The 56,569-nt window shown below is 67.6% G+C and carries 53 protein-coding genes; 41 read left to right on the top strand and 12 right to left on the bottom strand.

The genetic code is table 11. From position 1 onward, the window contains the following. The first annotated feature begins 69 nt into the window (after positions 1-69). The 5 genes from ASF18_RS10470 (at position 70) to ASF18_RS10450 (ending at position 6,645) form a co-directional block, all read left to right on the top strand. Positions 70-327, top strand: a complete 258-nt coding sequence (locus ASF18_RS10470; RefSeq protein ID WP_056222342.1) for a hypothetical protein — start codon at positions 70-72, stop codon at positions 325-327. 147 nt (positions 328-474) lie between these two features. Then, complete coding sequence (acs, locus tag ASF18_RS10465; protein WP_056351332.1) at positions 475-2,424, top strand: acetate--CoA ligase; 1,950 nt, start codon at positions 475-477, stop codon at positions 2,422-2,424. Between the two features lie 129 nt (positions 2,425-2,553). Then, entirely contained in the window at positions 2,554-2,862 is a 309-nt protein-coding gene (locus ASF18_RS10460) for a DUF485 domain-containing protein (RefSeq protein WP_056222348.1), read from the top strand. After that, complete coding sequence (locus tag ASF18_RS10455; protein WP_056222351.1) at positions 2,859-4,553, top strand: cation acetate symporter; 1,695 nt, start codon at positions 2,859-2,861, stop codon at positions 4,551-4,553. The genes ASF18_RS10460 and ASF18_RS10455 overlap by 4 nt, the downstream gene beginning before the upstream one ends. 334 nt (positions 4,554-4,887) lie before the next feature. Next, entirely contained in the window at positions 4,888-6,645 is a 1,758-nt protein-coding gene (locus ASF18_RS10450) for an MFS transporter (RefSeq protein ID WP_056274489.1), read from the top strand. 50 nt (positions 6,646-6,695) lie between these two features. Here ASF18_RS10450 and ASF18_RS10445 read toward each other — a convergent pair whose 3' ends face one another. From ASF18_RS10445 to ASF18_RS10430, 4 genes are all read right to left on the bottom strand, one after another. Further along, positions 6,696-8,072 carry a DUF2252 domain-containing protein gene (locus tag ASF18_RS10445; protein WP_056351330.1) on the bottom strand — a complete coding sequence of 459 codons (1,377 nt, stop codon included), beginning with the start codon at positions 8,070-8,072 and terminating at the stop codon, positions 6,696-6,698. A gap of 59 nt (positions 8,073-8,131) precedes the next feature. Continuing rightward, complete coding sequence (gene purH / locus ASF18_RS10440; RefSeq protein WP_056351327.1) at positions 8,132-9,730, bottom strand: bifunctional phosphoribosylaminoimidazolecarboxamide formyltransferase/IMP cyclohydrolase; 1,599 nt, start codon at positions 9,728-9,730, stop codon at positions 8,132-8,134. Between the two features lie 78 nt (positions 9,731-9,808). Beyond that, the gene (locus ASF18_RS10435; protein ID WP_056351323.1) at positions 9,809-11,545 is read right to left on the bottom strand and encodes a heparinase II/III family protein; all 1,737 of its coding nucleotides are present in this window, start codon (positions 11,543-11,545) and stop codon (positions 9,809-9,811) included. Positions 11,546-11,674: 129 nt separating this feature from the next. Beyond that, positions 11,675-12,529, bottom strand: a complete 855-nt coding sequence (locus tag ASF18_RS10430; protein WP_056351320.1) for a tetratricopeptide repeat protein — start codon at positions 12,527-12,529, stop codon at positions 11,675-11,677. Between the two features lie 130 nt (positions 12,530-12,659). Here ASF18_RS10430 and ASF18_RS10425 point away from each other — a divergent pair, with 130 nt between their 5' ends. Beyond that, a complete protein-coding gene (locus ASF18_RS10425; protein WP_056351316.1) occupies positions 12,660-14,042 on the top strand; it encodes a leucyl aminopeptidase family protein in 1,383 nt (460 codons plus the stop codon). A gap of 30 nt (positions 14,043-14,072) precedes the next feature. On the opposite strand, the gene ASF18_RS10420 is transcribed toward ASF18_RS10425, so the two are convergent. Together ASF18_RS10420 and ASF18_RS10415 are read right to left on the bottom strand one after the other, a co-directional pair. Further along, positions 14,073-15,011, bottom strand: a complete 939-nt coding sequence (locus ASF18_RS10420) for an EcsC family protein (protein WP_244472666.1) — start codon at positions 15,009-15,011, stop codon at positions 14,073-14,075. Positions 15,012-15,030: 19 nt separating this feature from the next. Further along, positions 15,031-16,488, bottom strand: a complete 1,458-nt coding sequence (locus ASF18_RS10415) for an AmpG family muropeptide MFS transporter (protein WP_056351311.1) — start codon at positions 16,486-16,488, stop codon at positions 15,031-15,033. Between the two features lie 318 nt (positions 16,489-16,806). Here ASF18_RS10415 and ASF18_RS10410 point away from each other — a divergent pair, with 318 nt between their 5' ends. Further along, positions 16,807-17,958: a histidine kinase dimerization/phosphoacceptor domain -containing protein gene (locus ASF18_RS10410; RefSeq protein WP_056274469.1), complete on the top strand. Its 1,152-nt coding sequence runs from the start codon at positions 16,807-16,809 to the stop codon at positions 17,956-17,958. Next, positions 17,955-18,410 (top strand): response regulator, encoded by a 456-nt coding sequence (locus ASF18_RS10405; RefSeq protein WP_082487410.1) that lies wholly within the window; start codon positions 17,955-17,957, stop codon positions 18,408-18,410. Before ASF18_RS10410 ends, ASF18_RS10405 begins: the two co-directional genes overlap by 4 nt. Positions 18,411-18,452: 42 nt before the next feature. Here the strand turns inward: ASF18_RS10405 and ASF18_RS10400 are convergent, their stop codons facing one another. Further along, complete coding sequence (locus ASF18_RS10400) at positions 18,453-18,875, bottom strand: pilus assembly protein N-terminal domain-containing protein (protein WP_244472656.1); 423 nt, start codon at positions 18,873-18,875, stop codon at positions 18,453-18,455. Positions 18,876-19,378: 503 nt separating this feature from the next. Here ASF18_RS10400 and ASF18_RS10395 point away from each other — a divergent pair. The 20 genes from ASF18_RS10395 to ASF18_RS10310 all read left to right on the top strand — a co-directional run bounded on the left by ASF18_RS10395 (position 19,379) and on the right by ASF18_RS10310 (position 40,057). Beyond that, positions 19,379-19,549, top strand: a complete 171-nt coding sequence (locus ASF18_RS10395; protein ID WP_056222398.1) for a Flp family type IVb pilin — start codon at positions 19,379-19,381, stop codon at positions 19,547-19,549. A gap of 304 nt (positions 19,550-19,853) precedes the next feature. Continuing rightward, entirely contained in the window at positions 19,854-20,360 is a 507-nt protein-coding gene (locus tag ASF18_RS10390) for a prepilin peptidase (RefSeq protein ID WP_056274464.1), read from the top strand. 123 nt (positions 20,361-20,483) lie between these two features. Further along, positions 20,484-21,281: a Flp pilus assembly protein CpaB gene (cpaB, locus tag ASF18_RS10385; protein ID WP_056351308.1), complete on the top strand. Its 798-nt coding sequence runs from the start codon at positions 20,484-20,486 to the stop codon at positions 21,279-21,281. A gap of 112 nt (positions 21,282-21,393) precedes the next feature. After that, the gene (locus tag ASF18_RS10380; RefSeq protein WP_156648059.1) at positions 21,394-22,806 is read left to right on the top strand and encodes a type II and III secretion system protein family protein; all 1,413 of its coding nucleotides are present in this window, start codon (positions 21,394-21,396) and stop codon (positions 22,804-22,806) included. A gap of 61 nt (positions 22,807-22,867) precedes the next feature. Next, complete coding sequence (locus ASF18_RS10375; protein WP_056351303.1) at positions 22,868-23,602, top strand: CpaD family pilus assembly protein; 735 nt, start codon at positions 22,868-22,870, stop codon at positions 23,600-23,602. Between the two features lie 86 nt (positions 23,603-23,688). After that, complete coding sequence (locus tag ASF18_RS10370) at positions 23,689-24,933, top strand: AAA family ATPase (RefSeq protein ID WP_056222418.1); 1,245 nt, start codon at positions 23,689-23,691, stop codon at positions 24,931-24,933. A gap of 45 nt (positions 24,934-24,978) precedes the next feature. Beyond that, on the top strand, positions 24,979-26,433 hold the full coding sequence (locus ASF18_RS10365) for a CpaF family protein (RefSeq protein WP_056222422.1): 1,455 nt from the start codon (positions 24,979-24,981) through the stop codon (positions 26,431-26,433). Next, positions 26,430-27,398: a type II secretion system F family protein gene (locus tag ASF18_RS10360; RefSeq protein ID WP_056351300.1), complete on the top strand. Its 969-nt coding sequence runs from the start codon at positions 26,430-26,432 to the stop codon at positions 27,396-27,398. The genes ASF18_RS10365 and ASF18_RS10360 overlap by 4 nt, the downstream gene beginning before the upstream one ends. A gap of 65 nt (positions 27,399-27,463) precedes the next feature. Next, a complete protein-coding gene (locus ASF18_RS10355; protein WP_056222428.1) occupies positions 27,464-28,426 on the top strand; it encodes a type II secretion system F family protein in 963 nt (320 codons plus the stop codon). A 139-nt stretch (positions 28,427-28,565) separates the two neighbouring features. Beyond that, positions 28,566-29,237 (top strand): metallophosphoesterase family protein, encoded by a 672-nt coding sequence (locus tag ASF18_RS10350; RefSeq protein ID WP_056351298.1) that lies wholly within the window; start codon positions 28,566-28,568, stop codon positions 29,235-29,237. A 362-nt stretch (positions 29,238-29,599) separates the two neighbouring features. Further along, positions 29,600-30,877, top strand: a complete 1,278-nt coding sequence (locus tag ASF18_RS10345) for an amidohydrolase/deacetylase family metallohydrolase (protein ID WP_056351296.1) — start codon at positions 29,600-29,602, stop codon at positions 30,875-30,877. Positions 30,878-31,136: 259 nt separating this feature from the next. Next, complete coding sequence (locus tag ASF18_RS25055; protein ID WP_274534757.1) at positions 31,137-31,262, top strand: hypothetical protein; 126 nt, start codon at positions 31,137-31,139, stop codon at positions 31,260-31,262. Positions 31,263-31,287: 25 nt separating this feature from the next. Further along, positions 31,288-31,377 carry a K(+)-transporting ATPase subunit F gene (locus ASF18_RS10340; protein ID WP_036267122.1) on the top strand — a complete coding sequence of 30 codons (90 nt, stop codon included), beginning with the start codon at positions 31,288-31,290 and terminating at the stop codon, positions 31,375-31,377. 35 nt (positions 31,378-31,412) lie between these two features. Beyond that, positions 31,413-33,128: a potassium-transporting ATPase subunit KdpA gene (kdpA, locus tag ASF18_RS10335; RefSeq protein ID WP_056351294.1), complete on the top strand. Its 1,716-nt coding sequence runs from the start codon at positions 31,413-31,415 to the stop codon at positions 33,126-33,128. Positions 33,129-33,131: 3 nt separating this feature from the next. Beyond that, complete coding sequence (locus ASF18_RS22985; RefSeq protein WP_056222440.1) at positions 33,132-33,335, top strand: hypothetical protein; 204 nt, start codon at positions 33,132-33,134, stop codon at positions 33,333-33,335. Positions 33,336-33,397: 62 nt separating this feature from the next. After that, positions 33,398-35,488: a potassium-transporting ATPase subunit KdpB gene (gene kdpB / locus ASF18_RS10330; RefSeq protein WP_056351292.1), complete on the top strand. Its 2,091-nt coding sequence runs from the start codon at positions 33,398-33,400 to the stop codon at positions 35,486-35,488. Between the two features lie 32 nt (positions 35,489-35,520). Then, a complete protein-coding gene (locus ASF18_RS10325; RefSeq protein WP_056351290.1) occupies positions 35,521-36,126 on the top strand; it encodes a K(+)-transporting ATPase subunit C in 606 nt (201 codons plus the stop codon). 36 nt (positions 36,127-36,162) lie between these two features. Continuing rightward, complete coding sequence (locus ASF18_RS10320; RefSeq protein ID WP_056351289.1) at positions 36,163-38,898, top strand: sensor histidine kinase KdpD; 2,736 nt, start codon at positions 36,163-36,165, stop codon at positions 38,896-38,898. Then, on the top strand, positions 38,895-39,596 hold the full coding sequence (locus ASF18_RS10315; protein WP_056351287.1) for a response regulator transcription factor: 702 nt from the start codon (positions 38,895-38,897) through the stop codon (positions 39,594-39,596). Before ASF18_RS10320 ends, ASF18_RS10315 begins: the two co-directional genes overlap by 4 nt. Next, on the top strand, positions 39,593-40,057 hold the full coding sequence (locus tag ASF18_RS10310) for a PTS sugar transporter subunit IIA (protein ID WP_056351285.1): 465 nt from the start codon (positions 39,593-39,595) through the stop codon (positions 40,055-40,057). Before ASF18_RS10315 ends, ASF18_RS10310 begins: the two co-directional genes overlap by 4 nt. Positions 40,058-40,084: 27 nt before the next feature. On the opposite strand, the gene ASF18_RS10305 is transcribed toward ASF18_RS10310, so the two are convergent. Continuing rightward, positions 40,085-40,315 (bottom strand): hypothetical protein, encoded by a 231-nt coding sequence (locus tag ASF18_RS10305; RefSeq protein WP_056351283.1) that lies wholly within the window; start codon positions 40,313-40,315, stop codon positions 40,085-40,087. A 569-nt stretch (positions 40,316-40,884) separates the two neighbouring features. Here ASF18_RS10305 and ASF18_RS10300 point away from each other — a divergent pair. The 5 genes from ASF18_RS10300 to ASF18_RS10280 all read left to right on the top strand — a co-directional run bounded on the left by ASF18_RS10300 (position 40,885) and on the right by ASF18_RS10280 (position 43,411). Then, a complete protein-coding gene (locus ASF18_RS10300) occupies positions 40,885-41,085 on the top strand; it encodes a hypothetical protein (RefSeq protein WP_056222462.1) in 201 nt (66 codons plus the stop codon). 181 nt (positions 41,086-41,266) lie between these two features. After that, positions 41,267-41,776, top strand: a complete 510-nt coding sequence (locus tag ASF18_RS10295; protein ID WP_056222947.1) for a ferritin-like domain-containing protein — start codon at positions 41,267-41,269, stop codon at positions 41,774-41,776. A gap of 361 nt (positions 41,777-42,137) precedes the next feature. Beyond that, positions 42,138-42,599 (top strand): 50S ribosomal protein L13, encoded by a 462-nt coding sequence (gene rplM / locus ASF18_RS10290; RefSeq protein ID WP_056184577.1) that lies wholly within the window; start codon positions 42,138-42,140, stop codon positions 42,597-42,599. Positions 42,600-42,601: 2 nt separating this feature from the next. Further along, positions 42,602-43,081: a 30S ribosomal protein S9 gene (gene rpsI, locus ASF18_RS10285; protein ID WP_056222465.1), complete on the top strand. Its 480-nt coding sequence runs from the start codon at positions 42,602-42,604 to the stop codon at positions 43,079-43,081. Between the two features lie 78 nt (positions 43,082-43,159). Next, the gene (locus tag ASF18_RS10280; protein WP_056351282.1) at positions 43,160-43,411 is read left to right on the top strand and encodes a hypothetical protein; all 252 of its coding nucleotides are present in this window, start codon (positions 43,160-43,162) and stop codon (positions 43,409-43,411) included. A 4-nt stretch (positions 43,412-43,415) separates the two neighbouring features. Here the strand turns inward: ASF18_RS10280 and ASF18_RS10275 are convergent, their stop codons facing one another. Next, positions 43,416-43,919 (bottom strand): hypothetical protein, encoded by a 504-nt coding sequence (locus tag ASF18_RS10275; protein WP_056351279.1) that lies wholly within the window; start codon positions 43,917-43,919, stop codon positions 43,416-43,418. A gap of 220 nt (positions 43,920-44,139) precedes the next feature. On the opposite strand from ASF18_RS10275, the gene argC reads away from it, so the two are divergent. Further along, positions 44,140-45,078, top strand: a complete 939-nt coding sequence (argC, locus tag ASF18_RS10270; protein ID WP_056351277.1) for an N-acetyl-gamma-glutamyl-phosphate reductase — start codon at positions 44,140-44,142, stop codon at positions 45,076-45,078. An 832-nt stretch (positions 45,079-45,910) separates the two neighbouring features. Next, positions 45,911-46,444, top strand: a complete 534-nt coding sequence (locus ASF18_RS10265; protein ID WP_056351275.1) for a MucR family transcriptional regulator — start codon at positions 45,911-45,913, stop codon at positions 46,442-46,444. An 800-nt stretch (positions 46,445-47,244) separates the two neighbouring features. Here the strand turns inward: ASF18_RS10265 and ASF18_RS10260 are convergent. Together ASF18_RS10260 and ASF18_RS10255 are read right to left on the bottom strand one after the other, a co-directional pair. Next, positions 47,245-48,537: a hemolysin family protein gene (locus ASF18_RS10260; protein ID WP_274534758.1), complete on the bottom strand. Its 1,293-nt coding sequence runs from the start codon at positions 48,535-48,537 to the stop codon at positions 47,245-47,247. A 197-nt stretch (positions 48,538-48,734) separates the two neighbouring features. Further along, on the bottom strand, positions 48,735-49,175 hold the full coding sequence (locus tag ASF18_RS10255) for a PaaI family thioesterase (RefSeq protein ID WP_056351272.1): 441 nt from the start codon (positions 49,173-49,175) through the stop codon (positions 48,735-48,737). 142 nt (positions 49,176-49,317) lie between these two features. On the opposite strand from ASF18_RS10255, the gene ASF18_RS10250 reads away from it, so the two are divergent. Together ASF18_RS10250 and ASF18_RS23665 are read left to right on the top strand one after the other, a co-directional pair. Beyond that, positions 49,318-49,737, top strand: a complete 420-nt coding sequence (locus tag ASF18_RS10250) for a CoA-binding protein (protein ID WP_056351270.1) — start codon at positions 49,318-49,320, stop codon at positions 49,735-49,737. Positions 49,738-49,937: 200 nt separating this feature from the next. Beyond that, positions 49,938-50,858 carry a hypothetical protein gene (locus ASF18_RS23665; protein WP_156649769.1) on the top strand — a complete coding sequence of 307 codons (921 nt, stop codon included), beginning with the start codon at positions 49,938-49,940 and terminating at the stop codon, positions 50,856-50,858. Between the two features lie 540 nt (positions 50,859-51,398). On the opposite strand, the gene ASF18_RS10245 is transcribed toward ASF18_RS23665, so the two are convergent. Beyond that, positions 51,399-52,715, bottom strand: a complete 1,317-nt coding sequence (locus tag ASF18_RS10245; RefSeq protein ID WP_244472655.1) for an MFS transporter — start codon at positions 52,713-52,715, stop codon at positions 51,399-51,401. A 344-nt stretch (positions 52,716-53,059) separates the two neighbouring features. Between ASF18_RS10245 and ASF18_RS10240 the strand changes: the two genes are divergently transcribed. From ASF18_RS10240 to ASF18_RS10230, 4 genes are all read left to right on the top strand, one after another. Beyond that, positions 53,060-54,340, top strand: a complete 1,281-nt coding sequence (locus tag ASF18_RS10240; RefSeq protein WP_056351268.1) for an O-acetylhomoserine aminocarboxypropyltransferase — start codon at positions 53,060-53,062, stop codon at positions 54,338-54,340. 69 nt (positions 54,341-54,409) lie between these two features. After that, entirely contained in the window at positions 54,410-54,583 is a 174-nt protein-coding gene (locus ASF18_RS23660; RefSeq protein ID WP_156389653.1) for a hypothetical protein, read from the top strand. Positions 54,584-54,645: 62 nt separating this feature from the next. Further along, complete coding sequence (locus tag ASF18_RS10235; RefSeq protein WP_056222496.1) at positions 54,646-55,068, top strand: response regulator; 423 nt, start codon at positions 54,646-54,648, stop codon at positions 55,066-55,068. A gap of 37 nt (positions 55,069-55,105) precedes the next feature. Beyond that, positions 55,106-56,401, top strand: a complete 1,296-nt coding sequence (locus ASF18_RS10230; RefSeq protein WP_056351265.1) for an aminotransferase class I/II-fold pyridoxal phosphate-dependent enzyme — start codon at positions 55,106-55,108, stop codon at positions 56,399-56,401. The last annotated feature ends 168 nt before the right edge of the window (positions 56,402-56,569 follow it).

Raw genomic sequence — 56,569 nt, 5'->3', positions numbered from 1 at the left:
GCCGGGGTCGCTGCAACCGGCCCACGCAGCGCGCGTTGGATTCACAGCGGAGGGGAGCCCTCCCCTGCCATGGAGACGATGATGCGTGCGTTGACGTTGATCGCCGGTCTGGCGATCGGTCTGCCGGGGGTGGCCCTGGCCCAACAGAGTGGCACCGAGCCGAATCTAGGATCGGCCGGCCAGTTCCGGAATATCACTTCGACCGGCGTGACCAAGCCTCCAGGCCGGGCGGCCGCCCCCGAAGAGGATCGCGTGTCGGACACCACCCGCAAGCAGCGCGCCATCGACAAGAAGGTCGAGACCGGCATCTGCATTGGGTGCAACTGACGAGTGTTCAGACAAAAGACCGGTCCTGTCCCGCACCGCGCCATATGGGTGCTTGCGGGGAATATCTCGTTGAGCCTATGACGGTATTTGGAAGACCCGGCTGCGTGAACAGTCGCGATACGATCGGGCACCGATAGGGACAACGCGATGGACGAGAAGGTGGTCGAAGTGCGTTCGACGTGGAGCGAGGGCGCCCACGTCGACAACGCGAAGTACCTGGCCATGTACGAGGCCTCTGTCGCCGATCCAGAGCGGTTCTGGAGCGAGCACGGCAAGCGCATCGACTGGATGACACCTTTCACGAAAGTGAAGAACACGAGTTTCGAGCCCGGTCACATCTCGATCAAGTGGTTCGAGGACGGGCGGACGAACGTCGCTTACAATTGCATCGACCGCCACCTCGCGTCGCGGGGCGATCAGGTCGCGATCATCTGGGAAGGCGACGACCCGAGCGAGTCCAAGCACATCACCTATCGCCAGCTTCATTCTGAAGTCGGCAAGATGGCCAACGTCCTGCGCAATCGTGGCGTGTCCAAGGGCGACCGGGTCACGATTTACCTGCCGATGATCCCCGAGGCTGCCTACGCGATGCTCGCCTGCGCCCGCCTCGGCGCCATCCACTCCATCGTGTTCGGCGGCTTCTCGCCGGATTCGCTGGCCGGGCGCATCGAGGGCTGCGCCTCCAAGATGGTCATCACGGCGGACGAGGGCCTGCGCGGCGGCCGCAAGGTGCCGCTCAAGGCCAATGTGGATGCCGCCATCGCGCGCCTGCCCCAGGACAGCGTCGACCACGTGGTCGTGGTGCGCCGCACCGGGTCGTCGATCGCCATGAAGCCCGGCCGCGACGTCTATTACGACGAGGCCGCCGCCCAGGTCACCGACGAATGCCCGGCCGAGCCGGTGGAGGCCGAGCACCCGCTCTTCATCCTCTACACTTCGGGGTCGACCGGTCAGCCGAAGGGCGTCGTCCACACCACCGGCGGCTACCTCGTCTACGCCTCGATGACACACCAGTACGTCTTCGATTACCGCGAGGGCGAGGTCTATTGGTGCACGGCCGATGTCGGCTGGGTCACTGGCCACTCCTACATCGTCTACGGGCCCCTCGCGAACGGCGCGACGACCCTGATGTTCGAAGGAATCCCGACCTATCCATCGAACTCCCGCTTCTGGGAGGTGGTCGACAAGCACAAGGTCAACATCTTCTACACTGCCCCGACGGCGATCCGCTCGCTCATGGGCGGTGGCGAAGGCCCGGTGAAGAAGACCTCCCGCGCGTCCCTGCGCGTCCTCGGCTCGGTCGGCGAACCGATCAATCCGGAGGCCTGGGACTGGTACTACAAGGTCGTGGGCGATTCCCGCTGCCCCATCGTCGACACCTGGTGGCAGACCGAGACCGGCGGCATCCTGATCACGCCCCTGCCGGGCGCGACCAAGCTGAAGCCGGGCTCGGCGACGCGGCCGTTCTTCGGTGTCCAGCCTATCGTGGTCGATGCCGAGGGCAAGACGCTGGACGGGCCGTGCGAGGGCAACCTCTGCATCAAGGATTCCTGGCCCGGCCAGATGCGTACGGTCTACGGCGACCACGAGCGGTTCGAGCAGACTTACTTCTCGACCTATCCGGGCAACTACTTCACCGGCGACGGCTGCCGCCGCGACGCGGACGGCTATTACTGGATTACCGGCCGCGTCGACGACGTCATCAACGTCTCGGGCCACCGGATGGGCACGGCGGAGGTGGAATCCTCCCTCGTCGCGCACCCCAAGGTCTCAGAGGCGGCGGTCGTCGGGTATCCCCACAATCTCAAGGGCCAGGGCATCTACGCCTACGTCACCCTGATGGAGGGCGAGGAGGGCTCGGAGGAACTGCGCAAGGAACTCGTGACCTGGGTCCGCAAGGAGATCGGTCCGATCGCCTCACCGGATCTGATCCAATTCGCGCCGGGCCTGCCGAAAACCCGCTCGGGCAAGATCATGCGCCGCATCCTGCGCAAGATCGCCGAGGACGAGTTCTCCTCGCTGGGTGACACCTCGACGCTCGCCGAGCCGGCGGTGGTCGACGACCTCATCGAGAATCGTCAGAACCGGACGCACTGAGCGCCCCGTTCCCTTCGATCGCGCGGATACGGCAACCCCGTGTCCGCGCAATTTGCTGCGCCGACAATTTACACGCCTTCAATCCGGAAGCCGCCCTGACAAGAGGCGGATCCCTGGGAGAAAACCGTCATGGCCGATCTGGAGACTGCGCGGATCGCGCAGAGCCCGCACTTCAAGGAACTGGTCCACGAGCGGACACGCTTCGGCTGGACCCTCACCATCATCATGCTGCTGATCTATTTCGGCTTCATCGGCTTGATCGCCTTCGACAAGGCGCTGCTCGCCGTCAAGATCGGCGGCGGCACCGCCTCCCTGGGCCTCGTTCTCGGCGTCGCCGTGATCGTGCTCGCCTTCATCCTCACCGGCATCTACGTCCAGCGCGCCAACGGCCGCTTCGACCAGCTGACCGCTGCTCTCAAGCGGGATCTCGGCCGATGATCCGCGCGAAGCACCCCCTCGTCCTCGGCACCGCTCTGGCGGCCCTGGCGGTGACGGCGGCCTACGCCGCGGGCCCCGATCTCGGCGCGGTCAAGCAGTCGGCGACGAACTGGCCGGCCATCGGCATGTTCGCGTTCTTCGTGCTGTTCACCCTCGGCATCACCTACAAGGCCGCCAAGGGCACCAAGTCGGCGGCCGATTTCTATGCCGCCGGCGGCGGCATCTCGGCCGGCACCAACTCCCTGGCCATCGCGGGCGACTACATGTCCGCCGCCTCGTTCCTGGGCATCTCGGGCCTGGTCTACACCTCGGGCTTCGACGGCCTGATCTACTCCACCGGCTTCCTCGTCGGCTGGCCGATCGTGCTGTTCCTGATCGCGGAGCGCCTGCGCAACCTCGGCAAGTTCACCTTCGCGGACGTCGCCTCCTTCCGCCTCGACCAGACCTCGATCCGCATCATATCGGCCACCGGCACGCTGGTGGTGGTGGCGTTCTACCTGATCGCCCAGATGGTCGGCGCGGGGAAGCTGATCCAGCTCCTGTTCGGCCTGCCCTACCTCTACGCGGTCATCATCGTCGGCGTGCTGATGATCGTCTACGTGGCCTTCGGCGGCATGAAGGCGACCACCTGGGTGCAGGTGATCAAGGCCTGCCTGCTGCTGGGCGGTGCGACCTTCATGGCCGGCGCCGTGCTGTACAAGTACGGCTTCAACCCCGAGACCCTGTTCGCCGCTGCCGTCGCCACCCACCCCAAGGGTGACGCGATCATGGCGCCGGGCGGCCTCGTCAACAATCCGATCGAGGCGATCTCGCTGGGTGTCGGCCTGATGTTCGGCACGGCCGGCCTGCCGCACATCCTGATGCGCTTCTTCACGGTGTCGGACGCCCAGGCGGCGCGCAAGTCGGTGTTCTATGCCACCGGCCTGATCGGCTACTTCTACATCCTCACCTTCATCATCGGTTTCGGCGGTATCGCCCTGCTGATGTCCGACCCGGCCTACTTCTCCCTCGACGCGGCCGGCGCCTTCGACAAGCTCAAGGGCATGATCGGCGGCACCAACATGGTGGCGGTGAACCTCGCCAACGCGGTGGGCGGCCCGTACTTCCTGGGCTTCATCTCGGCCGTGGCCTTCGCGACCATCCTGGCGGTGGTGGCGGGCCTGACGCTCGCCGGCGCCTCGGCGGTCAGCCACGACCTTTACGCTCAGGTGATCGCCCGCGGGCGCACCAACGAGGCGGCGGAGGTCCGGCTTTCCAAGATCGCCGCCGTCGTCATCGGCATCGTGGCGATCTATCTCGGCTACGTTTTCGAGAACCAGAACGTCGCCTTCATGGTCGGCCTCGCCTTCTCGGTGGCGGCCAGCTGCAACTTCCCGGTCCTGACCATGTCGATCCTGTGGAAGGGCACCACCACCTGGGGTGCCCTTATCGGCGGCCTCGTCGGCCTCGTCGCGGCGGTCGGGATGGTGGTGCTGTCGAAGGCAGTCTGGGTGACGACCTTCGGCAATCCCGTGGCGATCTTCCCCTACGACAACCCGGCCCTGTTCTCGATGCCGCTGGCCTTCCTGACGATCTTCCTCGTCTCGAAGCTCGACAACACCCGGCGGGCGAAAGCCGAGCGCGCACTGTTCGACGCGCAGTTCGTTCGCTCGGAGACGGGAATCGGTGCCGACGGCGCCCACGCGCACTAGCCGCCGCTGACGCAAACGAAGGCCACTCGAGGGGGGCGCGACGCGAGTCGCGCCCCTCTTCGTTTCCGGGCCCGACTTTAATCCCGGCCAAAGACAAAAAAACTTCGCGGACGGCTAAAAAAATATCTGGATTCGATCTCTCGCGGTCGTCGGGGGACTTGGGCGAAAACGTGGCATGGCCTAGCATCGAGCCGCGGGTCCTCAGACTTAGGCTCAGGCGAGCCGCGGGCTGAACAGTCCGGGCAGCTTTTGCCGCAGTGCTGCGGTCGCCGCAGGGTCCAACACGTCACGGGCGGACTACGCCTGGGCAAAACAAGACTTGGAGAAACGTCCCATGGTTGCGTCCAGCGCAATTCCCGTCAGCGATTCGGCCACACGGCCGATGAGCGCCGGCGAGAAGAAAGTCATCCTCGCCTCCTCCCTCGGTACCGTCTTCGAGTGGTACGATTTCTACCTTTATGGATCGCTCGCGACGATCATCGGAGCGCAGTTCTTCTCGGCCTACCCGGAAGCGACGCGGAACATCTTTGCGCTGCTGGCCTTCGCGGCGGGCTTCCTGGTCCGGCCCTTCGGCGCCCTGGTGTTCGGCCGGCTCGGCGATATGGTCGGGCGCAAGCACACCTTCCTCATCACCATCCTCATCATGGGCATCTCGACCTTCTGCGTCGGCCTGCTGCCCTCCTACGACACCCTGAACGGCTACGGCATCGGCTGGGTCGCCCCGGTGACGCTGCTGGCGCTGCGCATGCTGCAGGGCCTGGCTCTGGGCGGCGAGTACGGTGGCGCCGCCGTCTACGTGGCCGAGCACGCGCCCCGCGGCCGCCGCGGCTTCTACACCGCCTTCATCCAGACGACGGCGACGCTGGGCCTGCTGCTCTCGCTGGTCATCATCCTGTCGACGCAGGGCTACGTGAACGGCGCCTACGCGCCCACCGTCACCACGGCCGCCGACGGCACCCAGACCACCATCACGGCCTTCCAGGCCTGGGGCTGGCGCATCCCGTTCCTCGTCTCCTGCGTGCTGCTCGGCATTTCCGTCTGGATTCGCCTGCAGATGAACGAGAGCCCGGCCTTCAAGAAGATGAAGGAAGAGGGCACCCACTCGAAGGCGCCGCTCTCGGAGGCCTTCGGCCAGTGGCGCAACGCCAAGTGGGCGCTGCTCGCGCTCCTCGGCCTCACCGCGGGTCAGGCCGTGGTCTGGTACGCCGGTCAGTTCTACGCCCTGTTCTTCCTCCAGAGCATTCTCAAGGTCGACCAGTTCACCGCCAACGTGCTGATCGCCTGGTCGCTGCTTCTCGCCACCGGCGGCTTCCTGTTCTTCGGCGCGCTTTCCGACAAGATCGGGCGCAAGCCGGTGATCCTCGGCGGCTGCCTGATCGCGGCGCTGACCTACTTCCCGCTGTTCGAGCAGCTCACCGCCAACGCCAACCCGGCGCTTTACCAGGCGCAGTCCACGGTGCCGGTGGTGGTCAAGACCAACCCGGACGAGTGCTCGTTCCAGTTCAATCCGGTGGGCACCGCCAAGTTCACCAAGGAGTGCGACGTCGCCAAGGCGCTGCTCGCCCGTTCGGCCGTGAACTACACCACCGAGCCGGTCGCCGCGGGCGCGCCGACCATCGTGACCATCGCGGGCAAGGACTTCCCCGTCGCCGACCCGGCCTTCGCCAAGTCGGTTCCCGCCGCCCTGACCGCCGCCGGCTACCCGGCGCCCGCCGGCAACGCCACCATCGTGAAGGTCGCCAACCCGATCGACATCTTCACGGGCCAGAAGCTCATCGTCATCGGCATCCTGACGATCCTCGTCCTCTACGTGACGATGGTCTACGGCCCGATCGCGGCGGCCCTGGTGGAGCTGTTCCCGACCCGCATCCGCTACACCTCGATGTCGCTGCCCTATCACATCGGCAACGGCTGGTTCGGCGGCCTGCTGCCGGCCACCTCCTTCGCCATCGTCGCCCAGACCGGCAACATCTATAACGGCCTGTGGTACCCGATCGCGATCGCGGCGATGACCTTCGTCATCGGCCTCCTCTTCATCCCGGAGACCAAGGACCGCGACATCTTCACCTACGACGAGAACCCGGTCCGCTGAGGCCGGCTCTCCCCCGAGGGGCCCCGCCGCGAGGCGGGGCCCTTTTCGTTTCAGGTGGCTTGAGGCTCGGGCGTCGTCAGGAAGTCGGTGACCAGCAGGGCGTGGTCGGCGATGCTCTGGCGGGCATACGCCATGGCGAAGTCGGCGACCGCCTCGTCGAAGGCGGACCCCTTGCCGAGATAGCCGGCGATCATCGCGGCATCGCCCGAGCGGGCATGGGCGCGGGCGAGGGTCGTGCCGCAGAGCCGGGCGTAGGGCTTGGCCCCGCTCTCGGCGAGGATCTCCGCCACCGCCGACAGCTTCCGGTTCTTCAGCTGGCGCACGTAGTAGCAGCGGCCGCTCGCGTCGGAGACCGTCGTGCCGAGGAAGAGATCGCTCGCCGCCTGCATGATCCGCTGGCCGTCGATGACCCGCTGGCCCTCCGAGGCGACGCTGAAGGGCTTGAGCGCGAGCTGGCCGATCACGGACGGGCGGGCTTCCTTGATCTGCAGGAACAGCGGGGCGCCGTCCGCGTCGCTGTAGATCCCGACGGCGCAGACCAGCCCCACCGAGCCGATGCCGACGACCTTGAAGGCGACGTCGCGCTGCGCGTAGCGCGAGAGGAGGGTCCAGCGGTCGGCGGTGAGGCTGTGCGGGTAGGCGAGCAGGGCCGCCGCCGCGTCGCGCACCGCCTCGGTGAGGCCGCGGGGCCCCTCGTGGAAGATGATTGGCGCCTTGTCGGCGATGCGCCACTCCACCGGGTCGGTCTCGTGCGGGGCCACCGCGAGGGTGGGCACGTCGCCACGGCTGAGGCCATCGGTATTCTCGGTCCCGGCCTCGGACAGGAGGCGCCGGCAGAGGTCGCCGTCGCCGAGGCGCCCGACCTCGTGGTCGAGGTCGATCCGGCTGTGCCAGATCGCCAGGGGCGAGAGGCCTGCGAGCTCGCGCATGTGTTCGCGATAGGCCCGGACGCCGGCCCGCGCCGCACGGCGCGCCTTGTCCGCGCCGTGCGGCAGGGCGGCCAGGGCGATGCTGGCGGCGAGGCGCTTCACGTCGACGGTGAAGTCGACGTTCCACAGGGTCTCGTCGAAATCGTTGATGTCGAACAGCGTCTGCCCCTCGGGGCTGCGGTAGACGCCGAAATTGCCGATGTGGCAGTCGCCGCAGGCCTGAACCGGGATGCCCGGCACCGGTACGCCCTCGAGGTCCGCCGCCATCACGGCGGCGGCCCCGCGCAGGAAGGCGAACGGGTCGGCCCGCATCCGCTCGCGGCGCAGGGGCACGAGCTCGGCGAGCCGGCCGGTTTCTCCGGCCTCGAGGACCGCGAGGGGATCGCGCTGCGGTGCGGGCCGCCAGTCGGCGTGCGACTCCCGCGAGACCTGCTCGCGCAGGCGCTTGCCCGCCGCCCGGCGCTCGTCGCGGCGGCTGGATTGGTGCGTATGAGTCATGGGATCGGGCCTCGTGGACTCGAAGAAGCGTAGCCGTTCCCAGCCGCCCGGGCGAGGCGTCAGTGCCGGAAATGGCGGTGGCCGGTGAACACCATGGCGAGACCCGCCGCGTCGGCGGCCTTGATCACGTCGGCGTCGCGCATCGAGCCGCCCGGCTGGATCACCGCCGTGGCGCCGGCTTCCGCCGCCGCGATCAGCCCATCGGCGAAGGGGAAGAAGGCGTCGGACGCGACCACCGAGCCCTTGGCCAGGCTCTCGGTCGCGCCGAGGCGCTTGGCGCCCTCGGCGGCCTTCCAGGCGGCGATGCGCGCGGAATCCACCCGCGACATCTGTCCGGCTCCGATGCCGACCGTCGCGCCGTCGCGCGCATACACGATGGCGTTCGACTTGACGTGCTTCGCGACCCGGTAGGCGAAGCGCAGGTCGGCGTATTCGCGCTCCGACGGCGCGCGCTGCGTGACGACCGTCAGCGGCATGTCGTCGACCACCGCGGCGTCGCGGGCCTGGACCAGGAGGCCGCCCGCGAGGGTCTTCACGGTCTCGCCGGCCCCGCGCGGGTCGGGCAGGCCGTCGGCCAGGAGGAGGCGCAGGTTCTTCTTGCCCGCGACGATCGCGATCGCCTCCGCGGTGGCGTCCGGTGCGATGATCACTTCGGTGAAGATCTCGACGATCCGGCGCGCGGCTTCGGCATCCAGGGGGCGGTTCAGGGCGACGATGCCGCCGAAGGCGGATGTCGGATCGCAGCTGAGGGCACGCTCGTAGGCTTCCACGAGGCTCGCGCCCTCGGCCACGCCGCAGGGATTGGCATGCTTGATGATCGCCACCGCCGCCGCGCGCGTCGGGTCGAACTCGGCCACGCATTCGTAGGCCGCGTCGGTGTCGTTGAGGTTGTTGTAGGACAGGTCCTTCCCCTGGAGCTGGCGCGCCGTGGCGACGCCCGGGCGCGGCAGGCCGGGAGACCGGTAGAAGGCCGCGCTCTGGTGGGGATTCTCACCGTAGCGCAGGGGCTGGGCGAGGCTGCCGCCGAAAGCCCGATAGGTGGGCGTCGCTGCGCTTTCGATTTGGCCGGCGAGCCAGTTGGCGATGGCCGCATCGTAGGTCGCCGTGCGGGCGTAGGCCTTCTGGGCGAGCCGGCGGCGGGTCTGCGCGTGCAGGCTGCCGGCATTCGCTTCCAGCTCGGCGAGGAGATCGGCGTAGTCCGCGACGTCCACCACGACCGCGACGTCGGCGTGGTTCTTCGAGGCGGCGCGGATCATCGCCGGGCCGCCGATGTCGATGTTCTCGACGCAGTCGTCGTAGGCGGCGCCCTTCGTCACGGTCGCCTCGAACGGGTAGAGGTTGACCACCAGGAGATCGATGGCGCGGATCCCGTGCGCCGCCAGGGCGGCCTGATGCTCGGGGTTGTCGCGCACCGCCAGCAGGCCCCCGTGGACGCCGGGATGCAGGGTCTTCACCCGCCCGTCCATCATCTCGGGAAAGCCGGTCAGGTCGGCGACCTCGGTGACCGGGAGTCCGGCCTCGCGCAGAGCCTTGTGCGTCCCGCCCGTGGATACGAGCGCGATGCCGAGGCGGTCGAGGGCGGTGGCGAACGCGACGAGGCCGTCCTTGTCCGAGACGGAGAGGAGTGCGCGGGTGACCCGCACCTGGTCATGCGACATGGCGTTGCGTCCGGAGGCAAGCGACGAGAAACTGAGCGGCGCCTACCATGAAATTGTGCGCTGCGGCCAGTCGTCCCCTCAGCCCTGGCGCGCCGGAACCCGGGCGAAGCCCCAACGGATGCGGGTGTCGTCCGCGACCGGCAGGTAGAGCACGATCTGGTCGGTGCGCCGGGCGCCGGTGATCCCCGCGAAGTAGACGCTCTCCTCCAGGGCCACGGGCACGCCCTCCGCGCCGAAATGCCAGATCTCGCCGATCGGCGAGGTCAGTTCGAGGCGGCCGTCGTCGAGACCGCGCGCGGCGATCGCCGGATGGAGGTGGAAGCGCACCGCCACCTCCTGCGGCCGATGCCGGGCTTTGCCCCGCTTGCCGGTCGGCGGGCGCAGGAAGGCGTCCTCGCCTTCAAGGACGTTGCCGTTGCTCGCCAGGCGCCAGCGTCGTTCGTGGACGATGCCGAGATCGCCCGCATAGCCGTCGTGGCGCGCCGCCAGGATGGTGGCGCCCTCCTCCGTCGTCCGCTCGGACTTCACGTCGCGCGGGCCGCGCAGGATCACGGGTCCGATCCGGTGCGAGAGCCAGGTCACGGCCCAGCGCTCGTACCAGGCTCCCCCCCCGACGAGGAAGCGGCAGGACGAGGTGTCGCCGACCGTCGCGGTGGAATGGGCGGCGGTGCTGCGGGCGAGACGGCGCAACTCGGGTCCGCTCGCGGGCAGGCCGCAATTGACGACGATGCGCTGGGGGCCGCTCGACATCTCGAAGGACAGGCACCCTGCCCCGGCGTTGATGGAATCGGGCAGCGGCGGCGGCGCGCCGACATCGGCGACGACGAGGACCCGGCCGCCCTCCAGGCGCTCGTAGCCGGAATTCGGCGCGTGCATCATCGGCTGGGCCAGGGCGCCGTCGTAGACCAGCAGGGTGGCCAGGTGGTCGGCCGCCGTGGCGCCCATGCCGTTGAAGTGGCTCAGCGACGCATCGGGGTGCCGGAGCAGGCGCAGGAGCGGCAGCATGCGGTCGATGGCGTGCAGGAGCGCTTCCGGCGGGTCGATGCTGCGCGACAGGAAGCTCTGGCGTAGGGGCAGCAGGTCGAGGAGCAGTTCCATGGCGAAGCGCGGATCGCGGCTGCGATGGCCGCCGTCGCGCAGGATCTGTCGCTCGAGTTCCCGCACCAGGATGCGGGTCGAGCGGCGCAGGATCGCCTGGATGCCGTCGCAGCACAGGCCCGCGTAGCAGAGCGCCACCGCCGCCAGCAGGCGGTTCTGCGGGGCGATGCTCCGGCGCAGGTCGCTCTCGAGGTCGCGGGCCGTTTTGCCGAGGGCCTTCAGGAAGGCCTGGTAGAAGGCGTGGTCGGCCCCCTCCAGGACGAGGGGCGACTGGCACAGGAACGAGATCAGCCGGCGGGCGGCGACCGGCGTCGGCCGGGCGAGGGCCGCGTCGCCCCGGCCGGCGATGAAATCGGCCACGAAGGCGCGGGCATTGGCGCGGGCCAGGGCCGTATCGGCCGCGCGCAGGTGGCGCAGCCAGCCGAAGCCGTAGAGGATGTCGGCCCATTCCGGAGAGGGCGGTGCGTAGTCGAAGGGCGAGCGACCGCTCACAGACAGGGAGCGCCCGGCGAAGACGAACAGGCCGGCATAGATGTCGTCGGCGAAGGTCGCGTCGCTGGTGCGCAGGTCGTGCGGTGCGATGACGAGCGCTGTGACGCGGGCGCGGGCCAGAATATCGGGTCGGCCGGTCACCCGGGCATAGGTGTCGCGCACCGAGCGCGCGACTTCGCGTCCGATCAGCCGATAGAAGCGCCAGCGATCAGTCCCCCAACGCACGCGCTCTCCTCTTCCGGGGGCACAGCCGCGGGCTGGCGTCGCTCCGCGTCCTGTCCATTTTGTAACTAGGCCGTGGGCCTTAACCTGCGGTTAACCTCAAGTCACCCGCCCCATCGGGGGCAGACGGCCTCATTCCGCCGGGCCAGAGGCGACCGGGCGCATCGGCCGGGCGCTGCGGGCATCCGCGGCCTTCAGCGCCTTCCAGCTGTTCGGCTGCGCCACGAAGGCCCGCAGCGCCGCGGTGTTGGCGGCCGCTTCCTCGGGCGAGAGATCCTGGCGGGAGACGGCGTCCGCCTCGGCGAACTTGCCCTGCAGCCCGAGCACCAGGGCGAGGTTCTGGCGTACCCGTGCGTCGGCGCGGGGCTGTTCGGAGGCCCGCCGCAGGGTCGCCTCGGCCTGCGGCAGCTGGCGGCCGAGGGCGTAGGAAAGTCCGAGGTTCGACAGGATGACGGGATCGTCCGGCTGGATCTTCAGCGCCGCCTCGTAGAAGCCCTGGGCCCGGGTATGGTCGTTGAGCTGGTCCGCCACCGCGCCCTGGGCGGAGAGGACGCGCCAGTCGGGACGCGCCGGCGTGTGGGCGTTCTGAAGGACGTCGGCCGCTTCCTGGAACCGGCCAACCTCGGACAGGCTCTTGCCGTAGGCAGCCAGGACGGTGTTGTTCTTCGGGTTGCGCAGGGCCGCCTGCTGCAGGACCGCGACGGCCTGGGTCTTCTGGTTCGTGGCGCGCAGGGCCTGGGCGTAGCGCAGGGCCAGCGACAGGTCGTTCTGGTCGGCGGCGTACTTCTCGCCGAGGGCCTCGACCTCCCGCCGGCTGATGACGGCGGGGCTCGGGGAGCGGCCGAAGCCCGGAAGGGAGATCCCCCCGATGGAGCCGGTCGTTTCCGGCGACCGGGACTGGCAACCGGCGGTGAGGGCCGCCACGAGCGCCGCCGCCAGGACGGGCATCGGGCGCACCCGGGAGAAGTTGACCAGCGGCCGGACCATGACGCGCTCCACGACGGCCCGCAGGGGCCTAGGATTTGCTCCGGCGAGCGCTTCGCGCTCCCGTTGCCCCGGTGATAGAGCGTTAACCCTAACCCGCCGTTAATCTCCCGCCCCTGCCCTCGCGAGCGCCATGATCCAGACTCTGTCCCGCCTTGTTGCCGATCCGGGCGACGCGATCCCGATCCTCGGCGTCACTCCAGAGAGCTGGCCGCAAGTCGAGGCGGCGCTGCCGGCCCCGCAGGCGGCCTATGCCCGCGCGACCGAGTTCGTGCCGAAGGCCGGGCGGATCGCCCTCCTCCCGGCGGCCGACGGTCGGCTGGGGCAGATCCTGTTCGGCCTGGGCGATCGCAGCGATCCGCTGATCGCCGGCAAGCTCCCCGGCGCCTTGCCGCCCGGCACCTATCGCCTCGTTCCCGCGGACGGGTTCGATGCCGGCGCCGCTTCCCTCGCCTGGCTCCTCGGGAGCTATCGCTTCGCACGCTACCGCGAGGCCGGCTCCGAGCGCCCGGCCCTCGTCGTGCCGGACGGGGTCGACGGTGCGGCCGTCATCCGCATCGCCGAGGCCGTGGCGCGGGGCCGGGACCTCGTGAACACGCCGGCGAACGATCTCGGTCCGGCCGAGATCGAGGCCGCGGTGCGCGCGGTCGCCGAGCGCCACGGCGCCACCGTCTCGGTCGTGACCGGGGAAGACCTCGCCGTGGCGTTTCCCCTCGTCCACACGGTCGGGGCGGCCTCGCCGCGGGCCCCGCGCCTCATCGACCTCGCCTGGGGACCGACGGACGCGCCCCGCGTGACCCTGGTCGGCAAGGGCGTCGCCTTCGACACCGGCGGGCTCGACATCAAGCCGTCCAGCGGCATGCTGCTGATGAAGAAGGACATGGGTGGCGCCGCCGCCGCCCTGGCGGTCGCCGACATGGTCATGGGCTCGGGGCTGCACCTGCGCCTGCGCCTGATCGTGCCGGCCGTGGAGAACGCCATCTCGGGCAGCGCCTTCCGTCCGGGCGACGTGATCCGCAGCCGGGCCGGGCTCACCGTTGAGATCGGCAACACCGATGCCGAGGGGCGGCTGATCCTCGCCGACGCCCTCGCCCTGGCGGATGCCGACGCACCGGACCTGCTCCTCGACTTCGCCACCCTGACGGGTGCGGCACGGGTCGCGCTCGGACCCGACCTTCCGGCCTTCTTCACCGAGGACGAGGCGCTGGCCGCGGCGGTGTCCGAGGCCGGGATCGCCGTCGAGGATCCGGTCTGGCGCCTGCCCCTGCACAAGCCCTATGCGCGCCTGCTCGATTCGAAGGTCGCCGACCTGAACAACGTCTCCGGCGGCCCCTTCGCCGGGGCGATCACGGCGGCCCTGTTCCTGCGCCGCTTCGCCCCCGGAACCCGGGCGCACGTCCATTTCGACCTGTATGGCTGGAACCCGTCCACCAAACCCGGCCGGCCGGAGGGGGGCGAGGTGCAGACCGCCCGCCTCGTCCACGACCTCCTCGCGCGCCGCTATCCGAAAGCCTGATTGCGAGGAGGCCCGCCCGGGCGCGTGGCTTCAGAGGCCGAGCATCGCCTTCTCGGATTCGTAGGCGGCCCGGACCGGCTCCGCCCCGTAGAGCCGCTCCAGCCGCCGCACGGTGAAATGCGCCCGGGCGGTGGACTGGAAGTGGTCCATGAAGGCGGCGTTCACCGCCGCCCCACCGACGGCTCCCAGGATGGGGACGGCCTGCGCCGCCACCTTCTGGGAGACGACCAGGCCGAAGCGGGCCGCGATCTGCGTCGAGAAGCGGATCAGGGCCGGCGCGGCCTCGTCGAGGAGGGCGCGGTTGCCGGCATAGCGCGCCGCCTCGACCATCGTCTTGGCCAGGGCCGCGCGTACGGCGAAGTAGCCGCTCTCGGTGAGCGCGCTGCCCGCCGCCTCGCGTCCGCCCAGGGCGAAGACCTGCACGCAGGCCAGGGCATTCTCGGGATCGCTGAGGTCCTCGCCCTCCTCCCGGGCGATCTGCGCGATCGAGCGCAGCATCAGGGTGGTGGAGACCGGCAGTTCGATCGCGAGCGTCGCGAGGCCGAAGGCGCCCCCGAGGGCACCGGAGACGGCGGCCATCGCCTTGTGGCCGAAGGCGCTGGAGGGCAGGTACTTCGCCAGGCGCGTGGTCGTGCGGACCGTCGCGGAATCCGTGTCGGCCGGACCGGCGAGAAGCGGATCGGCCGGAACCGCGATCGCGCGCCCCTCCGGCAGCGTCGCCAGGGCGACCTTGAGCGAGGCGCGCATGGCGCTCTCCGTCGCCTGCGACACCGCGTCGGTGACCTGCGCCGGCAGGGCCCGTCCGATCATGTCCAGGGGCGCGCCGGCCACGGCCGAGAGCCGCGCCGCGAGGCCGGGCTTCTCCAGCGCCTCGACGGCGCGCCGCAAAGCCGCCCGATCGGCCTCGCTCAGGCCGGGAATGCCGGGGCTCACGGCCGGGGCGGTGGTGGTGTCGTCGACGAGTTTGATGTTGCTCACGTCTGCTGTCTCATCCGTGTGCCGGGTGGGGTTTCGCGGGCCGGCCTGCGCCAGGGTGATCCTGGCCGGTGGAAGCAAGGCCGGGGCCCCGCGGATGGTTCCCGCCGATCTCGTCGCCCGCGGCCGCTTCGGGGCGGACCGGGTCCGTCGCGGTCGCTTCGGCGGCGAACACCTTTCGCCCGCCCGCCCGGCCGACCAGCAGGCAGAGGACGACCACCGGGATGCCGACCGCCGCCGTGAAGGCGAAGAAGACCGGATATCCGTAGGCCGCCACGACGAAGCCGGAGGTGCCGGCCACGAGCTTGCCCGGCAGCGCATAGAGCGAGGAGAAGAGTGCGTACTGCGTCGCCGCGAAGCCGGGCGCGGTCAGGCTCGACATGTAGGCGATCAGGGCCATCCCGGCGAAGGAGCCGCAGAAGTTGTCGATCGAGATCGTCGCCGTGAGACGCCAGACCTCCGGTCCGCCGAAGGACAGCCATGAGAAAGCGAGGTTCGAGGCCGCACCCAGGAAGGCGCCGACCACGAGAGTGGGGAACAGGCCGAAGCGCGTCATGGCCCAGCCGCCCACGAAGGCGCCCGCGATGCCGACCCAGATGCCGTAGAGCTTCGAGACGGCTCCGATCTCCACGAGGCTGAACCCCACCTCCCGGTAGAGGGGGCTCGCCATCACGCCGGAGATGAAGTCCGGCAGGCGATAGAGGGCGACGAGGAGCAGGATCGCCCAGAGGCGGGCGCCGAGCCGCGTGTGCAGTTCGGTGAGGGGCTCCAGCACCGCGCCCCGGAAGGTCCAGGTCCTCGCCGGGGCGGCCGGCGTCGCGTCGGTGATCGCGCGGTCGTAGGCCGGGGCGAGCAGCGCGGCCACCATGCCGACGGCCATCAGGGCCGCCATCGACAGGTAGGCGACGTTCCAGCCATAGGCGCTGGCGATGAAGAGGGCTCCGGCGCCGGCCGACATCAGGGCGAGGCGGTAGCCGAGGTTCGAGGTGGCGGCCATCACCCCCTGCAGGTCCGTGCCGGCTGCGTCGATGCGCCAGCCGTCGATGACCACGTCCTGCGTCGCGGCGCAGAAGGCGACGAGGAACGCACCGAGGCCGAGAAGCGCCAGGCTGGTGCCGGGATCGGCGAAGGCCATGAGGCTCAGCGACAGGGCGACCGCGCACTGGGTCGCGATCATCCAGGCCCGGCGGCGGCCCAGCGCCCGGCTCAGCACCGGCACGTCGAACCGGTCGATGATCGGGGCCCAGAAGAACTTCAGGCTGTAGGGGAGCGCCAGATAGCTGAACAGGCCGATCGATTTGATGTCGACGTCCGAGTAGGCGAGGCGCGTCGAGAAGGTCCCGAGGACCAGCAGCAGCGGCAATCCCGACGAGAAGCCCAGGGCGAGCATCAGGAGGATCCGGGGATCCTCGACGATGTCCCTCAGTCGGAGGCGGCGGCTCGGGATCTCCAGCGCGTCGCTTTGGGCCATGGCATGGAACTCCTGGGGGCCGAAAGGCTTGATGCCCGCAGACCATAGCAGGCCTCCGCGCCGCCCCGGCACGGGGCTGTCGCCGGGCCCGCGTGCCGTGGCGCATCGCTTACCATCGGCAGCATGCCTTCCGAAATCTTAACGCGAGGTCTCGCATCTTCCTGTTAGCGGCCCGATCGCCTCCAAGAGGTTCCTCGATCCAGGTGTTGACGGCGGGGTTTCCCGGCAGTTCAAGTCTGTGGTCGCGCCCGAGTGGACCGGCGACGGGCCAACGTTCAGGTCAACATTTCGGGTGTCTCGTCTTGGCTGAAGCCGATCATGACGCATAGGGAAACGCCGGCCACCGGAGCACACGGCCTCGGCATCAGCGCAGGCGCATTCGTGGCGGCGTTCACCGCGAGTCCGACGCCCATGGTCCTCACCGACCCGCGCCAGCACGACAACCCGATCGTCTGGGCGAACGAGGCCTTCCTGAGCCTGACCGGCTACGCCTGGGAGGAGATCTCGGGTCGGAACTGCCGCATGCTGCAGGGACCCGAGACCGATCCGCGGGCCGTGCGTCGGTTGCGCGACGCGGTGATCGCGGGGCGACCCATCGAGATCGAGCTGGTCAATTACCGGAAGGACGGGACCTCGTTCTGGAACGGCATGACGGTCGCCCCGGTGCACGATGAGACGGGGCAGATCGTGCATTTCTATTCGGCGCAGGCCGACATGACCGGCAAGTACCGGACCGAAGTCGCGATGAAGGACGCGCACGACGAGCTCGAACGACGGGTCGGGGAGCAGACCGCCCACCTTCGCGCCGCCCTCGAGCAGAAGACCGCGCTCCTTCACGAGGTCGACCATCGGGTCAAGAACAACCTCCAAGTCATCTCCTCGCTGATGCTTCTCAAGGCGCGGCGCACCCCGCGCGGAGAGGCCAAGGATGCCCTGCAGGGCATGGCGGAGCGCATTGGCGCCCTCTCGACGGTGCACCGGATGCTCTACTCCACCGGCGACGTCACGCGGTTCGACCTGCGCGAGTTCGCCGACGACTTCGTCTCGGAGCTGGTGGCGGGGCTCGACACGGACCGGACGGCCGTCAGTGCGGAGATCGACTCGATCGCCGTATCGGCCGCGATGGCGGCGCCCCTGGCGCTGATGTTGCATGAACTGGCGACCAACGCCGTCCGGCACGCATTCCCGGACAGCAGGCCCGGGCGCATCACGATCAGCGCGCAGCGCAGCGACGACGGCCTGCGCATGCTGATCGAGGACGACGGCGTCGGTTTGGCCGGTGGCACGCCGAATCCGGCCGGCTTCGGTCGCTCTCTGGTGGAGATGGTTGTGCGGCAGCTTCGCGGGGTGATCGCCTGGAGCGACGTCGCACCGGGCACCCGCGTCGAGATCCTCGTTCCCCTCGACGCGATCTCCCTCCAGAGTCCCATCACGGATCGGGCGCCGGGGCCCGAATGGGCTTCCCCATGACCGAGACGCCCCTGCGGATTCTCGTGGTCGAGGATGAGGTCCTGATCGCCCTCGAACTGGAATGCCTGCTCGATGACCTCGGCCACATCACGGTCGGCGTCGCGGGGAATTCTGCGGACGCGATCGCCCTGGGGCAGGCGACCTCCCCCGACGTGGCGTTCGTGGACATCCACCTGATCGACGGCCCCACCGGCGTCGAGGTGGCCCGCGCCCTCAGCGCCGATCCTCACACCACGGTCGTGTTCATGACCGCGAACGCCAAGCGCATCCCCGACGATTTCGCCGGCGCGGTCGGGGTCATCGCGAAACCCTATTCCGAGCGGGTGGTCGCCGGCGCGCTGCGCTACGTCGCCGACCGGCGCGCGGGCCTCGCGGCCACGGTCGAGGGGCTGGACGGGTTTCGCCTGGCCTCGGCGCCCGAGACCGGCGAGCGGCATACACCGGTCCGTTGAGGTCCGGGGAGCGGCCTTCGCGGCTCCCGGCGCGCGAACGGGCTAGCGATTCGTGGGTCCGGCGCCAGCGGTAGCCAAGGCGCGGCGGTTCTCGGCCTGACTGCTGACTTCTCCATAGAACTTGTTCGCATCGCCGAGCTGGATCGAGGGCTGGCAATTCGGCGTGCACGAATAGGATTCGCGCTCGAGACCGCGCTGAACCGTGATGACGGCCGCCTGCGGTGCCTGCACGCTGATCGTGGATTCCGCCAGCATGTGGCCGGCGGCGTCGAGGGCGATCAGGTTGGTGCTGCCGAAGCTCTTCCCGGTCAGGATCAGGATGCCGTTACGCTGGAGGGCGACGTCGGCGATCATCGGATTGCCGACGATGACGGTCTGGGTCTTCTCGGGCAGGCGCATGACCTTGGCGTTGTCGACCGTGACCGCCACGATGGTCGGCGGCGCGTCCGGTGCCTGAGCGCGCACCGACCCGCATCCGAAGACGGCGTACCCGGCCAGGAGAAGCGCCGTCAGGATCCGGAGAGGGATGTGGGACGGATTGTTTGGGGAGTGCATCGGACGCTCACTGGACCGCACGGCACGACGCAGATCGTGATTGATCTCGGTGCATCGGGACGCACCCACCGGCCGAAGCTCGACGACCAAGAGACACCAGTACGGTAAACGAACCGATAATCGCGTTGTCCGACTTCTGATGAGAGACCCCCGTCGGAACCGCCCGTGAATGCGGGTGGCGTGAAGTCGACGCGTGCGATCACCAGAAGTCTCGGATCGAGCCCCCAGCTCCGCTGCCGAGGGCGGCGTGCGGCTTTTAACCAACACTTCACCACATCACGAAGCGGTTTCCTCCGCCCGGGTTTCGGCGACCGATTTAACCCAATGGCAACGGCGCCGGGGCACACTCCACCTGTCGCCGATTGAGACGCCTACAGCGTGAACGGCACATGCCTTTCCAGGGGAGTTTTGCCATGACCACCATGTTCAAGCGTTTCGTGGCCGACGAGTCCGGCGCGACCGCGATCGAGTACGGCCTGATCGCGTCTCTGATCGCCGTCGCCGTCGTCACCGTTCTGACAACGGTCGGCACGAACCTCCGTGCGACCCTCACCACCGTGGCGAACAACCTCAAGAGCTCGTAATCGCGGTCCGCGCACCCGGGACGGTCTCGCGGCTACGGCCCCGGTGGCCGAGCGGTTCGCTGTAGATCTTCCGATTTTGCCGGTTTCGAGGAGTATTGCGGGATGTCCGCGATGCTCCTCGCTCCGTTTCGGATCTGCGGGATCGTTCGCGCGCGTGGCGTGCGACCTTTCAGGTTTCGCGGCACGGACTCTTAATCCCGGTCCGGGATCATGGGGCAAGGCCGGGGTTTCCCAGGGCCTCCCGCCCGCGAGAGACCCGCGCCCGCGAAATGTTGCGCCCGCAAGAGACAGGACCGAGAACGACATGGCCAGCGTCAGCCTCCTCGTCGTGTTTCCGTTTCTCATGGCCTACGCCGCCGTCAGGGACCTCCTGACGATGTTGATCCCCAACACCGTCTCGGTGGCACTGGTCGTCGGCTTCGCGGTCTTCGCCGTCGCCACCGGCCTGGGCTGGGACGATCTCGCCGGGCACCTCGGCGCCGGCGCCGCGACCCTCGTCGTGACCTTCACGCTCTTCGCCTTCGGCTTCATCGGTGGCGGCGACGCGAAGCTCGCGGCCGCGACGGCCCTGTGGATCGGCTTCGACCAGCTGGCCGGCTACCTCCTCATCGCCTCGCTCGCTGGCGGCGCATTGACCCTGACGCTCCTCGCCTTGCGCCAGCAGCCGCTCCCGCCCACGATCGCCCGCCTTCCCTTCGTGCTTCACCTGCACGATGCGAAGACCGGCGTGCCCTACGGCATCGCCCTCGCCCTCTCGGCGCTCCTCGTGCTGCCCGACACGGCCATCTGGCTTCGCCTGGTCGCGGTCTGAACGGCATTGCTCCTCGGTTCGGCAATGCGTCGAACCGATTACTCCTTGTTAACCGTAATTTGAGGAATGCCAGGCCACTCTGAACCGACACGGCGATGTGCCGTCGCAGGTTCGAGTTCGGCGATGAAACCAGCCAGACTGGCCGTCCTTGCCATAGCCCTCGTGGCAGGTGGTGGCGCGGCGTTGTTGATCAGCGGGGAGGACAGGCCGGTCGTGCAGCCGGCCGCCATCGTTCCGCCTCCCGTCGTGCCGATGACGGACGTGCTCGTCGCCGCCGCCGAATTGCCGATGGGCCAGAACATCCAGGCACCGGACCTGCGTTGGCAGCCCTGGCCCAACGATGCCGTCACCAGCGGCTACATCACCCGCACCAATTCGCCCCGCGGCATGGATGAGATCGTCGGGTCGATCGCCCGGTCGAGTTTCCTCGCCGGTGAACCGATCCGGCCGCAGAAGCTCGCCCGCTCCGACGGCGGCTTCATGGCCGCGATCCTGCCCGCCGGCATGCGCGCCGTCGCCATCACCATCGACGCGATCGGCAGCAGCACGGCAGGCGGCTTCATCCTTCCCAACGACCACGTGGACGTGCTCCGGACCTATCGGGACGAGGAATCCTCGCGCGGGAGCGCAGAGGTGCAGGTCTCGGAGACGTTGCTCCAGGACGTGCGCGTCCTGGCGATCGGGCAGATCCTCCAGGAGAAGAACGGCAACACCGTCGCCACCGGCCAGACGGCGACGTTGGCCCTGACGCCGGCCCAGGCCGAGACCGTCACGCTCGCCCAGAAAGTCGGGCAACTCTCGCTCTCCCTGCGGAGCCTCGTGGATAGCGGGCGCGCGGGCGAGCCCATTCTCGAGGGTCGTCCGGAGACGGCCCTGACCGTGGTGCGGTTCGGCGTCGCGAAGCAGCAATCGCGACGCTGAGGGAAGCACACGCACCATGACTGAGGACACGTCGATGACCCTCTCCCCCTGGCCGGCGGCGCGCCGCACCCCGCTGCTGGCTTGCCTCCTCGCCGGCATCCTGCCCAACGCGATGGTCAATCCGAGCTACGGCCAGCCCTCCGGCGGACTGACGGCGGCGCCGATCCTCGCGGTCGGGACCAACGAGGCGGCGACCTCGCGCCGGATCGATCTCACCATGGGACGCTCCCTGGTGATCGATCTGCCGCGCGACGCCAAGGAGGTCTTCGTCGCCAATCCGAAGGTCGCCAACGCGGTCGTCCGCTCGACCCGGAAGGTATTCATCATCGGCATGGAGAACGGGGCCACGTCGATCTTCATCATGGATGCCGAGGGCCGGCAGATCACGGCTCTCGACGTCACGGTGGCGCGCGACCTCAACGTGCTGCGCCAGACCCTGAACCAGAGCATCGCCGGGGGACGCTTCGACGTGCGCGCCGCCGGGGATTCGGTCGTGCTGACCGGGACCGTCAACTCGGCGTCCGAGGCGGCCCAGGCCCTCGACATCGCCAATGCCTTCGTGGGGATCTCGGCCGCCGGCGCCGCGGCGCGCGGCGCCGTCATCAACAACCTGACGATCCGCGGCAAGGATCAGGTCATGCTGCGCGTCACCGTGGTGGAGGTGTCGCGCACGGTCCTGAAGCAGTTCGGCGTCAATCTCAGCGGCGGCTGGTCCGGCCTGAACCTCGTCAACACGGCGCCGCTCGCCCTGAACGGCGGCTCGTTCCCCACCGGCAACCTCCTGTCCGGAACGATCAACGGGCCGGGCGGAGCGAACCTCACGGCCACCCTGCGGGCCTTCGAGCAGGCCGGCGTCTCCCGTGTTCTGGCCGAGCCGACCCTGACGGCGATCTCCGGCGAATCCGCGACCTTCACGGCCGGCGGGCAGATCCCGGTCCCGTCGAACCTGAGCTGTACCTCCGTCGGCACCAGCACGATCCAAACCTGCGTTCCGAGCGTCAGCTACAAGGATTACGGCGTCAGCCTCAACTTCACGCCTGTGGTGCTGGCGGAGAACAAGATCTCGGTGCGCGTGGGCACCCAGGTCACCGAGATCGACCAGCAGAACGCCCTGAACCTGAACTTCACCGGCACCACCACGGCCGTGCCGGGCTTCACCGTCCGCAAGTCGGAGACCACGATCGAGCTCGCCTCCGGCGCGACGATGATGACCGCCGGCCTGATCCAGCAGCGCAACAAGGCGGCGATCACCGGCTTGCCCGGCCTGATCAACCTGCCGATCATCGGCGCGCTCTTCCGGTCGCGCGATTATCAGCGGCAGGAAACCGAGCTGATGATCATGGTCACGCCCTACATCGCCAAGCCGATGGAGCCGCGCCAGGTCTCCCGCCCGGATGACGGTTTCGTCGATGCGCAGGATGCGCAGGCCATCCTGCTCGGGCGCTTCAACCGCCTCTACGGCGTCGCCGGCGCCAGTCCCCTCGGCAGCGCCTATCGCGGCCGCGTCGGCTTCATAACCGATTAGTCCGGCGCTCTCCCGACCGATCCAGGCGCTCCGGCCCCGGCCTCAGCAGGACCCTCCCCCGATGTCCACCTCTCCCCTCCGCACCCCCCTGGCCCTCGTGGCCGTGGCCGGCGTCGCCGCCCTGCTCGGAGCCTGCCGAGCCGATCCCGTCGTGACCACCGGCTCGCTCTATCCGGCCGACTACCGCGCGCGGCATCCCCTCGCCCTCGCCGAGGGCGTGCGCACCCTCGACGTGTTCGTCACGGGCACGGGCCATCTCGATCCGCGCCAGGCCGCCGACGTCGACGCGTTCCTGCTGGAATTCCGGCGCTACGGGCGCGGGACGCTGGCCCTCGACGTTCCCGCCGGCGGCACGCCCCGGACGGCGGCCGCGGTGGAACGGACGGCCGCGGCCCTGCATCGCATGAGCCTGAACGGCGGCGTCTCCGACCGCCAGGTGGTGGTCGCCCGTTATGCGGTGGCCAATCCGAACCTTGCGGCGCCCCTCCGGCTCAGCTTCCAGCGCATGGAGGCCAGGGGCGGAAGCCAGTGCGGAACCTGGCCCCAGGATCTGGGCGTCGGAGATCCGGCCTTCAGCGGTCGCAACGAGGCCTACTGGAACTTCGGCTGCGCGACGCAGTCGAACGTCGCCGCGCAGATCGCGGATCCCGTCGATCTCGTCCGCGCCCGCCCGGAAGGTCGGATCGATACGATCCGGCGGACGAACGACATCGGCAAGATCCGCGACGGCAAGGATCCGTCAATCGAATGGCGTCAGGATGGGAAGACCTCGATCAAGGCGCAGGTCTCCCAATAACCGCGTCGGGCGGGCGCACCGTCTCGCCCGCGACGTGCCCCATCTTCGCTCCCGCATCGGCGGCAACCTGAACCGGAATTCCCTCCATGACGGATCTGAACGAGACGTCCGAGCGCATCATCGCTCCCGTGCCGCGGATCACGATTCAGGCGTTCTGCGAGACGCAGGAGAGCGCGGCGCTGATCGAGTCGGCCGGCGCGGACCGGCGCCTGCAGAAGGCGCACATCAAGGTTCAGATGGGCGGTGGCGCGGCGGCGGTCGAAGCGTATCGGCATGCGCCCACGCCGAACGTCATCGTCATCGAGACCCAGGGGGCGAAGTCGCGCCCGCTCGAATGCCTCGATTCGCTGGCCGAGGTCTGCGACGAGGGAACGAAGGTCGTCGTCATCGGGCATGTCAACGACGTCGCGCTCTACCGGCAGTTCATCCAGCGAGGCGTCAGCGAGTACCTGATGGCGCCGGTGCGCCCGATCGATCTCATCCAGGCGATTTCGGACCTGTTCACGGCGCCGGGCGCCAAGCCGGTCGGCCGCACCGTCGCCGTCGTCGGCGCGAAGGGGGGGGTCGGCGTCTCCACTCTCGCGCACAACCTGGCCTGGACGATCGGCCGGGAGCAGGACACCGCGACGGTCATCGCCGACCTCGATATCGCCTTCGGGACCGCGAGCCTGAACTTCAATCAGGATCCGCCCCAGGGCATCGCGGAGGCTGTGTTCGCGCCGGATCGCCTGGATTCGAATCTCCTCGACCGGCTCCTGTCGAAGTGCAGCGACAATCTCTCCCTGCTCGCGGCCCCCGCCACCCTGGACCGCACCACCGATCTCGCCGAGCCGGCCTTCGACCATCTGCTCGACCTGTTGCGGGCTGCCGTGCCATGCGTCGTCCTCGATGTGCCGCACCAGTGGACCGCCTGGTCGCGACGGCTGATGATCAGCGCGGACGAGATCCTGATCGTCGCGAGTCCCGAGCTCGCCGCCCTGCGCAACACCAAGAATCTTCTGACGCTTCTGCAGCAGAACCGCCCGAATGATCGCAAGCCCCGCATCATCCTCAACGGCGTCGGGGTGCCCAAGCGTCCCGAGATCGCCGCGGCCGAGTTCGCCAAGTCCCTCGACACCACGATCACGGCCGCGATTCCCTTCGATGCCGCGCTGTTTGGGACCGCCGCCAACAACGGGCAGATGATCGGCGAGGTGCAGGCCAACGCGAAGGCGGCCGAGATCTATTCGTCGCTCGCCGCCTCGATCACCGGCCGCGCCGAACTGCGCCGGGCGCGCCCGAACCTGTTCGAGCCGCTGCTCTCCAAGCTCGCCCGTCGCAAGGCGTCGTGATGCTCCGGCCTGCTCCCCGTGACCTGATCGCCAGGAGGCTGCACCATGTTCGGTAGACGATCCGGCAGCGCAGCGGTGCAGGCGCCGCGTCCGGCGGCCGTGGTCGACAAGCCGGAAGTTTCGCTGCCGGTCCACGACGATTCCGCCCTGCGCCCCCGCGCGGAGGCGCCCCGCCGGCCCGAGCCCGCGCCCGTCACGGAGTCGGCCAAGTCCGAGGACTACTTCCGCACCAAGAGCATGATCTTCGGGGCATTGATCGAGGCGATCGATCTGTCCCAGCTTTCGCGTCTCGACGCGGAATCGGCGCGCGAGGAAATCCGCGACATCGTTTCGGAAATCATCGGCCTTAAGAACATCGTCCTGTCGATCGCCGAGCAGGAAGAGCTGCTCGACGACATCTGCAACGACGTGCTCGGCTACGGCCCGCTGGAGCCGCTGCTGGCCCGCGACGACATCGCCGACATCATGGTGAACGGCGCCAGCCGCGCCTTCATCGAAGTCGGCGGCAAGATCCAGCTGACCAACGTCCGCTTCCGCGACAATCAGCAACTGATGAACATCTGCCAGCGGATCGTGAGCCAGGTCGGCCGGCGGGTCGACGAAGCCTCGCCGATCTGCGACGCCCGTCTTCCGGACGGGTCGCGCGTCAACATCATCGCGCCCCCGCTGGCCATCGACGGGCCCGTGCTGACGATCCGCAAGTTCAAGAAGGACAAGCTGACCCTCGACCAGTTGGTGACCTTCGGAGCGATTTCGCCGGAAGGCGCCCGCATCCTGCAGATCATCGGCCGCGTGCGCTGCAACGTGGTCATCTCGGGAGGCACCGGATCCGGCAAGACCACGCTGCTGAACTGCCTGACCCGCTACATCGACGCCGACGAGCGCATCATCACCTGCGAGGACGCGGCGGAACTGCAGCTCCAGCAGGCGCACGTGGTGCGCCTCGAAACCCGGCCTCCCAACATGGAGGGGTCCGGGCAGGTCACCATGCGCGACCTCGTCAAGAACTGCCTCCGCATGCGGCCCGAGCGGATCATCGTCGGCGAGGTCCGCGGCCCGGAGGCCTTCGATCTCCTGCAGGCCATGAACACCGGTCACGACGGCTCGATGGGGACGCTCCACGCGAACTCCCCGCGCGAAGCCCTGGCCCGTATCGAGTCGATGATCACCATGGGCGGTTTCAGTCTGCCGTCGCGGACGCTGCGCGAAATGATCTGCGGCTCCATCGACGTCATCGTGCAGGCCACCCGCCTGCGCGACGGGTCGCGCCGGATCACCCACATCACCGAGGTGATGGGACTCGAGGGCGACGTCATCATCACCCAGGATCTCTTCCTGTACGACGTGCTCGGCGAGGACGCGAACGGCAAGCTCATCGGGCGCCATCGATCCACGGGTATTGGCCGCCCCCGGTTCTGGGAGCGCGCGCGCTACTACGGCGAGGACGAAGCGCTCGCGGCGGCCCTCGATGCGGCCAGCGCCGGCGGGAGTGGGCTGTGAACGCCGGCGGCCTGGCCCTCGCCTCCGGTCTCCTCGCGCTCACGGCCGGGGGGCTCGCCTACGTCTTCGTCTTTCCCTACCTCTCGGGAGAGAAGCGGTCCGCCGAACGCCGTCGCACCGTCAGCGTCGTGACGGCGCCGGGAAACCGGGTCGCGACCGTCAATCGCCGCGAGCAGGTCGCCAAGAGCCTCAAGGACGTCGAGGCGAAGCGCGAAGGCACCAGGGTCACGCTGGAGCTGAAGCTGGCCCGCGCCGGCCTGTCCTGGTCGCGCAAGCAATATTTCGCCGTCGCGGCAGTGATGGCGGTGGTGTTCGGCCTGGTGATCCTGATCGCGACCGGCAATCCCCTCGCGGGGTTGGGCGCGGTCTTCGCCGGCGGCTTCGGGCTGCCTCTCTGGCTCATCACGTATCTGCGCAAGCGGCGGATCAAGGCGTTCATCAACGAATTGCCGACGGCGATCGACATCATCACCCGTGGTGTGCGTGCGGGTATCCCGGTGGGTGACTGCTTCCGGATCATCTCGCGGGAGGCCGAGGAGCCGATCCGCAGCGAGTTTCGTCAGGTGGTCGAGTCCCAGACTCTCGGCCTGTCCCTCGGCGAAGCCCTGATGAAGATGCACGAGCGCGTGCCCGTGTCGGACGTCAACTTCTTCGCCATCGTGATCAGCATCCAGGCGAAGTCCGGCGGCAATCTGTCCGAGGCCCTCGCCAACCTGTCCAGGGTTCTGCGCGAACGCAAGAAGATGGCCGGGAAGATTCAGGCGATGAGCATGGAGGCGAAGGCGTCCGGCGGCATCATCGCGGCGCTTCCCTTCATCGTCGCCCTCCTGACCTACCTGTCGAGCCCGGATTACATCTCCCTGCTCTGGCGGACCGATATCGGGAAACTTGCCCTGGTGTGTTCCGCGATCTGGATGTCGCTCGGGGTCTTCACGATGAAGAAGATGATCAGCTTCGACGTCTGATTCGTCGATGCCTACCCGGTATCAAGTTCGAATCCTCGTCCGGTCGGATCGTACGGAGACACCGCATGCTGGATCTCATCGCCGCCAAGGTCACCGAGCCGCGCTTCCTCGGCACCGCCCTCGCCGCCATCGCGGCGGCTGCGACCGCCTTCGCGCTGCTCCAGCCGATGCTGGAGCCCGACCGCCTCGGGAAGCGCATGAAGCTGATCGGCGAGGAGCGGGAGGAGATCCGGCGCCGCGAACGCGAGCGCATGAGCTCCAAGGCGACGCTCCGGGTCGCCCCCAAGGCCTACATGAAACGGGTGGTGGAGCAGTTCAACCTCAGCCGTTGGCTCGGGACGGAGACCGCCCGCAAGCAGCTGATGATGGCGGGCTATCGGTCGCCGGGGGCCGAGACGGGATTCCTGTTCTTCCGCCTGGTGACGCCGATCGTTCTGGCTCTGGTCGCGATCTTCTACCTCTTCGTGCTCGGTGTCCTGGATCAGCCGTTTGCCATCCGCACGATGATCGTCATCGGCGTGCTCCTGTTCGGCATCAAGGCCCCGGAGTTGTACCTCCACAACCGCGCCAGCAAGCGGCAGACCGAGATCCGGGCTGCCTGGCCGGATGCCCTCGACCTCACGCTGATCTGCGTCGAGTCCGGCATGTCCGTCGAACACGCGTTCCGGCGCGTCAGCACCGAGGTGGTCGGGCAATCCATCGTGCTCGCCGAGGAACTCGCGGTCCTGACCGCCGAGCTCTCCTACCTGCCGGATCGGCGCATCGCCTTTGAAAACCTCGCCAACCGCATCGGTCTCGATCAGATCAAGGCGGTGACGACGGCACTGATCCAGGCCGAGCGCTACGGAACGCCCGTCGGCCAGGCCCTGCGCGTGCTGTCCCAGGAAAGCCGCGACATGCGGATGAACGAGGCGGAGAAGAAGGCCGCCGCCCTGCCGCCGAAGCTGACGGTGCCGATGATCCTGTTCTTCCTTCCGGTACTCTTCGTCGTCATCCTGACCCCGGCGATGATCCAGATCTTCCGTTAGGCCCCGGCCTTCACAGTCGCGTGGCCCGTGACCCTTGAACGCGGCGTTGGCTCCGGAGCCGGCCCAACGCAAGGATGTTCAGCGCATCCGTTTCCTGCCATGCGACGGGGATGCTCCCAACGCTGTCACCGGACTTCGCATGAACGTCCTCACCTACGCGATCGGCGATATTCACGGCTGCGCCGATGCGTTGCTCCGTCTGTTGGAGCGGATCAACCTGCACCGGGCCGGGCGTCCGGCCCGCATCGTCTGCCTGGGCGACTACGTGGATCGGGGTCCCGAGAGCGCCCGGGTGATCGAGATTCTCAGGCACCTTCAGCGCGACGCTCCGAGTGCCCTCACCTGCCTGATGGGCAACCACGAGCAGATGATGCTGGAGGCCTATCGCGACCCGCACGGGGCCTCCACCTGGCTGAGCAACGGCGGCCGGCAGACCCTCCGCTCCTTTGGAATCACCGGCCCGGAAGCGTTTCCGCCCGACGTGCTGACCTGGCTCTCATACCTGCCCACCGTCCATGAGGACGCCGCGCACTACTTCGTCCATGCCGGCTTTCGCCCCGGGCGAACCGGCGTCGATCCCGATATGTGGAACCGCCTCTGGATCCGAGAGCCGTTTCTCGGCACGGCCTTCGACTTCGGGAAGCACGTGGTTCACGGACACACGCCGCAACTGGAGGGGATGCCCGACCGGCAACCCTACCGCACCAACCTCGACACGGGATGCGTCTACGGCCGGTGCCTCACGGCCGGCGTCTTCGATGAGACGCAGGGTCCGCCGATCGACGTTCTGCAGGTCGATCGCGACGGTTAGGTTGATGCAATTTGTTTGTGGATCGGACCGGTCCAAAGAGTTGCCGAAGTCCTCGTGCGGCGGCTCGTGCCTCAGGGACCCGTCATTGGGATGCGGTGACTGCGGAACGCGTGCCGGTCGTCCAGGGGACGAACCTCGCCCCACCCATTTCCCGCCGTCGACGCACGCCCATCTTCGAAAAGCATTGCCGACCGTGCCCGTCAGCCTCTAGCATCCCGAGCGTCGGAGCCAATCAACGAGCGCCGCGGTCAGGGATCAGAAGCGATGTCGTGGTGCCAAGCGCCGCCCGCCCCACAGGACCGGCATCGGCGGTCCCGCCCTCCGCCTGCCCAGCCCTGCCACCGCCTCCACGGAGCGACGACATGGACGCGCTGACCCGCCGGGCGTGGCTCGCTGGGGCGGGCGCCACGAGCCTCGTGGCCACGACCGGGGCCTCGGCGGACCCGGACCCGGGCGGTCCCTTCGACCTCGTGATACGGGGTGGCGAGGTGATCGATCCGAGCCAGTCCCTGCGCGGAAAGCGCGACATCGGTATCCGTCACGGACGGATCGCCGCCCTCGCGGCGGATCTGCCGACGGATCGGGCCAAGCAGACGATCGACGCTTCCGGCAAGCTCGTGCTGCCCGGCCTCGTCGACCTCCACGCCCACACCTTTCCCTACGGCTCGGCGATCGGCATCCCGGCCGATGAGACGGTCCCGTTCTCCGGCGTGACGACGGTGGTCTCCGCCGGAGACGCGGGCGCCAACACCATCGCCGCCCTGCGCCGGCACATCGCCGCGCAGACCCGGACGCGGATGTTCGCCTTCGTGCACATCGCCAATCACGGACTGTCGGCCTTCCCCGTCGCGGAACTCTACACCATCGACAACGCCCAGGTGGACGCCTGCGCGCTGGCCATCGCGGAGAACCCGGACTTCGTCCTCGGCGCCAAGGTGCGAATGTCGGAGAACGTCATCTTCAAGCATGGCGCCGAGCCCCTGCGCCGGGCGATCCAGGCCTGTGAGCTGTCGGGACGACCCGCCAAGGTGATGGCGCATATCGGCGGCGTCGAGACTGCCGACCTGATGAGCCGCATCCTCGACCTGCTGCGGCCGGGCGACATCCTCACGCACTGCTACTCGGGCGCGCCCAACATGGCTGGGCAGTTCACCAACATCGTCCAGGATGGCAAGCTCCTCCCGGCGGCCCTGGCCGCCAAGCAGCGCGGCGTCGTGTTCGACATCGGCCACGGTGGCGGTTCCTTCGATTTCACCGTGGCGGAGGCGGCAATCGCGCAGGGAGCTCCGCCCGATACGATCTCGTCGGATCTGCACGTCGTCTCCGGCAATACGCCGGGCATGCCGTTCCTGCCCCTGGTGATGAGCAAGTTCCTGCCCCTGGGCTTCAGCCTGGAACAGGTCATCGCGATGGCGACCGCGGCACCCGCCCGGGTGATCGACCGGGACGCGAAGCTCGGGACGCTGCAGGTCGGTGCGCCGGGCGACGTCTCGGTGATGGAATGGGTCGAGCGGCCGCTCTCCATGGTCGACACCCGCAACAACCGCCGCGACGGAACGGGCTTCCTCTCGCCCGTCCAGACCGTGAACAACGGCGTCCCGTTCGGACGCCCGTATCAGCTGCCCTTCTCCGTTCGGTGAGGCCGATCGGCCATTTTTCTGTTCATCCCGCGCGGGAGCGGCGCGGGATATGAAACGCCGCCGACGGGGACGGGTTTTCGGCGCGACCTCGACGACGACCCTCGTGTATACCAGCGGCTCGGCAGCGACCCGTTCGCGAGGGTTCGAGCCGCCGACGCCGCGCGCTCCGATCCTCATGCCATCCTTATAAAATCGCGCGGCGCGCTCACTCGAACCCTAATGCGGTTCCCGTCCATGCTCCGGGCGAGCGTGATCGGTCGTGACGACCCGGGCCGATCCGCCGCACAGGATCGGACCCCTCATGCTCGACATCGCCTTCCTGGCCACAGGACTCGCCTTCTTCGGTCTCGCCGCCGGGTACGCCCTGCTGTGCGAACGCCTCTGAGTGCGCTGACGGGAGCATCCCCCTCATGACCCTCGACCTCACCCTCGGCGCCCTCGTGACCCTGGGACTGCTCGGCTACCTCACCTACGCCCTCGTGCGCCCCGAGCGGTTCTGACGCGCCCTCCGGACGAATTCCCAAGGACCACCTCCATGACCATCAACGGCTGGATTCAGGTCGCGCTGTTCTGCGCGATCGTGCTGGCGCTCGTCAGGCCGCTCGGCGGGTACATGACCCGCGTGTTCCAAGGCGAGCGTACCCTTCTCTCGCCCGTTCTCCGGCCCGTCGAGACCGGACTCTATCGCTTGGCCGGCATCGACGCACGGGGCGAGCAGAGCTGGCTCAGCTACGGGCTCGCCATGCTGACGTTCCACGCCCTCGGCTTCGCCATGCTCTACGGGCTCCTGCGCCTGCAGGACGTCCTGCCTCTGAACCCGGCCGGACAAGGGGCCGTGGCGCCGGATCTCGCCTTCAACACCGCGGCGAGCTTCGTGACGAATACCAACTGGCAGAACTACGGCGGCGAGAGCACCCTCTCCTACCTGTCGCAGATGCTCGGGCTGACCCACCAGAACTTCCTCTCGGCCGCCACCGGCATTGCCCTCGCGGTCGCTCTCGTTCGGGGCTTCGCGCGAGCTTCGGCCCGGACGGTTGGCTCGTTCTGGGTCGATCTGACCCGCTGCACCCTCTACGTGCTGCTGCCGATCTGCGTGGTCTACACCCTGTTCCTGGTCTCACAGGGCATCCCCCAGACCCTGGGCGCCTCCATCGAGGCCACGACGCTCGAAGGCGCCACCCAGACGATCGCAATCGGGCCCGTGGCGAGCCAAGTCGCGATCAAGATGCTCGGCACCAACGGCGGGGGGTTCTTCAACGCCAACGCGGCTCATCCCTTCGAGAACCCGACCGCGCTGTCCAACTTCATCCAGATCGTCTCGATCTTCGTCCTCGGCGCGGCGATGACCAACGTCTTCGGCCGCATGGTCGGCGACGAGCGGCAGGGTTGGGCGATTCTCGGCGCCATGGGCGTGCTGTTTCTCGCCGGCGTCCTCGTCACGTACGCCAGCGAGGCCGCGGGCAGCTCCGTGCTGAATGGGCTCGGGCTCGCGGGCGGCAACATGGAGGGCAAGGAGCTGCGCTTCGGCATCGTCGCCTCGGCGCTGTTCGCGGTGGTGACCACCGCCGCCTCCTGCGGCGCGGTCAACGCGATGCACGACAGCTTCACCGCCCTCGGCGGCCTGATCCCGATGATCAACATGCAGCTCGGCGAGATCATCGTCGGCGGCGTCGGCGCCGGCCTCTACGGCATGCTCGTATTCGTCATCGTGGCGATCTTCGTCGCCGGGCTCATGGTCGGCCGGACCCCCGAGTATCTCGGCAAGAAGATCGAGGCGCGGGAGGTGAAGATGGCCATGCTCGCCATCCTGTGCCTGCCTCTGATGATGCTGGGATTCACCGGCCTCGCCACCGTGGTGGCCGCCGGCCTCGCCGGCCCCGCCAATGCCGGGCCGCACGGATTCTCGGAGATCCTCTACGCCTTCACGTCCGCCGCGGCCAACAACGGCTCGGCCTTCGGCGGCCTCAGCGGCAACACGCCGTTCTACAACACGACGCTGGCGATCGGCATGCTGGTGGGGCGGTTCTTCGTGATCATCCCCGCCCTCGCCATCGCAGGCGCCCTCGCCGCCAAGAAGACCGTGCCGGCTTCAGCCGGAACCCTGCCGACCCATGGCGGGCTGTTCATCGGCATGCTGGTCGGCGTGATCCTGATCGTCGGCGGCCTGACGTTCTTCCCGTCCCTGGCTCTCGGCCCGATCGTCGAGCACCTGGCGGGCACCGCAGGCCTGAGCTTCGCGACGGGCGGCTGAGCGGTGCGCCCCGCCCTTCCACCGCGCCGGGTCCGGCGCCACCACCTTCACGGGCTCCGATCCGGTACCCGCCAGCCTCACCCAATTCCCGGGGCCCGGCCGCCCAGGCTCTCGGACCTGATCCTGGCGGTGCTCGGTGTCACCCTCCTGGGCGCCCTCGCCCTGGTGCTCGCCGCCGAGTTCACGCGCCGTGCCCTCGCACCCTGACCAGCCACGGACCCGGCGCGTCGCGCCCGGCCGTCCTGCGCCCCTTCGTGGACCCCCCCATCATGTCTCGCTCCTCCACGTCCCTCTTCAGCGCCGCCCTCGTCGGCCCGGCCCTCGTCGGCTCGATCCGCAAGCTCGATCCCCGGATCATGATCCGCAATCCCGTGATGTTCGTGGTCGAGGTCGTCGCGGTCTTGACCACCGTCCTGTTCGTCCGCGATCTCGCGACCGGCGCGTCCGGGCTCGGCTTCTCCGGCCAGATCATCCTCTGGCTCTGGTTCACGCTGATCTTCGCCAACTTCGCCGAGGCCTTGGCCGAGGGCCGCGGCAAGGCGCAGGCCGACAGCCTGCGCCGGACCCGCACCGAGATGACCGCCAAGCGCCTCACCGGTCCGGGCGATGCCTGGGACTCGGTGCCCGGGACCGCCCTGAAGGTCGGCGACGTGGTGCTGGTGGAGGCTGGCGACCTGATCCCGTCCGACGGTGAGGTCATCGCGGGTGTCGCCTCCGTCAACGAGGCGGCCATCACCGGCGAGTCCGCACCGGTGATCCGGGAATCCGGCGGGGACCGGTCGGCGGTGACGGGCGGAACCCAGGTCCTGTCCGACGCGATCCGGGTCCGCATCACGGCGGCGGCCGGCTCGACCTTCGTCGACCGCATGATCGCTCTTGTCGAGGGCGCGTCCCGCCAGAAGACCCCGAACGAGATCGCCCTCAACATCCTGCTCGCCGGCCTGACCCTCGTCTTCGTGTTCGCGGTCGCCTCGATCCCGAGCTTTGCGAACTACGCCGGCGGGGCGATCCCCCTGATCGTCCTCGTCGCCCTGTTCGTGACTCTTATCCCAACCACCATCGGTGCGCTCCTGTCGGCCATCGGCATCGCCGGCATGGATCGCCTCGTTCGCTTCAACGTCCTCGCCATGTCGGGCCGCGCGGTCGAGGCCGCCGGTGACGTCGACACCCTCCTGCTCGACAAAACCGGCACCATCACCCTCGGCAACCGTCAGGCGACCGAATTCCGGCCGGTCGGCGGGGTGGACGAGCACGATCTCGCCGACGCGGCACAACTCGCCTCGCTTGCCGACGAGACGCCCGAGGGCCGCTCGATCGTGGTGCTGGCCAAGGACCGCTACGGCATCCGAGCCCGCGACATGGCGGGCCTGAACGCCACCTTCGTGCCGTTTACGGCCCAGTCGCGGATGTCCGGGGTCGACCTCGACGGACAGTCGATCCGCAAGGGTGCGGTCGAGGCGGTGATCGCCTCTCTGGGAGGACAGCCGATCGCGTCCCGCGGCGCGAATGCGGCGCTCGCCTATCGACCGGTCGAGGACTCGCAGGCCGTGGTGGAGATCAGGGCCATCGCGGAGACCATCGCGAAGGCCGGCGGCACGCCCCTGGCGGTCGCCCGCGACGGGCAGCTCCTCGGCGTCGTGTTCCTGAAGGACATCGTGAAGGGTGGCATCCGCGAGCGCTTCGCCGAACTTCGCCGCATGGGCATCCGCACGGTGATGATTACCGGCGACAACCCCATGACGGCGGCGGCCATCGCGGCCGAGGCCGGCGTCGACGATTTCCTGGCGCAGGCCACGCCGGAGGATAAGCTCGCGCTGATCCGGCGGGAGCAGGCGGACGGCAAGCTCGTGGCCATGTGCGGCGACGGCACCAACGATGCGCCCGCCCTGGCCCAGGCCGATGTCGGCGTCGCCATGAACACCGGAACGGTGGCGGCGCGTGAGGCCGGGAACATGGTCGATCTCGATTCAGACCCGACCAAGCTCATCGAGATCGTCGGGATCGGCAAGCAGCTCCTGATGACCCGCGGGGCCCTGACCACGTTCTCCATCGCCAACGACGTGGCGAAGTACTTCGCCATCATCCCGGCGATGTTCCTGACGCTCTACCCGCAGCTTCAGGCCCTGAACGTCATGGGGCTCGCTTCGCCCCAGAGCGCGATCCTGTCGGCGATCATCTTCAATGCACTGATCATCGTGGCGCTGATCCCGCTCGCCCTCCGAGGCGTCTCGTATCGGGCGGTGGGAGCCGCCGCGCTCCTGCGGCGCAACCTGCTGATCTACGGCCTCGGCGGCATCCTGGTGCCGTTCGTTGGCATCAAGGTGATCGACCTCGCCGTGAACGCTCTGCACCTCGCATGACCCCCCTTCCTGTCCGAACCAGAGTTGTATCCATGCTCGCCTCCCTGCGTCCCGCTCTCGCCCTCTTCGTCGTACTGACGGCGATCACCGGCCTCGCCTATCCCCTGGCCATGACCGGCCTCGCCACGGCAATCTTCCCCGCCAAGGCCGCCGGCAGCCTGATCCGTCGCGACGGCACGATCATCGGCTCCAGCCTGATCGGCCAATCCTTCACCAGACCGCGCTACTTCCACGGGCGCCCCTCGGCGACGGTGGCCACCGATCCGGCCGATGCAGCCAAGACCGTGCCGTCGCCCTACAACGCCTCCAACTCGGCCGGCTCCAACCTTGGACCGACCAGCGCCGCCCTGGCCGAGCGCGTAAAGGGCGACCTCGACGCCCTGAGGGCCGAGAACCCCGGCGCGACGGTGCCGGTGGATCTCGTCACCGCCAGCGGTTCCGGGCTCGATCCCGACCTGTCCCCCGAGGCTGCCCTGTTCCAGGTGGCACGCGTGGCCCGTGCGCGAGGCGTCAGCGAGGACCGGGTGCGCGACCTCGTCGCCGCGCAGGTCGAAGGCCGGACCTTCGGGGTTCTCGGCGAGCCGCGCGTGAATGTCCTGGCGCTGAATCTCGCTTTGGACGCGCGCCTCCGGCAATAATCCGCGCCGGAGGACACGTGGGATGAGGGACTTTCCATGAGTGAGGATGTCCGCGAGCGCCAGCGTCCCTCGCCCGAGGCCTTGCTCGACCGCGCGCGCCGGGACGAGACGGGACGGGGCCGCCTCAAGGTCTTCCTCGGCGCAGCTCCCGGGGTCGGCAAAACCTACGAGATGCTCACGATCGGCCGGGCTCGCCTCAAGGGCGGGACCGACGTGGTGATCGGCGTCGTGGAGACCCACGGCCGCAGCGAGACCGAGGCCCTGATCGAGGGCTTCGAGGTCGTTCCGCGCCGGCGGGTCCCCTACCATGACAGCGTCATCGACGAGATGGACCTCGACGCTTTGCTGGTAAGACGCCCGGCCCTGGCGCTGGTCGACGAACTCGCTCACACCAATGCGCCGGGCTCGCGCCATCCCAAGCGCTACCAGGATGTCGAGGAATTGCTCGCCGCCGGCATCGACGTGCACACGACCCTCAATATTCAGCACGTCGAGAGTCTGAACGATGTCGTTGCGCAGATCACGCGCATCCGGGTGCGCGAGACGGTGCCGGACGGCATCCTCGACCGGGCCGACGACATCGAGGTGGTCGACCTCAATCCCGACGACCTGATCGAGCGCCTGAAGGCCGGCAAGGTCTACGTGCCCGCCAATGCGGAGCGTGCCCTACGCCACTACTTTTCCCGCGGCAACCTGACCGCTCTGCGCGAACTCGCCCTGCGGCGGACCGCCGATCGGGTCGACGACGAACTCCTCAGCCACATGCAGGCTCATGCCATCGCGGGACCCTGGAGTGCCGGGGAGCGGGTCATGGTCTGCGTGAGCGAGGATCCGCGCTCAGCCGGCCTCGTCCGTTACACCAAGCGTCTGGCCGATCGCTTGCACGCGCCGTGGACTGCCGTCACGGTGGAGGGCGCGCGGAGCCTCGGCCTCAGCGAAGCGGACCGCGATCGGGTCGCCGACGCCCTGCGCCTCGCCGATCGGCTGGGCGGCGACGCCGTGACCCTGCCGGGGAGCCGGCGCGTCGCCGACGACCTCCTGGCCTATGCCCGGGGCGCCAACGTCAATCACATCGTCGTCGGCAAGGCGACGCGGTCCTGGCTGTTCGAACTCTTCAACGGCTCGGTGGTCCACGATCTCGTGCGCCGCAGCGGCGCCATCAGCATCCACGTCGTGCCCGGTGAGACGTTGCCAGCGCCCGTCTCCCCCAAGAGGGTGGCGACGGCCCCGGTCCGACCCGCCGTCGACGGCGCCGGCTACGGTTTCGCCGCCCTGGCCATCCTCGCCGGCCTCGGCCTTGCCCTCGGGCTGCAGCCCTACCTCGGGGTCGAGAACGCAGACCTGTTCCTGCTCACCGCGGTGGTGGCGGTCGCGGCGCGCTTCGGCCTGGGGCCGGCGCTGTCCGCCGTGGTCGCCGCGTCGCTGGCCTACAACTTCTTCTTCCTGCCGCCGGTCTACACGCTGACCATCGCCGACCCGACCAACGTGGCCGCGTTCCTGCTGTTCACCCTGGTTGCCGTGCTGGTCTCGAACCTCGCCGCCCGGGCTCGGGCGGTGGCGGTGGTCAGCCAGCGCCGGGCGCGGGCGACGGAGCGTCTCTACGGCTTCAGCCGCAAGCTTTCCGCCTGCGGAACCCTCGACGACGTTCTCTGGGCGACCTCCGCGCAGATCGCCGCGATGCTGCACGTACGGGTCGTGCTGCTGCTGCCCGAGGGCGACACGGTGACGGTCCGGGCCGGGTATCCCCCCGAGGACCGCCTCGACGCGGCGGATCTTGCCGCGGCGCAGTGGGCTTTCGCGAACGATCGGCCGGCGGGACGCGGGGCCGATACGCTTCCGGGTGCCCGTCGTATTTTCATACCGACGCGAACAGGTCGCGGTCCCATCGGGGTGATCGGTCTCGACGCGGACGGTAGCGGACCGATCCTCACGCCCGAGGATCGACGGCTGTTCGATGCCCTCGCCGACATGGGCGCCCTCGCCATCGAACGGGTTCGCCTCGTGGAGGATCTGGCGCGGGCGGAACGCGATGCCGAGACCGACCGGTTGCGCCAGGCCCTGCTGACTTCGATCTCCCATGACCTGCGGACACCCCTGTCCTCGGTTCTCGGGGCCGCCACGACCCTGCGCGACCTCGACGCCGATCTCGGCCGGGAGGCGAAAGGCGACCTTCTGGCGACGATCATCGCCGAATCCGAGCGGCTGAACCGGTTCATCGTCAATCTCCTTGACATGACTCGGCTCGAGGCCGGCGCGGTTGCGGCGAACCTGACCGCACAGGACGTGGCGGAGATCGTCGACACCGCCCTGCGCCGCCTGGGCGCGATCCTGGCCGAGCACCGGGTCTTCCTGGACCTTGCACCGGATCTCCCGGCCCTTCGCCTCGACCCGGTCCTGTTCGAACAGGTCCTGGTCAACCTCCTCGACAACGCTGCGAAGTACGCCCCGGACGGCTCGACCGTCACGGTGACGGCGCAGATCGTCCCCGGCCCGTCCGGCGGGCCGTCCCAGGTCCGCCTTCAGGTCATCGACGCGGGCGACGGCCTGCCGGAGGCGGAGCGGGAGCGGGTGTTCGACAAGTTCTATCGCGCTCGGAAGGGCGACAGCGTGCGGGCCGGGACCGGACTCGGCCTCGCCATCGCCCGTGGCTTCGTGGAGGCGATGGGCGGGACGCTCACGGCGGGCAACCGGCAAGACCGCAGCGGCGCCGTCTTCACCCTCCTCTTCCCGGTGCCCGCCACGAGCGCCACCGCCTCGGACCTCGCCGCATGAGCCCCGCCGTTCTCGTGGTCGATGACGAGCCGCCCATCCGCAAACTCCTGCGAATGGGGCTGGCAACGCAGGGCTACACGATCTTCGAGGCGCCGAACGCGCGCGTCGCTCTTGAGATCCTGGCCCGCGAGACGATCGACCTGATCATTCTGGACCTCGGCCTGCCGGATATGCGCGGGCATGATCTTCTTCGTCGCATCCGCGAGGATCATCGCGACCTCCCGGTGGTAGTCCTGTCGAGCCGCGACGACGAGCCGGGCAAGGTCGAGGCCCTCGACCTCGGCGCAGACGACTACGTCACCAAGCCCTTCGGCATGGGTGAACTCCTGGCACGCCTGCGGGCGGCCCTGCGTCATCAGCTGGCGGTCCAGGGCGAGCGCGCCCTGTTCGAGATCGACGGCCTCAGCGTGGACCTCGTGCGCCGCATCGTCCGCGTCTGCGGCGCGGAGGTGAAGCTGACGCCGCGGGAATACGATTTCCTGCGGGTCCTGGTGCAGCATGCCGGAAAGGCCCTGACCCACGCCCAGCTGATGAACGCGGTCTCGACCTCGTCCGACCCGCAATATCTCCGGGTCTACATGCGCCAACTCCGTCAGAAGCTCGAGGCCGATCCCGAGCGCCCTCGGATCCTCCTCACCGAGACCGGCGTCGGCTACCGCCTGCGCGCGCCCGACGATGGGGGCGGACCAATCCGATGACCGTCGACGATCTCTTGCCCGCGGACCGCGTCATCTGCGGTCTGCGAACGGCCGGGAAGGCGGCGCTCCTCGTCGACCTGGCGCGCCGGGCGGCGCTCGCCCTCGGGCGCGAGGCGGCGCCGATCCGCGCGGCCCTGGCGGCGCGCGAGAGCCTCGGCTCCACCGGGATCGGCGACGGCATCGCCCTGCCGCATGCGCGCCTCGACGGCCTGGACCGACCCTTCGGGTTCCTGGCCCGCCTGCGCGATCCCCTCGACTTCGAGGCCATTGATGGGTGTCCCGTGGACCTCGTCGCGCTCCTGCTCCTGCCGGCGGACCCCCGGGACGTCTCGGTGACTGCGCTGGCTTGCATCGCCCGGCGGCTGCGCGATCCGGACGTCGCGGTGGCCCTGCGCACCGCCCGTGACGCGCCGGGATTGCACGCTGCCCTGCGCCGGAATGGGCTCGGGACCGGCGGTTGAGAGCCGGTCCGAACGCCGTTCGCTCCCTCAGATCCGAAGTTCGACGCGCTCCACCGCGATCCTGACGGCATCCGGTCGATGCGCCGTCGCCTCCACCGCATAGTGCAGCGCGGCCTGGCAGGTGCGGAACAGGCCGCCGGCCCGGCCATGGACTTCGATGGCCACCCAGCACCCCCGCCCGTCTTGGCCGATGACAAAGCGTGGCGTGTCGGGGCCCGAGATCGGGCTGACGGGCGTGACCGGACGGGGACGGGGCATGGATGGCTCGTGGGTTCGCACGATCCCGGTGTCGGATCGCAGGAGGAATTTGCGTCGCGGCGCGTGAGGGTTCGAGCGGCAACGAGGCGTCGTTTCATAAGGGTCGCATCAGGATCCCTTGGCCCCCTCGCAGCCGCGCCGGCCCCGGATGGCCGATGTGGTTTGCGGGGCTGGCCGGCTCGCGCACGATGCGGCGACGGGACAGCACCTCGGATGTGCCGCTGGTCCCGAGACGACAGGCCCCCTTCGCCTGAAGCGCCTCATGCTCCCGAACCGTCCTAAGGGGATCCGGTCTCTGAGTCGGGGGGCTCGCCATGCTGCGATCGGCCTCGCTCGCCTGCGACGGGGGCGAGCCTGACCGGCCGGGTCTCGGGCGGCTTCTGTTGCGGTGCCCTTTTTGCGGCGGAGGGGCTGATCCTCGGGATCTCCCGGGCCGACGCCGACTCCTGTTGGGCCGGGTCTACCTTCTCGAGGACCGTCTGAGATTGCGCTGCTAGCCGCGCGGACCTTGACCCCGGCGCACCGGCGCGGGAAGGCAGCCCCACGGACCGGAATGAAGGAATGCCGCGATGGCCACGCCCCGCGACCTGAAGGTGCAGATGGCGGGCGAGACCCGCGCCCGCGAACGGGCTCAGGCCCTGGCCGCGACCCAGGCGGCGCGCGCTCAGCGTGCCGAGACCGCGGCGCGCGCCACCGAGGCCGAGCGCGATGCGTGGAAGGCGCGGGCGCTGGCCGCGGAGGCGGAACTGGAGCGGCTGCAGCGAGGCTGAGCGTGGCCACATCTCCACGTCGATGCGGGTCAGCGGTTTGCGACCGTGGCGCTCCTCGATGCTGGCATGTCGCGGCGGCGGCACCCACAGATGTCGCAGGTTGCGCCGGAACATGAGCCGCGATGGAGATCTTCTCGTAACGACGGCGAACGCCTTCGCTACCGATCAGGAGACGAGAAACGTGGCTATTGAGACGCGCGAAATCTATGTCACGGCTCTGAAGAACACGCATGCACTCGAGATGCAGGCGCTTCAGATCATGGAGCGGCAGGTCGAGCGCTTGCAGCGCTACCCCGAGATGGAGGCGGCCCTGCGCCGTCATATCGAGGAGACGCACGGTCAGCGGACCCGCCTGGAGGAAGCCCTGCACAGCCTTTCCGAAAGTCCCTCGAGCCTCAAGGAGGGTGTGCTCGGCTTCGTCGGAAACATGATGGCGCTCGGGCATATGCCCGCCCAGGACGAGATCCTGAAGAACGCTTTCGCGAACCATGCCTTCGAGAACTTCGAGATCGCGGCCTACGAGTCGCTCCTCGCCATTGCGGAGGCCGCCGGAGAGCAGACGGCGCTTACGGGATTCCAGCAATCCCTGCGGGAAGAAGAGGCGATGGCGCGCAAGGTACGCGACCTCGTGCGTCCGACCACCCTGCGCTACATCGAACTGACCCTGGCCGGGGACAAGGCGGACCGCTGATCTCGCAAATTACCCGGCCCAGTCGGTTGCCCTGCACGTTCGCTCGTCTGTGCGTGCAGGGTGCGTTCGCGTGACAGACGCCGCGTCTTCCTGACGACGAATCGCTCGCTCAAGGGCCTTCCGTGAGGCCTTGAGGAGCACGAGACGAGATCCCCGCGATCAGCGGATCGTCATGCGGTAACCCGATACCTCGTGCTCGAAAGGCTTGAAAGATCGCACCTTTCGGCGTTTCACTGGCGTGGAAGAGAGCCTGTCCGTCTTGACGAAACGCAGTTGGCGGCCTAATGCAGCCGCCAACGCCGTCGCGTCCCGCACGCGACGGCGCATCGTTTTGTCCAGACACCATACGGAACGCCACGGGATGAAGACCTTTTCTCTGAAGCCCGCCGACGTCGACAAGAAGTGGATCATCGTCGATGCAGAGGGCCTGGTCGTCGGCCGGCTCGCCTCCATCGTCGCCATGCGCCTGCGCGGCAAACATAAGCCCGCGTACACGCCCCACGTCGATTGCGGCGACAACGTCATCGTCATCAACGCCGAGAAGGTGAAGTTCACCGGCCGCAAGCGCGAGCAGAAGGTGTACTACCACCACACCGGCTACCCGGGCGGCATCAAGGAGCGCACGGCCAAGTTCATCCTCGACGGTCGCTTCCCCGAGCGCGTCGTGGAGAAGGCCGTCGAGCGCATGCTCCCGCGCGGCCCGCTCTTCCGTCAGATCATGGGCAACCTCCGGGTCTACAAAGGCTCCGAGCATCCCCACACCGCCCAGCAGCCGCAGGCGCTCGACGTCGGCAGCCTCAACCGCAAGAACGTGAGCGCTTGATCATGGCGACCCTTCAGTCCCTCTCCGACCTGAACCGCGCGAACGTCGAGTCGCCGGAGAACGCCGCCCCGGTCCACGTTCAGAAGCTCGACGCCCAGGGCCGCGCCTACGCCACCGGCAAGCGCAAGGACGCGGTCGCCCGCGTCTGGATCAAGCCGGGCACCGGCAAGGTCGTCGTCAACGGCCGCGCCGTCGAGACCTACTTCGCCCGTCCGGTGCTGCGCATGATCCTGCGCCAGCCCCTGCAGATCGCGAACCGCGTCGACCAGTACGACATCACCGTCTCGGTGCATGGCGGCGGTCTGTCGGGCCAGGCCGGCGCCGTGCGCCACGGCCTCTCGAAGGCGCTGACGTACTACGAGCCGGAGCTGCGTTCGCCGCTGAAGCGTGAGGGCTTCCTCACCCGCGACAGCCGCGTGGTCGAGCGCAAGAAGTACGGCCGCAAGAAGGCCCGCCGCAGCTTCCAGTTCTCGAAGCGCTAAGCGCTTCCTTCGAGATGTGTCTGGTCAGGGCGGCTTCGGCCGCCCTTTCCTTTTTGAGCCTCAGAAAGACGAGTCCCCATGGCCAAGCCCTTCCGACGCGTGACCGAGCCCGACGCCTCCGCAGTGACCCTCTGTCTCGCACAGGTGGACGGCGCGACGACGGGGGAAGTGAAGCTCGCCGACGGCTGCCTCTTCAGCACCACCGGCACTCTTCCGGTCGCCCAAGCCTTCGGCATCGCCGTCCATGTCGCGAACGAGAGCGATCGTGAGATCGTTGTGATCGACCCGCACAACGTGTGGCAACCGTCCTGGGGAACGCTGGTCGCCTGATGGATCAGGCGTGAAGGGCGCGCTCGAGTTCGCTCTTCGACATCTTCGAGCGTCCCGGAATGTCCTTTTCCCGTGCCGCCTTCATGAGGTCCGCCTTGGTCTTACCGGATTGGGATTTACGCGCTGCGGCGGTCTTCTTCGCGACGTCGGAGGGCTGCTTCGAGAACTGCTTCCCCTTGGCCGAATCGGCCCGCTTCTTCTTCGACGACCGGTCGTATTCGGACTTGGACACCGAATCGCGCGCCTTCCTGGGCAGGTAGCGCTCCCCCGTCTCGCCGCTTTTCTTGCCGGACTTGGTGTCCCACTCTTCCTCGGTCCACTGCTTCAAGTGGTTGTCGTCCGACTTCTTACCCTTGTAGCCGCCGCCGGCATCCTTGTAGGCCTTGGTCGCAGCCTGCGCCTTGCGTGCCGACCATTGTCCGGGTTTTCCGCACTTGTCGGATGCTGTGACCTCGTTCTTCACCTTCTCCCAGAGCTTGGGATCACTCTTCTCCGCGCTGGCCGACATTCGCTGTTCCTCGATTGCTGGTTCCTTTGGCCCATAACAGGCCAGTCGACGGCGCCGTTCCAGGCAAGGCGAAACGATACACAGGCTTGATCGCCCGTCATCCGCCCTTCTTCGAGCGTCGCGAAGACATTGACTTGACGAAGCGTCCCGGCCACGTGGCGCATACGGGTCGATGCAGGATGCGTCTTCGTCGACTCGACGAAAAGGATATCAGGTGTCCATGAGCGAGAACGGTGTCGGGCGGAAGCCCACGGTCTTCATCGACGGCGAGGCAGGGACCACCGGTCTCGGAATTCGCGAGCGACTCGAGCGCGACGGCCGCATCGCCCTGAAGAGCATTCCGCATGAAAGCCGCAAGGACATCGCGGTGAAGCGCAACCTTCTGCAGGCGGTCGACCTCGTTGTGCTGTGCCTCCCCGATGCCGCCGCGAAGGAGACCGTTGCCCTGGCCGACACGTTGCCGGGCGGCGGGCCCCGCATTCTCGACGCCAGCACGGCCCATCGGGTCGATCCGGCCTGGGTCTATGGCTTCGCCGAACTCGACCCCCTCCAGGCGCAGGCGATCCGGGAAGCACGCCGCGTGGCCAATCCCGGCTGTTACCCGACCGGCGCGATCGCTCTGCTCCGCCCCCTGGTGGAGGCCGGGCTGATCCCCGCAAATTACCCGATCAGCATTAACGCGGTCAGCGGCTACAGTGGTGGCGGCAAGACGATGATCGAGACCTACGAGGCGGGACAGGGGGAGCCCTTCCTGCTGTACGGCCTGGGTCTCGGCCACAAGCATCTGCCCGAGACCCAGGCTTATTCCGGTTTGACGCGGCGGCCGATCTTCATCCCGTCGGTGGGGAACTTTCGGCAGGGCATGCTGGTGAGCGTGCCGCTGCACCTCGATACCCTGCCGGGCTCACCGAATGTCACGGATCTGGAGACCGCCCTTCGTGCCTATTACGCGGGGCAGGATCTCGTCCGGGTGATCCCCGCCGACGAAGATGAGCGGATCGAGCCGGAAGCCCTGAACGACACCGACCGGCTCGAATTGCGGGTCTTCGGCAAAGACGCCTATGGACAAGCCGTCCTCGTTGCTCGCCTCGACAATCTCGGTAAGGGGGCATCGGGGGCAGCCGTACAGAACATCACCCTGATGCTTGGGCTCGACTGAACGCCTCGGAGCGCACCCCTGCCCCGTTCGCTTGGGGCGCTCTCTCGGGTAGGGACGGTACACGTCGAGAAGGTCGTACCCGACACGGGATGCGTGTGCCGCGTCGCCACCGGATTCGTGTGCCGAACGCCGTAGCTGTGCTGCGCGGGCCGACGCTGTACCAAAGCCTCGATCGACAACACTTTACCCTGATCACAGACAGGTTCTCATCCACGTGAGATCGCTGCGGCCTTCGTGAAGAAGAACTATGGGCAAACCAGAAAATGGCGACCCACCTTCCTCACCGACGATCTGTGGTCAGATGCCGGCACGGCCTTCCCCAAGCATTTCTGGCTGATGCTGTACGAACTCTCCTCCATTCATTGCGAACACCGTAAAAGTGTTCTATCGAACGCAACGTTATGTCCGATGGTCGGTCCGAATCTTGTGGGAGACCGTCGGAACAGCAGTCGATGCTCTCGATGAGGCGCGGATTTCCGTCTGTCCGCGTAGGGTGAAACCGCCGTTTGCGAACGCGTCAACAATGCCGAGCGTTCTTTGAGGGACGGATTCGGTCAAAACCCGATCCTGTTGCGCTGACGGAATGGTTTGTTCCAGCATCGTCTCTCGGATCATGCGTAGATTTCCGCTCCTGCTCGATCCGTGATGGTCTTGTTGGGCAACTGGAGCGCGACTGCTGCAAAGTGTGCAGGCGATACGCGAAAAATTGATAAATGATCCACATGGACAGGATGAAAAATCGCTCATTCTGTGATGTAACATCTTGCTTGCAAAAAGATCTGAGCCTACGCTTCAAGACAACATCGGCTCTTATGCAGATTGGCTACGAAACATGACCGAAACAGACAACGACGCAGCTCGACTCATCACCCTGGCCGCCGACATCGTCTCGGCCTACGTCAGCAATAATCATGTACAGAGCGCGGAGCTTCCTAAGCTGCTCAGTGATGTGCATGAGGCGATCCGTGGCGTCACCGCCAGTGGCACGCCGGCAGCCGAGGCGGGTCCGCCGAAGGCGACTCCCCAGGAGATCCGCCGCTCGATCACAGCGGACTATCTGATCAGCTTCGAGGACGGAAAGCAGTACAAGACGCTGCGTCGCCACCTCACCCTGCGTGGCCTGACGCCCGAGCAGTATCGGGCCAAGTGGGGCCTCGCGCCCGACTATCCGATGACTTCGGCAAGTTACTCGGAGCAGCGTTCCGAGTTGGCCCGAGCCCTCGGTCTCGGTCAGCAGCGCCGGAAGGGTGTAGCCAAGAGCGCGCCGGAGGAAACCGTGTCCGCTCCGCCGCCCGAGGAGGAGGCCGCCGAGGTCCCGCAAGCCGAAAAGAAGCGTCGCGGCCCGCGCAAGAAAGTCGACGCCTGAGTTTGGATCAGGTCTGCACGCGCCAAGGTGCGTGCAGACCGTTTTCGACATGGTCTGCACCGGCGATGGGGCGCTGATCGGGTTTCCGCTCGGTCCGCGCCGCTCGTGTTGTTATCCGGTCCGCCTGCTTGCGTGACGTGCCGATGTCTTGAGCCAGCGCTCGCCTCGCAACTCGTCCCATCCGGAGTTTTGGAGGAGTACGTCTGCGGGCTTGCACCCTTCGCTTCATATCGGTCGAGCGCGTGCGCGTCAGCGAGACGCTTGTGTCGTGCGATCCTGTAACCGCTGCGGCTCCGGTGCGGCGTTTGCCATGAGGCCCCCGCCCTGCACAGGTCAGCGCGTCCGTAGCCCTCCGATCGAGCCGCTGTAGAGCGCTCTCGCCGGCGCCTTCGAGCGTCGGCTCTCCCGAGGAGGAGCGAGGCGCAGTACGTGCCATGGCTCGGCAGAAGCGCCGTGACTGCCCGGCTGGTGCCCTTGCGGAGGTCGGGGTGGCCGGTTGAACCTCGCAGGCCGCGGGTCATCGGTTGGTCCCCTCGGCGGACCTCCAGATCCGGTGCTTGCAAGACGCCCTCGCCCTCCATTTCGCGTGGTGCGTGAGGGGGACGACTCGCCATTCATGCGTCGTCCTATGAGCCCGAACGCGCGCATGCCCGTCGCTCCCGCGAGCGGCGAGGTCCTCGAAGGTGCCCTGGAAACCGCATTCGGCGCGGCCTCCCGGCCCCCGTGGGCGTCAACGCGATCCGCCAAGGGCGCGGCTTGCCGTCGATCGTGCGCAGCTGTCCCCCGAACCCGCTGGGCCCTCAGGACAGGGGCGTCGCCAAAACCTTGTCGATGCGGCGGCCGTCCATGTCGACGACCTCGAAGCGCCAGCCATGCGACTCGAAGTGGTCGCCGGTGCCCGGGATCCGGCCGAGGCGGAAGATCACGAAGCCGGCGAGTGTGGTGAAGTCGTCGGAATCCGGATGCTCGGCGAAGGCGAGGCGGTCGAAGGCCTGCGAGGCCGGCATCATGCCGTCGATGAGGAGCGAGCCGTCCTCGCGCTCGACCACGTTCGGCTCGTCGCCGACTTCGGGGATGTTTCCGGCGATCGCCTCCAGGAGATCGGTCTGCGTCACGATTCCTTCCAGGCTGCCGTACTCGTCGACCACCACCGCCATCCGCACGGGCTTGGCCTGGAAGGTCTCCAGCACGGCGAGGATCGACATGCTCTCGTGCACGACGATCGGGGGCTGGGTCACGGCCAGGACGTTGACGGGCTTGCCGTCGAGCAGCTGGTTGAGCAGGTCCTGCTTGCGCACGACGCCGACGATCTCGTCGACTTCGCTGCGGCTCACCACCAATTGGGCGTGGTCGCAGGCGCGCACGGAGGTCAGGATGGCCTCCGGCTCCTCGTCGGCATCGACCCATTCGACCTCGTGGCGCGGGGTCATGATATCGCGCACGCGGCGCTCGCCGATGGAGAAGATGCGCTGCACCGCCTCCTGCTGCGCCTCGCGGATCAGGCCGGCCTCCTGGCTCGCCTGGACCAGGAGGTTCAGTTCGGCGGTGGAGTGCAGCGAGCCCTCGCCGTGTCCCGTCTGCAGGCCGAACATCCGGACGACGCCGTTGCCGAGGCCGTTCAGGAAGAGGATCGCCGGGCGGAAGACGAAGAGGAAGACCCCCAGGGGCCGCACCACTGCGAGGGCCGTGCGCTCGCTGCGCTGGAGGGCGAGGCTCTTCGGGGCGAGCTCGCCCAGCACGATGTGCATCGCCGTGATGATGACGAAGGAGATGACCACCGCGATGGTGTGGGCGGCCGTGGTGCCGACGGGCTCCGGCAAAAAGCTCAATGCCGGCACGATGATATGCGCCAGCGCCGGTTCGCCGACCCAGCCGAGGGCCAGGGAGGAGATCGTGATGCCGAGCTGGGTCGCGGCCAGGTAGGCGTCGAGCTGATCGGTGGCGCGCTGGAGCGATCGGGCGTTGGTCCGTCGCTCGGAAACCAGTTCGGCGACCCGGCTCTTGCGGACGGAGACGAGGGCGAATTCGGCCGCCACGAAGAACCCGTTGGCGAGCACGAGGGCAAAGACGGCGAGGAGGCCCAGGCCGGTCACCCATACATCGTCGGAAATCGTCGTCTCCCCTGGTCAGCGCCGGATCTCTACCAGCTACGCGCGAACCGGGCCACAGCGAACCCGCGGGGCGAAGCGGTCCGGTGGTCCACCGGTTGGAAAACGCCTGCGTATACCGCGCGGGTCGTGTCGAGGTCGCGGGGGTTCGGGCTCGGCGTCGACCCCGTCGCGCGTCGCCCTCAGGCCCCCGGCGGAATCGCGTAGGTGCCGGTGGCGTGGCAGACCAGGGGATCGCCGTCCGGGCCGGTGATGTGGACTTCGCCGACGGCGAGACGGCGGCCGAGCTTGAGCAGGCGGGCGGTCCCGAGGAGTCCGGTGGGCCCTGGCTTGCGCAGGAAGTTGAAGCTGAGGCTGGTGGTGACGGCGAGCGCCACGGGGCCGAGGCTGGCCAGGATCGCCGCGTAGAGGGCGTAGTCGGCCAGCGCCATCATGGAGGGGCCGGAGACCGTGCCGCCGGGGCGCAGGTGACGGTCGTGGTGGTCCATCCGCATCCGGGCGAGGCCGGGGCCGACCTCCACGAGGTGATAGGTCCGGCCCCCGGCCTCCATCTGCGGGAAGGCCGATTCGAGGAAGGCCACGGTCTCTTCCAGCGACAGGGCCTGAGGCAGGGTCTCGGACATGGACGGACACTCCGGTTCATCGGGCGGCGACCGACCCGAAGACGCGGGTTCCCCGCGCGACGACTGGACAACGCTTCGCGCGTCTGGGGCGAGACCCCGCGAAGCCTTGCAGCACGCCCCCGCTTGCCCGACAAGATCGGGGATGCCCCAGTCCCACGATGCCTACGACCCCGCCCTGATCCGCCGGGTCCTCGCCGAGACCCGGACCATCGCGCTGGTCGGCGCCTCGGCCAACCCGGCCCGGCCGAGCCACCACGTCATGGCCTTCCTGCTGGAGCGCGGCTACCGCGTGATCCCGGTCAATCCCGGGCTCGCCGGACAGGTGCTTCAGGGCCAGCCGGTCTATGCCCGCCTCGCCGACCTGCCCGAGCCCGTCGACATGGTCGAGATTTTTCGGAGTTCCGACGCCGCCGGCGGCGTGGTGGACGAGGCGCTGGCCCTCCCCCAGCCGCCGCGCTTCATCTGGATGCAGATCGGGGTGCGGGATGATGCTGCCGCCTCGCGGGCTGAGGCGGCGGGGTGTGTTGCAGTGATGGATCGGTGCCCGAAGATTGAGATATAAATTTGATTTACTTCTCCACAGGTAAACTTAACTTATATATATAGTAATAATCTTTTTAGAACAAGGGTAATATCTTACATAGTTAGGAGATCTATTTTTGCATCAAAATCTCTGTATTTTCTAAAATATCGCTTCCACTTTTCAAATTCCTCTGCATTATACCTTAGGTTGTAGCGCGTTTTGCGCTTGGGAGGAATTTTATGGCGTCCTCAATTGGGGTTAGAATTTATACTATCAATCTACACAAGAGATCAGATAGTTCTTTACTGTCTCTGGATTCAAAACTTGCTAAGGAACCTCCGGCGCAGTTTATTTTTAATTTCATTAAAGGTCACGCTACCCCTACACGAAACGACACTGCGGAGAGAAGTTGGTACTTCGAAAGTAAAGAGGCAAACGAATTCGATAATAAAGGGTATTTGCATTACGGTACGTTTGGATTTGAAAGTAATTTTGTTGATACAAAAACGAAGACGCACAATTATCGACGGAAGGTTACTGACGTCGAAGAGATTCCCCTTTTCTATGAATTTTGGTTTCCCGAAAATTCAAATACTGCATTTGTTGCATTTCAATCTTTTCAAGGCCGCTCTTGTGTTGGTTTAGTCCTCAGCGCCATAAAAGAGCTATTTGAAGAGAATAACGGAAGCATAAAGTTAATTTTTACAAAATTAATGCCAAGTAGTATTCGGGGTGGAATGTATAGAGATGCTGAAATAAAGCGCCTTCGTCTTGTAAAAAAGAACTATAATAGTGACATCGCGAGTCGTCAGCTTGGTGGGGATATTCCAGAAACCATTGATTACGAGGTTACTTTTACAGCAAGAAAAAAATCATACCTTGGGCGACTAGGGTCTCTAGCAGATTCAATGAAAAAAAACGGCCCAGGCTTGATGATGCATGAGGGTATCAACTTTGATGAAGCAGTTGCGGAAGTTAAAGTTGGAAACAAACTGAGGCGGGTTGGCGTCTTTGGACGTAATACGGATGCTGGAGTTATCGATTTATCGGCAGATATTAAAAAGGGATTAGATGGTCATCCGACGTTCGATTCTCTCAGCGGCGAAGTGGATGCTTTACTGCAAGATTTCTATATAACACTTGGGGATATTAAGCGATGAAGGTCGATTTCAGACAGATAGTCAAGGATCATCTTCTAACTCTGCGGGACAGTAATAGTAATCGACTGTCGATGATTGATATATTTATATTTTTTGCTGTGCCGTTTATCTTAGCGTCTTTGACTCTCTGGATAAATCCAGCTCTCAGCAAAGAGTTATATAATATATCAATTACTTTTTTTGGAATTTTTATTGCACTTTTACTGAATATCCAAGTCGCAATATTTGGGATTTTCCAACGCGCTTGGACGAGGCCCCAAGACGAACGGCTTGCAAGAATGCAAGAGCAAAAGCTTACTTGGAAAAAAACTTTACTTCGAGAGATAAATTCAAATATTTCTTATTTAGTGCTTTTCTGTTGCTTGGTTCTATTCGTTTTTGTAGGACTTTACATATTCGATGCAACTTCGAGTATATTTTCTTTTACGATAACATTAATTTACACGCACTTTCTACTTACGCTCTTAATGGTAGTGAAGAGATCTCATGCTCTATTCCAAGTAGAATATTCTTAAAATATTTTTGTCATGATAATGCTTCTTAGATTTCAGTAATTTTACTTGTCTCCTGCATCAACGCCACGGCCAGAAAACTAATCCCAGCCGCCACCGCCAGATAAAGCCCAACCCAACCCACACCACCCCACTCGCTCAGCCGCTGCGCCAGGTACGGCGCAGCGGAGGCCCCCAGGATGCCCGCGAGGTTGTAGGTCACGCTCGCCCCGGTGTAGCGCACGCGGGTCGGGAAGAGCTCGGGCAGCAGTGCGCCCATGGGGCCAAAGAGCCAGCCCATGGCGAAGAGGCCGAGGCACAGGAAGCCGAGGACGAGGCCGCCCTGGCCGCTGCCGAGCATCGGGCCCATCAGCAGGCCGAGGCTGGCGGTGAAGACGAGGCCGGAGAGGAGGACGGGGCGGCGGCCGTACCGGTCGGCGGCCCAGCCCGAGAGGGGGATGCCGAGGCCCATGAACAGCACGGCCACGCATTCGAAGAGCAGGAAGGTCGGCCGGGTGAAGCCGAGCGTCGAGACGCCGTAGCTCAGGGCGAAGACGGTGGAGAGGTAGAACACCGCGTAGCAGGCCACCATCGCGAAGGTGCCGAGCAGGGTCGCCCGAATGTACTTCGTGAAGATCACCGCCAGCGGCACCTTTTCCGGAGCGGCTTTCTCCAGGGCGGCCTTGAAGACCGGGGTCTCGGTGAGCTTGAGGCGGACATAGAGCCCGACGCCCACGAGGACGGCGCTCGCCAGGAACGGGATGCGCCAGCCCCAGGCCTGGAAGTCGGCGGGGCTGAGGGCCAGGGCGAGGCCGAGGAAGCCGAGATTGGCGGTGATGAAGCCCACCGGCGCCCCGAGCTGCGGGAAGATGCCGTAGAGGGCGCGCCGGCCCGGGGGCGCGTTCTCCACCGCCAGCAGGGCCGCCCCGCCCCATTCGCCGCCGAACCCGACGCCCTGGCCGAAGCGCAGGACGCAGAGGGCGAGCGGCGCCCACCAGCCGGCGGTGGCATAGGAGGGCAGGCAGCCGATCAGCACCGTCGACAGGCCCATGATCATCAGGGAGGCTACGAGGGTGGCCTTGCGCCCGACCCGGTCACCGAAATGCCCGAAGAACGCGGCGCCCAGGGGCCGGGCGATGAAGGCGATGGAGAAGGTGGCGAAGGCGGCCAGGGTCTGCACCGCCGGATCGCCGGGCGGGAAGAAGATCGGCCCGATCACCAGGGCGGCGGCGGTGGCGTAGACGTAGAAGTCGTAGAACTCGATCGCGGTGCCGACGAAGCTGGCGATGAGGATGCGCGCGGCCGGGACGGCCTCGGCGGGTGTCGTCGGGCGGGTCGCGGCGGGGCGGAGGGCTGTCTGGCTCATGGCCGGGGCCTTAGCGCAGGCGCGACCGGCAGGATAGCGCTGGTTTCCTAGAGCGGGCGGAGCGTTGGCGCGCATCGCCTTCTCCCCCCCTGCGGGAGAAGGTGGCCCGCGAAGCGGGTCGGATGAGGATGCGCCCCAATCGGAGAGGGTGCCCCCCTCTCCCGCCTGCTCCGCGGGCACCCTCCCCCGCGGAGGGGGGAGGGTCATCGCGTGCCTTGACCCCCTTCCCCGTCCGGCATAAAGAACCAGCGTTCGTTTCAGCGGATGACGCCCCCTTCCGTCGGTCGCGGCCGAGGCGTAGAGGGTGGGCGTGTGCGGGCCGGCGGGCCCGGGAGGTTTTTGCGATGACCGATCGTCTGCCCGGCTTCAACACGCGGGCCATCCATGCCGGCGCCCTGCCCGACCCGACCACCGGGGCCCGCGCCACGCCGATCTACCAGACCGCCTCGTTCGTCTTCGACGATGCCGAGCACGCCGCCTCGCTGTTCGGGCTCGAGGCCTTCGGCAACATCTACTCGCGCATCACCAACCCCACCAACGCGGTGCTGGAGGAGCGCGTCGCGGCCCTGGAGGGCGGCACCGCCGCCGTGGCGGTGGCCTCGGGCCACGCCGCCGAGTTCCTGGTGATGCACGCGCTCATGCAGCCGGGCGACGAGTTCATCGCCGCCGACCGGCTCTACGGCGGCTCGATCAACCAGTTCAACCACTCCTACAAGAACTTCGGCTGGAACGTGGTCTGGGCCGAGACCGACGACCCGTCCTCCTTCGAGCGCGCGATCACGCCGCGCACCAAGGCGATCTTCTGCGAGTCCATCGCCAACCCGGGCGGGGTCATCACCGACATCGCGGCGCTCTCGGAGATCGCCAAGCGCCACAACATCCCGCTCATCGTCGACAACACGATGGCGAGCCCCTACCTGATCCGCCCCTTCGAGCACGGGGCCGACATCGTCGTGCACTCGGCGACGAAGTTCCTGGGCGGCCACGGCAATTCCATCGGCGGCCTCGTGGTCGACGGCGGCACCTTCCCGTGGGTGGGCGACGCGCGCTTCCCCATGCTGTCGGCCCCGCGCCCGGAATATGCCGGCAAGGTGCTGGCCGAGACCTTCGGCAACTTCGCCTTCGCCATCGCGGTGCGGGTGCTGGGCCTGCGCGACCTCGGGCCGGCGCTCTCGCCCTTCAACGCCTTCCTGCTCCTCTCGGGCATCGAGACCCTTCCCCTGCGCATGCAGCGCCATTGCGACAACGCGCTCGCCGTGGCGACCTTCCTGCAGGGCCATCCGGCGGTGTCCTGGGTCAGCTATCCGGGCCTGGAGACCGACCGCTACCACGCGCTCGCCCGGCGCTACACGCCGCACGGGGCCGGGGCGGTCTTCACCCTCGGCCTGAAGGGCGGCTACGAGGCCGGCGTCAAGCTCGTCTCCGGCCTGAGCCTGTTCTCGCATCTGGCCAATATCGGCGACACCCGCTCGCTCATCATCCACCCCGCCTCCACCACCCACCGCCAGCTCACCGACCCGCAGCGGATCGCCGCCGGGGCGGGGCCCGAGGTGGTGCGGCTCTCGGTCGGCCTCGAGGATCCACAGGATCTGATCGCCGACCTCGACGCCGCGCTGAACGCCTGAGCGGGGCGGTGTTAACGGTCTCTTTACCATGTTGGGCCGAGGCTCGCGGCGCGATCACCGGAGGTGGCGATGTCGGCCTTGGCTTCGATGGACTGGGCATTCGTGGAACAGATCAGCGACGCGGCGGCGTTCCTGGCCATCCTGGCGACCCTCGTGGGGCTGGCGATCGCCTTCGCCCCGGAGTTGCCCGGGCGCCGCGTCACCGCTCCGGTGAAACGGATGCGCGACACCGGCCGTTGTTGACGACACCCTTGGCGGGGCCTAGGCCCCCGTCTCACCCCTGTCGCGAGATCGTCCGGCCGCCGATGACGCAGAACCCGCCAGAGAGGCAAGCCTCGACAGAGACGCAAGATCCGACGGATCTGCCTGTCGTTCTCCTCGTCGAAGACGACGGGCTGCTTCTCATGGAAGCCGCCGACACGCTCGCGGATGCCGGCTTCGAGGTTCTGGAGGCGAGCCACGCCGACAACGCCCTCTCGGTGCTGGAGAGCCGCGGCGACGTCGACGTGCTGATGACCGACGTGGACATGCCGCGCGGCTCCATGGACGGCTTCGCCCTGGCCCGCCTCGTGGCGCATCGCTGGCCCTCCATCCCCGTCCTCGTCGTCTCCGGCATGGGCACCCCCGGCCCGCACGACATGCCCGACGGGGCGCGCTTCATCCCGAAGCCCTACGAGCCCTCGACCCTGGTCCGGACCCTGCGCGCCTTCACCCACCGCGCCGCCTGACCGCTCACCGCGACCTCTTCACAGACGGGAGGCCCCGATGGCCACCGAGACCCAGACCCATCGCTTCGCCACCCAGGCGATCCATGCCGGCGCCGCCCCCGACCCGGCCACCGGCGCCCGGGCCCAGCCGATCTACTTCACCAACGGCTTCGTCTTCGAGGACACCCAGCAGGCGGCGGACATCTTCGCCATGCGCCGGACCGGGTTCTCCTACTCGCGCGGCTCCAACCCGACGGTGGCCGCCCTGGAGCGCCGCGTCGCCGCGCTGGAAGGCGCCAAGGCCGCCGTCGCGGTGGCCTCGGGCCAGTCGGCCGTGCTGATGGTGCTCATGACCCTGATGAAGAGCGGCGAGGCTTACGTCGCCTCCTCGCGCCTCTTCGGCGGCTCGCTCGGCCTGATGAACCGCCTCGACGGGCGCTACGACCTCAAGCCCCAGTTCACCAAGGGCCTGACCCCGGCCGATTTCGAGGCCGCGATCACCCCGGAGACCCGGGCGATCATCTGCGAGTCGATCGTCAACCCCTGCGCCACCGTGATGGATCTGGCCGGCATCGCCACGGTGGCGCGCCGCCACGGCCTGCCGCTCGTCGTCGACAACACCCTCGCCTCGCCGGCCCTGATCCGGCCGATCGAGCACGGGGCCGACATCGTCATCCACTCGACCTCGAAGTTCCTCGGCGGCTCCGGCCAGACCATCGGCGGCGTGATCTGCGACGCCGGGCGCTTCGACTGGGCGGCGATCCCCGGCCGCTACAACCTGATGAGCGAGCCCTGGGCCGACTATGACGGCCTCGTGCTCACCGAGCGCTTCCCGGACTTCGCCTTCGCCTCGGCCTGCCGCGTCTTCGGCATGCGCGAGCTCGGCCCCGGCCTGTCGCCCATGAACGCCTTCCTGACGCTCACCGGCATCGAGACCCTGCCCCTGCGGATGGAGCGGCACTGTTCGAACGCGAAGGCGGTGGCGGCCTTCCTGAAGGACCACCCGGCGGTGGCCTGGGTCAGCTATCCCGCCCTCCCCGGCCAGGAGGGCGAAGCGATGGCCGCCCGCTACGTGCCGCAGGGGCCGGGCTCGATCTTCACCGTGGCGCTGAAGGGCGGCGAGCCGGCGGCGGTCCAGTTCATCATGAGCCTCAAGCTGATCTCCCACCTCGTGAACATCGGCGAGATCAAGTCCCTGGCGATCCACCCGGCGACCACGACCCACCGCCAGCTCAGCCCCGCCGACAAGGCCGCCGCCAAGGTCGGCCCCGAGACGGTGCGCCTCTCCATCGGCCTGGAGAGCGTCGAGGACCTCATCGCCGACGTCGATCAGGCCCTGGCGCAGATCGGCTGAGGGCCGCGCGCCCGACGGGACGGCTCAGGTCAAGCCGACGCCGATGACCTCGCCCTCCATCAGGGAGAAGCGGATGCCGGACCGGCGCAGCGCGTCCACGGCTCGGTGGCGGGAGCGCTGCGCGATCGCCGCGACGTTCTCCTCCATGCGCTTGACGGTGGAGAGCGA

This window comes from Methylobacterium sp. Leaf89, assembly GCF_001422215.1.
Classification (GTDB): Bacteria; Pseudomonadota; Alphaproteobacteria; order Rhizobiales; family Beijerinckiaceae; genus Methylobacterium.
This window is presented reverse-complemented; position numbering and strand designations above follow the sequence as displayed.

What these genes read in the sequence shown, in the direction of transcription:
- ASF18_RS10235 (WP_056222496.1), top strand. Translation starts at nt 54,646, where the DNA reads ATGACGCAGAACCCGCCAGAGAGGCAAGCCTCGACAGAGACGCAAGAT.
- ASF18_RS10255 (WP_056351272.1), bottom strand. Translation starts at nt 49,175, where the DNA reads ATGTCCGAGACCCTGCCTCAGGCCCTGTCGCTGGAAGAGACCGTGGCC.
- ASF18_RS10305 (WP_056351283.1), bottom strand. Translation starts at nt 40,315, where the DNA reads ATGCCCCGTCCCCGTCCGGTCACGCCCGTCAGCCCGATCTCGGGCCCC.
- argC (WP_056351277.1), top strand. Translation starts at nt 44,140, where the DNA reads ATGAGCGAGAACGGTGTCGGGCGGAAGCCCACGGTCTTCATCGACGGC.
- ASF18_RS10395 (WP_056222398.1), top strand. Translation starts at nt 19,379, where the DNA reads ATGACCACCATGTTCAAGCGTTTCGTGGCCGACGAGTCCGGCGCGACC.
- ASF18_RS10340 (WP_036267122.1), top strand. Translation starts at nt 31,288, where the DNA reads ATGACCCTCGACCTCACCCTCGGCGCCCTCGTGACCCTGGGACTGCTC.
- ASF18_RS10230 (WP_056351265.1), top strand. Translation starts at nt 55,106, where the DNA reads ATGGCCACCGAGACCCAGACCCATCGCTTCGCCACCCAGGCGATCCAT.
- ASF18_RS10460 (WP_056222348.1), top strand. Translation starts at nt 2,554, where the DNA reads ATGGCCGATCTGGAGACTGCGCGGATCGCGCAGAGCCCGCACTTCAAG.
- ASF18_RS10350 (WP_056351298.1), top strand. Translation starts at nt 28,566, where the DNA reads ATGAACGTCCTCACCTACGCGATCGGCGATATTCACGGCTGCGCCGAT.
- ASF18_RS10245 (WP_244472655.1), bottom strand. Translation starts at nt 52,715, where the DNA reads ATGAGCCAGACAGCCCTCCGCCCCGCCGCGACCCGCCCGACGACACCC.
- ASF18_RS10355 (WP_056222428.1), top strand. Translation starts at nt 27,464, where the DNA reads ATGCTGGATCTCATCGCCGCCAAGGTCACCGAGCCGCGCTTCCTCGGC.
- ASF18_RS10345 (WP_056351296.1), top strand. Translation starts at nt 29,600, where the DNA reads ATGGACGCGCTGACCCGCCGGGCGTGGCTCGCTGGGGCGGGCGCCACG.
- ASF18_RS10410 (WP_056274469.1), top strand. Translation starts at nt 16,807, where the DNA reads ATGACGCATAGGGAAACGCCGGCCACCGGAGCACACGGCCTCGGCATC.
- purH (WP_056351327.1), bottom strand. Translation starts at nt 9,730, where the DNA reads ATGTCGCATGACCAGGTGCGGGTCACCCGCGCACTCCTCTCCGTCTCG.
- ASF18_RS10390 (WP_056274464.1), top strand. Translation starts at nt 19,854, where the DNA reads ATGGCCAGCGTCAGCCTCCTCGTCGTGTTTCCGTTTCTCATGGCCTAC.
- ASF18_RS10240 (WP_056351268.1), top strand. Translation starts at nt 53,060, where the DNA reads ATGACCGATCGTCTGCCCGGCTTCAACACGCGGGCCATCCATGCCGGC.
- rplM (WP_056184577.1), top strand. Translation starts at nt 42,138, where the DNA reads ATGAAGACCTTTTCTCTGAAGCCCGCCGACGTCGACAAGAAGTGGATC.
- ASF18_RS10280 (WP_056351282.1), top strand. Translation starts at nt 43,160, where the DNA reads ATGGCCAAGCCCTTCCGACGCGTGACCGAGCCCGACGCCTCCGCAGTG.
- ASF18_RS10430 (WP_056351320.1), bottom strand. Translation starts at nt 12,529, where the DNA reads ATGGTCCGGCCGCTGGTCAACTTCTCCCGGGTGCGCCCGATGCCCGTC.
- ASF18_RS10380 (WP_156648059.1), top strand. Translation starts at nt 21,394, where the DNA reads ATGGTCAATCCGAGCTACGGCCAGCCCTCCGGCGGACTGACGGCGGCG.
- ASF18_RS10425 (WP_056351316.1), top strand. Translation starts at nt 12,660, where the DNA reads ATGATCCAGACTCTGTCCCGCCTTGTTGCCGATCCGGGCGACGCGATC.
- ASF18_RS10310 (WP_056351285.1), top strand. Translation starts at nt 39,593, where the DNA reads ATGACCGTCGACGATCTCTTGCCCGCGGACCGCGTCATCTGCGGTCTG.
- ASF18_RS10300 (WP_056222462.1), top strand. Translation starts at nt 40,885, where the DNA reads ATGGCCACGCCCCGCGACCTGAAGGTGCAGATGGCGGGCGAGACCCGC.
- rpsI (WP_056222465.1), top strand. Translation starts at nt 42,602, where the DNA reads ATGGCGACCCTTCAGTCCCTCTCCGACCTGAACCGCGCGAACGTCGAG.
- ASF18_RS10450 (WP_056274489.1), top strand. Translation starts at nt 4,888, where the DNA reads ATGGTTGCGTCCAGCGCAATTCCCGTCAGCGATTCGGCCACACGGCCG.
- ASF18_RS10445 (WP_056351330.1), bottom strand. Translation starts at nt 8,072, where the DNA reads ATGACTCATACGCACCAATCCAGCCGCCGCGACGAGCGCCGGGCGGCG.
- ASF18_RS10320 (WP_056351289.1), top strand. Translation starts at nt 36,163, where the DNA reads ATGAGTGAGGATGTCCGCGAGCGCCAGCGTCCCTCGCCCGAGGCCTTG.
- acs (WP_056351332.1), top strand. Translation starts at nt 475, where the DNA reads ATGGACGAGAAGGTGGTCGAAGTGCGTTCGACGTGGAGCGAGGGCGCC.
- ASF18_RS10365 (WP_056222422.1), top strand. Translation starts at nt 24,979, where the DNA reads ATGTTCGGTAGACGATCCGGCAGCGCAGCGGTGCAGGCGCCGCGTCCG.
- ASF18_RS10325 (WP_056351290.1), top strand. Translation starts at nt 35,521, where the DNA reads ATGCTCGCCTCCCTGCGTCCCGCTCTCGCCCTCTTCGTCGTACTGACG.
- ASF18_RS10455 (WP_056222351.1), top strand. Translation starts at nt 2,859, where the DNA reads ATGATCCGCGCGAAGCACCCCCTCGTCCTCGGCACCGCTCTGGCGGCC.
- kdpA (WP_056351294.1), top strand. Translation starts at nt 31,413, where the DNA reads ATGACCATCAACGGCTGGATTCAGGTCGCGCTGTTCTGCGCGATCGTG.
- ASF18_RS10315 (WP_056351287.1), top strand. Translation starts at nt 38,895, where the DNA reads ATGAGCCCCGCCGTTCTCGTGGTCGATGACGAGCCGCCCATCCGCAAA.
- cpaB (WP_056351308.1), top strand. Translation starts at nt 20,484, where the DNA reads ATGAAACCAGCCAGACTGGCCGTCCTTGCCATAGCCCTCGTGGCAGGT.
- ASF18_RS10250 (WP_056351270.1), top strand. Translation starts at nt 49,318, where the DNA reads ATGCCCCAGTCCCACGATGCCTACGACCCCGCCCTGATCCGCCGGGTC.
- ASF18_RS23660 (WP_156389653.1), top strand. Translation starts at nt 54,410, where the DNA reads ATGTCGGCCTTGGCTTCGATGGACTGGGCATTCGTGGAACAGATCAGC.
- ASF18_RS10265 (WP_056351275.1), top strand. Translation starts at nt 45,911, where the DNA reads ATGACCGAAACAGACAACGACGCAGCTCGACTCATCACCCTGGCCGCC.
- ASF18_RS10405 (WP_082487410.1), top strand. Translation starts at nt 17,955, where the DNA reads ATGACCGAGACGCCCCTGCGGATTCTCGTGGTCGAGGATGAGGTCCTG.
- ASF18_RS10470 (WP_056222342.1), top strand. Translation starts at nt 70, where the DNA reads ATGGAGACGATGATGCGTGCGTTGACGTTGATCGCCGGTCTGGCGATC.
- ASF18_RS10415 (WP_056351311.1), bottom strand. Translation starts at nt 16,488, where the DNA reads ATGGCCCAAAGCGACGCGCTGGAGATCCCGAGCCGCCGCCTCCGACTG.
- kdpB (WP_056351292.1), top strand. Translation starts at nt 33,398, where the DNA reads ATGTCTCGCTCCTCCACGTCCCTCTTCAGCGCCGCCCTCGTCGGCCCG.
- ASF18_RS10375 (WP_056351303.1), top strand. Translation starts at nt 22,868, where the DNA reads ATGTCCACCTCTCCCCTCCGCACCCCCCTGGCCCTCGTGGCCGTGGCC.
- ASF18_RS23665 (WP_156649769.1), top strand. Translation starts at nt 49,938, where the DNA reads ATGGCGTCCTCAATTGGGGTTAGAATTTATACTATCAATCTACACAAG.
- ASF18_RS10370 (WP_056222418.1), top strand. Translation starts at nt 23,689, where the DNA reads ATGACGGATCTGAACGAGACGTCCGAGCGCATCATCGCTCCCGTGCCG.
- ASF18_RS10275 (WP_056351279.1), bottom strand. Translation starts at nt 43,919, where the DNA reads ATGTCGGCCAGCGCGGAGAAGAGTGATCCCAAGCTCTGGGAGAAGGTG.